This window comes from Bacillus sp. N13C7, assembly GCF_026790065.1.
Lineage (GTDB): Bacteria > Bacillota > Bacilli > Bacillales > Bacillaceae > Bacillus.
The window spans coordinates 57,371-115,041 of the sequence record NZ_JALAMO010000002.1 but is presented as its reverse complement, the minus strand read 5'-3'; the positions used below and the strand labels follow the sequence as shown (position 1 = coordinate 115,041).

The 57,671-nt window shown below is 46.8% G+C and carries 52 protein-coding genes and 3 pseudogenes (1 of these 55 cut by a window edge); 29 read left to right on the top strand and 26 right to left on the bottom strand.

The annotated features are described in order from the left end of the window. Positions 1–916, bottom strand: partial view of a transcriptional regulator DegA gene (gene degA / locus MOB98_RS02865; protein ID WP_268357940.1) — the 5' portion only. Its footprint begins 98 nt before the window's first position; 916 of the gene's 1,014 nt are visible here — the first part of the coding sequence; its start codon is at positions 914–916; the stop codon falls past the left edge of the window. 17 nt (positions 917–933) lie between these two features. Beyond that, complete coding sequence (locus MOB98_RS02860; protein ID WP_268357939.1) at positions 934–1,797, bottom strand: AraC family transcriptional regulator; 864 nt, start codon at positions 1,795–1,797, stop codon at positions 934–936. 123 nt (positions 1,798–1,920) lie between these two features. Between MOB98_RS02860 and MOB98_RS02855 the strand changes: the two genes are divergently transcribed. After that, positions 1,921–3,288 (top strand): MATE family efflux transporter, encoded by a 1,368-nt coding sequence (locus MOB98_RS02855; protein WP_268357938.1) that lies wholly within the window; start codon positions 1,921–1,923, stop codon positions 3,286–3,288. A 29-nt stretch (positions 3,289–3,317) separates the two neighbouring features. On the opposite strand, the pseudogene MOB98_RS02850 reads toward MOB98_RS02855, so the two are convergent. After that, positions 3,318–4,147 (bottom strand): annotated as a pseudogene (locus MOB98_RS02850) (phytoene/squalene synthase family protein). An 81-nt stretch (positions 4,148–4,228) separates the two neighbouring features. Then, positions 4,229–6,073 (bottom strand): asparagine synthase (glutamine-hydrolyzing), encoded by a 1,845-nt coding sequence (gene asnB / locus MOB98_RS02845; protein ID WP_268357936.1) that lies wholly within the window; start codon positions 6,071–6,073, stop codon positions 4,229–4,231. A gap of 169 nt (positions 6,074–6,242) precedes the next feature. Here asnB and MOB98_RS02840 point away from each other — a divergent pair, with 169 nt between their 5' ends. Beyond that, a complete protein-coding gene (locus tag MOB98_RS02840; RefSeq protein ID WP_268357934.1) occupies positions 6,243–6,800 on the top strand; it encodes a DUF2777 domain-containing protein in 558 nt (185 codons plus the stop codon). A gap of 31 nt (positions 6,801–6,831) precedes the next feature. Here MOB98_RS02840 and wprA read toward each other — a convergent pair whose 3' ends face one another. From wprA to MOB98_RS02825, 3 genes are all read right to left on the bottom strand, one after another. Continuing rightward, positions 6,832–9,519, bottom strand: a complete 2,688-nt coding sequence (wprA, locus tag MOB98_RS02835) for a cell wall-associated protease WprA (RefSeq protein WP_268357933.1) — start codon at positions 9,517–9,519, stop codon at positions 6,832–6,834. 165 nt (positions 9,520–9,684) lie between these two features. After that, positions 9,685–10,041: a YisL family protein gene (locus MOB98_RS02830; protein ID WP_268357931.1), complete on the bottom strand. Its 357-nt coding sequence runs from the start codon at positions 10,039–10,041 to the stop codon at positions 9,685–9,687. A gap of 113 nt (positions 10,042–10,154) precedes the next feature. Further along, a complete protein-coding gene (locus tag MOB98_RS02825) occupies positions 10,155–11,060 on the bottom strand; it encodes a fumarylacetoacetate hydrolase family protein (RefSeq protein WP_268357929.1) in 906 nt (301 codons plus the stop codon). Between the two features lie 154 nt (positions 11,061–11,214). Here MOB98_RS02825 and MOB98_RS02820 point away from each other — a divergent pair, with 154 nt between their 5' ends. From MOB98_RS02820 to MOB98_RS02785, 8 genes are all read left to right on the top strand, one after another. After that, positions 11,215–12,138, top strand: coding sequence for a CotH kinase family protein (locus MOB98_RS02820; protein ID WP_268357928.1), 924 nt, complete (start codon positions 11,215–11,217; stop codon positions 12,136–12,138). Positions 12,139–12,280: 142 nt separating this feature from the next. Next, positions 12,281–12,451, top strand: coding sequence for an aspartyl-phosphate phosphatase Spo0E family protein (locus MOB98_RS02815; protein ID WP_268357926.1), 171 nt, complete (start codon positions 12,281–12,283; stop codon positions 12,449–12,451). Positions 12,452–12,871: 420 nt separating this feature from the next. Beyond that, a complete protein-coding gene (locus tag MOB98_RS02810; RefSeq protein ID WP_268357924.1) occupies positions 12,872–13,093 on the top strand; it encodes a spore germination protein in 222 nt (73 codons plus the stop codon). Positions 13,094–13,105: 12 nt separating this feature from the next. Further along, a complete protein-coding gene (locus tag MOB98_RS02805) occupies positions 13,106–13,339 on the top strand; it encodes a spore germination protein GerPB (RefSeq protein WP_268357923.1) in 234 nt (77 codons plus the stop codon). Positions 13,340–13,362: 23 nt separating this feature from the next. Next, positions 13,363–13,980, top strand: a complete 618-nt coding sequence (locus MOB98_RS02800) for a spore germination protein GerPC (RefSeq protein WP_268357922.1) — start codon at positions 13,363–13,365, stop codon at positions 13,978–13,980. Further along, complete coding sequence (gerPD, locus tag MOB98_RS02795; RefSeq protein WP_019258000.1) at positions 13,977–14,159, top strand: spore germination protein GerPD; 183 nt, start codon at positions 13,977–13,979, stop codon at positions 14,157–14,159. Before MOB98_RS02800 ends, gerPD begins: the two co-directional genes overlap by 4 nt. Further along, entirely contained in the window at positions 14,152–14,553 is a 402-nt protein-coding gene (locus MOB98_RS02790; protein ID WP_268357921.1) for a spore germination protein GerPE, read from the top strand. The genes gerPD and MOB98_RS02790 overlap by 8 nt, the downstream gene beginning before the upstream one ends. A gap of 31 nt (positions 14,554–14,584) precedes the next feature. Further along, the gene (locus MOB98_RS02785) at positions 14,585–14,803 is read left to right on the top strand and encodes a spore germination protein (protein ID WP_010333667.1); all 219 of its coding nucleotides are present in this window, start codon (positions 14,585–14,587) and stop codon (positions 14,801–14,803) included. A gap of 36 nt (positions 14,804–14,839) precedes the next feature. On the opposite strand, the gene MOB98_RS02780 is transcribed toward MOB98_RS02785, so the two are convergent. The 5 genes from MOB98_RS02780 to addB all read right to left on the bottom strand — a co-directional run bounded on the left by MOB98_RS02780 (position 14,840) and on the right by addB (position 26,984). Continuing rightward, positions 14,840–15,142: an HNH endonuclease gene (locus MOB98_RS02780; RefSeq protein WP_268357920.1), complete on the bottom strand. Its 303-nt coding sequence runs from the start codon at positions 15,140–15,142 to the stop codon at positions 14,840–14,842. A 13-nt stretch (positions 15,143–15,155) separates the two neighbouring features. Continuing rightward, positions 15,156–18,548, bottom strand: a complete 3,393-nt coding sequence (gene sbcC, locus MOB98_RS02775) for an exonuclease subunit SbcC (protein WP_268357919.1) — start codon at positions 18,546–18,548, stop codon at positions 15,156–15,158. Then, positions 18,545–19,720 carry an exonuclease subunit SbcD gene (gene sbcD, locus MOB98_RS02770; RefSeq protein ID WP_268357917.1) on the bottom strand — a complete coding sequence of 392 codons (1,176 nt, stop codon included), beginning with the start codon at positions 19,718–19,720 and terminating at the stop codon, positions 18,545–18,547. The genes sbcC and sbcD overlap by 4 nt, the downstream gene beginning before the upstream one ends. A 69-nt stretch (positions 19,721–19,789) precedes the next feature. After that, a complete protein-coding gene (gene addA / locus MOB98_RS02765; RefSeq protein WP_268357915.1) occupies positions 19,790–23,497 on the bottom strand; it encodes a helicase-exonuclease AddAB subunit AddA in 3,708 nt (1,235 codons plus the stop codon). Continuing rightward, positions 23,484–26,984 carry a helicase-exonuclease AddAB subunit AddB gene (gene addB / locus MOB98_RS02760; RefSeq protein ID WP_268357913.1) on the bottom strand — a complete coding sequence of 1,167 codons (3,501 nt, stop codon included), beginning with the start codon at positions 26,982–26,984 and terminating at the stop codon, positions 23,484–23,486. Before addB ends, addA begins: the two co-directional genes overlap by 14 nt. A gap of 184 nt (positions 26,985–27,168) precedes the next feature. On the opposite strand from addB, the gene MOB98_RS02755 reads away from it, so the two are divergent. Together MOB98_RS02755 and MOB98_RS02750 are read left to right on the top strand one after the other, a co-directional pair. Then, on the top strand, positions 27,169–27,606 hold the full coding sequence (locus tag MOB98_RS02755; protein ID WP_268357912.1) for a ferritin family protein: 438 nt from the start codon (positions 27,169–27,171) through the stop codon (positions 27,604–27,606). Between the two features lie 112 nt (positions 27,607–27,718). Then, entirely contained in the window at positions 27,719–28,048 is a 330-nt protein-coding gene (locus tag MOB98_RS02750; RefSeq protein ID WP_268357911.1) for a four-helix bundle copper-binding protein, read from the top strand. Positions 28,049–28,082: 34 nt separating this feature from the next. On the opposite strand, the gene MOB98_RS02745 is transcribed toward MOB98_RS02750, so the two are convergent. Continuing rightward, the gene (locus tag MOB98_RS02745; protein WP_268357910.1) at positions 28,083–29,807 is read right to left on the bottom strand and encodes an ABC transporter substrate-binding protein; all 1,725 of its coding nucleotides are present in this window, start codon (positions 29,805–29,807) and stop codon (positions 28,083–28,085) included. A gap of 113 nt (positions 29,808–29,920) precedes the next feature. On the opposite strand from MOB98_RS02745, the gene MOB98_RS02740 reads away from it, so the two are divergent. The 3 genes from MOB98_RS02740 (at position 29,921) to MOB98_RS02730 (ending at position 32,613) form a co-directional block, all read left to right on the top strand. Further along, the gene (locus tag MOB98_RS02740) at positions 29,921–31,123 is read left to right on the top strand and encodes an MDR family MFS transporter (protein ID WP_268357909.1); all 1,203 of its coding nucleotides are present in this window, start codon (positions 29,921–29,923) and stop codon (positions 31,121–31,123) included. 107 nt (positions 31,124–31,230) lie between these two features. Beyond that, positions 31,231–32,385, top strand: coding sequence for an AbrB family transcriptional regulator (locus tag MOB98_RS02735; RefSeq protein WP_268357908.1), 1,155 nt, complete (start codon positions 31,231–31,233; stop codon positions 32,383–32,385). Continuing rightward, a complete protein-coding gene (locus MOB98_RS02730; protein WP_268357907.1) occupies positions 32,386–32,613 on the top strand; it encodes a hypothetical protein in 228 nt (75 codons plus the stop codon). It abuts the gene before it with no gap. Positions 32,614–32,639: 26 nt separating this feature from the next. On the opposite strand, the gene MOB98_RS02725 is transcribed toward MOB98_RS02730, so the two are convergent. From MOB98_RS02725 to MOB98_RS02710, 4 genes are all read right to left on the bottom strand, one after another. Further along, complete coding sequence (locus tag MOB98_RS02725) at positions 32,640–33,167, bottom strand: MarR family transcriptional regulator (protein WP_268357906.1); 528 nt, start codon at positions 33,165–33,167, stop codon at positions 32,640–32,642. Between the two features lie 76 nt (positions 33,168–33,243). Beyond that, a complete protein-coding gene (locus MOB98_RS02720; protein ID WP_268357904.1) occupies positions 33,244–34,743 on the bottom strand; it encodes a monooxygenase in 1,500 nt (499 codons plus the stop codon). A gap of 162 nt (positions 34,744–34,905) precedes the next feature. Next, entirely contained in the window at positions 34,906–35,427 is a 522-nt protein-coding gene (lepB, locus tag MOB98_RS02715) for a signal peptidase I (RefSeq protein ID WP_268357902.1), read from the bottom strand. A gap of 1 nt (position 35,428) precedes the next feature. Continuing rightward, positions 35,429–36,052, bottom strand: coding sequence for a TVP38/TMEM64 family protein (locus tag MOB98_RS02710; RefSeq protein ID WP_268357901.1), 624 nt, complete (start codon positions 36,050–36,052; stop codon positions 35,429–35,431). A gap of 152 nt (positions 36,053–36,204) precedes the next feature. Between MOB98_RS02710 and MOB98_RS02705 the strand changes: the two genes are divergently transcribed. From MOB98_RS02705 to MOB98_RS02695, 3 genes are all read left to right on the top strand, one after another. Next, a complete protein-coding gene (locus tag MOB98_RS02705; protein WP_268357899.1) occupies positions 36,205–36,567 on the top strand; it encodes a hypothetical protein in 363 nt (120 codons plus the stop codon). Between the two features lie 199 nt (positions 36,568–36,766). Further along, a complete protein-coding gene (locus MOB98_RS02700) occupies positions 36,767–36,967 on the top strand; it encodes a DUF3311 domain-containing protein (RefSeq protein ID WP_003224377.1) in 201 nt (66 codons plus the stop codon). Then, positions 36,964–38,433, top strand: coding sequence for a sodium:solute symporter family protein (locus MOB98_RS02695; RefSeq protein WP_268357897.1), 1,470 nt, complete (start codon positions 36,964–36,966; stop codon positions 38,431–38,433). Before MOB98_RS02700 ends, MOB98_RS02695 begins: the two co-directional genes overlap by 4 nt. A gap of 44 nt (positions 38,434–38,477) precedes the next feature. Here the strand turns inward: MOB98_RS02695 and MOB98_RS02690 are convergent, their stop codons facing one another. Further along, complete coding sequence (locus MOB98_RS02690) at positions 38,478–38,747, bottom strand: excalibur calcium-binding domain-containing protein (protein ID WP_014663444.1); 270 nt, start codon at positions 38,745–38,747, stop codon at positions 38,478–38,480. A 217-nt stretch (positions 38,748–38,964) separates the two neighbouring features. On the opposite strand from MOB98_RS02690, the gene MOB98_RS02685 reads away from it, so the two are divergent. Next, entirely contained in the window at positions 38,965–39,864 is a 900-nt protein-coding gene (locus tag MOB98_RS02685) for an SDR family oxidoreductase (RefSeq protein WP_268357895.1), read from the top strand. A gap of 45 nt (positions 39,865–39,909) precedes the next feature. Here MOB98_RS02685 and comK read toward each other — a convergent pair whose 3' ends face one another. After that, positions 39,910–40,488, bottom strand: a complete 579-nt coding sequence (comK, locus tag MOB98_RS02680) for a competence transcription factor ComK (RefSeq protein ID WP_268367232.1) — start codon at positions 40,486–40,488, stop codon at positions 39,910–39,912. Between the two features lie 292 nt (positions 40,489–40,780). Here comK and MOB98_RS02675 point away from each other — a divergent pair, with 292 nt between their 5' ends. Next, a complete protein-coding gene (locus tag MOB98_RS02675) occupies positions 40,781–41,014 on the top strand; it encodes an IDEAL domain-containing protein (protein ID WP_268357892.1) in 234 nt (77 codons plus the stop codon). Between the two features lie 26 nt (positions 41,015–41,040). Here MOB98_RS02675 and MOB98_RS02670 read toward each other — a convergent pair whose 3' ends face one another. After that, positions 41,041–41,898: an SDR family oxidoreductase gene (locus MOB98_RS02670; RefSeq protein WP_268357890.1), complete on the bottom strand. Its 858-nt coding sequence runs from the start codon at positions 41,896–41,898 to the stop codon at positions 41,041–41,043. Between the two features lie 111 nt (positions 41,899–42,009). Between MOB98_RS02670 and MOB98_RS02665 the strand changes: the two genes are divergently transcribed. The 7 genes and pseudogenes from MOB98_RS02665 (at position 42,010) to phoE (ending at position 48,861) form a co-directional block, all read left to right on the top strand. Further along, the gene (locus tag MOB98_RS02665; protein WP_268357888.1) at positions 42,010–43,539 is read left to right on the top strand and encodes an FAD-dependent oxidoreductase; all 1,530 of its coding nucleotides are present in this window, start codon (positions 42,010–42,012) and stop codon (positions 43,537–43,539) included. 54 nt (positions 43,540–43,593) lie between these two features. Then, positions 43,594–44,220 (top strand): annotated as a pseudogene (locus MOB98_RS20865) (protoglobin domain-containing protein); the annotation flags it as partial. Positions 44,221–44,460: 240 nt separating this feature from the next. Beyond that, a complete protein-coding gene (locus MOB98_RS20860) occupies positions 44,461–44,976 on the top strand; it encodes a methyl-accepting chemotaxis protein (protein ID WP_419900987.1) in 516 nt (171 codons plus the stop codon). Positions 44,977–45,111: 135 nt separating this feature from the next. Beyond that, a complete protein-coding gene (locus MOB98_RS02655; RefSeq protein ID WP_268357885.1) occupies positions 45,112–45,672 on the top strand; it encodes a biotin transporter BioY in 561 nt (186 codons plus the stop codon). Positions 45,673–45,678: 6 nt separating this feature from the next. After that, the gene (locus tag MOB98_RS02650; RefSeq protein ID WP_268357883.1) at positions 45,679–47,112 is read left to right on the top strand and encodes an acyl-CoA synthetase; all 1,434 of its coding nucleotides are present in this window, start codon (positions 45,679–45,681) and stop codon (positions 47,110–47,112) included. Position 47,113: 1 nt separating this feature from the next. Next, positions 47,114–48,208, top strand: coding sequence for an acetyl-CoA C-acyltransferase (locus MOB98_RS02645; protein ID WP_268357882.1), 1,095 nt, complete (start codon positions 47,114–47,116; stop codon positions 48,206–48,208). Between the two features lie 71 nt (positions 48,209–48,279). Continuing rightward, a complete protein-coding gene (phoE, locus tag MOB98_RS02640) occupies positions 48,280–48,861 on the top strand; it encodes a phosphatase PhoE (RefSeq protein ID WP_268357880.1) in 582 nt (193 codons plus the stop codon). A gap of 30 nt (positions 48,862–48,891) precedes the next feature. On the opposite strand, the gene MOB98_RS02635 is transcribed toward phoE, so the two are convergent. From MOB98_RS02635 to MOB98_RS02625, 3 genes and pseudogenes are all read right to left on the bottom strand, one after another. Then, positions 48,892–49,863, bottom strand: a complete 972-nt coding sequence (locus tag MOB98_RS02635; RefSeq protein ID WP_268357878.1) for an ABC transporter substrate-binding protein — start codon at positions 49,861–49,863, stop codon at positions 48,892–48,894. 490 nt (positions 49,864–50,353) lie between these two features. Further along, entirely contained in the window at positions 50,354–51,346 is a 993-nt protein-coding gene (locus tag MOB98_RS02630) for an NADPH:quinone oxidoreductase family protein (RefSeq protein ID WP_268357877.1), read from the bottom strand. 71 nt (positions 51,347–51,417) lie between these two features. Next, positions 51,418–51,866: pseudogene (locus MOB98_RS02625) on the bottom strand (N-acetyltransferase family protein). A 442-nt stretch (positions 51,867–52,308) separates the two neighbouring features. On the opposite strand from MOB98_RS02625, the gene aprE reads away from it, so the two are divergent. Next, complete coding sequence (gene aprE, locus MOB98_RS02620) at positions 52,309–53,454, top strand: subtilisin AprE (protein WP_268357876.1); 1,146 nt, start codon at positions 52,309–52,311, stop codon at positions 53,452–53,454. Between the two features lie 39 nt (positions 53,455–53,493). Here the strand turns inward: aprE and MOB98_RS02615 are convergent, their stop codons facing one another. Next, positions 53,494–54,774, bottom strand: coding sequence for a M48 family metallopeptidase (locus MOB98_RS02615; protein ID WP_268357875.1), 1,281 nt, complete (start codon positions 54,772–54,774; stop codon positions 53,494–53,496). A gap of 149 nt (positions 54,775–54,923) precedes the next feature. On the opposite strand from MOB98_RS02615, the gene MOB98_RS02610 reads away from it, so the two are divergent. Then, positions 54,924–55,319 (top strand): hypothetical protein, encoded by a 396-nt coding sequence (locus MOB98_RS02610; protein ID WP_268357874.1) that lies wholly within the window; start codon positions 54,924–54,926, stop codon positions 55,317–55,319. A 39-nt stretch (positions 55,320–55,358) separates the two neighbouring features. On the opposite strand, the gene lcfB is transcribed toward MOB98_RS02610, so the two are convergent. Further along, positions 55,359–56,900, bottom strand: coding sequence for a long-chain-fatty-acid--CoA ligase LcfB (gene lcfB / locus MOB98_RS02605; protein WP_268357873.1), 1,542 nt, complete (start codon positions 56,898–56,900; stop codon positions 55,359–55,361). Between the two features lie 117 nt (positions 56,901–57,017). Further along, positions 57,018–57,662 (bottom strand): SDR family oxidoreductase, encoded by a 645-nt coding sequence (locus MOB98_RS02600; protein ID WP_268357872.1) that lies wholly within the window; start codon positions 57,660–57,662, stop codon positions 57,018–57,020. Positions 57,663–57,671: the final 9 nt, after the last annotated feature.

The window sequence follows — 57,671 nt, the reverse complement described above, 5'->3', positions numbered from 1 at the left end:
GCAGTTCAATGACGCTCCGCCCCATGCCTTTAATGGGCTGGGCCACGGTGGTCAGAGGCGGGGCCGCCATTTCTGCAAGGATCGTGTTATCAAAACCGATGATGGAAAGGTCATCCGGCACTTTTATGCCTCTTATTCTCGCAGCTTGTATAGCAGCGCAGGCCAATACGTCGTTGAAGGCAAAAATAGCCGTTGGAGCGTTCTTATCCAGCAATTTTCCTGCTTCTTCCTTACCGCTTTCCAATGAAAATCGTGTCGGGACGATAAGCGATTCATCGACAGGCACGCCCGCTTCCTCCATCGCCTGGCGGAAGCCCTTGATTCTGTTTTTTTCACCCGTCGTTGACCCGTCTCCCACAATGCAGGCGATGTTCGTGTGGCCGAGTGACAGAAGATGCTTGGCAGCCTCATACCCGCCGCGAACGTCATCCATCACGACAATATCCATCGGGAGCAACGGCTTATCCTGTGAAATCATGGCAAGCGGAATTTGTTCGCTGGCGATTTCCTCCAAAGCAGACATGCTGTCACGATTCTCAATCCCTGTCGCAAAAATAATCCCGTCCACCTTTTTCTGCTTCAATACAGAAAAATATTTCGTTTCTTTTTTCGGATCGTAATCGGTGCTGCAAATCATCATTTGAAAACCGAGCTCATCCGCTCTTTCCTCAATGCTTTTGGCGAGTTCGCCGTAAAACGGGTTTGAAATATCAGGCGCCACGAGGGCGATCATATTCGTTCGTTTTCCCGTTAACGCCGCAGCGTGGACATTGGGCGTGTACGCCATTTCCTTCATGACATTCATCACCCTCTGCCGCGTTTTGCCGCTGATTCTGCCCGTATTGTTAATCACACGCGACACAGTTGTGATCGAGACACCCGCTGCCCTTGCTACATCGTAAATTGTTGTTTTCATGCTCATCCCTCGTCTGGTTATTGAACTTTCCGGCTGACAATTTTCCGGTATTCAATTGGTGAAATGCCTTCTATCTGCTTAAAGAGTTTTGAAAAGTATGTCGGATCTTCCATTCCCACCGTTTCCGCAATGACGCCCATTTTATCATTTGTAGAGGATAAAAGACGCTTCGCTTCCGTCATTCTCACCCGGTTCGTGTATTGTGCCGGCGTGACACCAAGCACCTGCTGCATGCAGCGGCTCACATAATCCTGGTTATAGTGAAGGGCAAGCGAGAGATCCTTGATTGTCGTCTTTTCCTTATAATGCTCCTGTAAGTACCGGGCAGCTTCCCAGGCAACCCGCTCTTTTGCAGACGGAATTTGAAACGCCTCTTTCTGAAGATGCAGCATCAGCTCCTCAAATAAGATTTGCTTTCTGAGCGGCAAATCGGAGTTTTCCGCTGAGTAATCTATGAGCCTTTCAAACTGCTGCGCCATAAACTGCGGGCGCTGCACCTTGCCTTTTCTCGGCAAGGCCAGGCCGTAGCGGGCCGGCGTCTCGAAGCTCCCTTTTTCCTGCTGAAGCTCAGACCAGTTGCTCCCTCCCTTTGCCGTAAATTCATATTGATGTTCATCAAAGTGAAGCCAATAATAGGAGGTTGCTTCATCACTGCCCTTCGTCCCGTAGTGTTCAAGACCGGGAGAAAGCAAGATGTACTCGCCGCCTTCAACAGAAAACGATGTTTCATTTTCCGTTATATATAACGTTCCCTGTTTGACGTATATTAGATCAAACACAGAGAATACACGTTTCACATGGGTTTCTCCCCTTTTAAAAACCCCTTCTCCGGCTGCGATAAATACCGGAAAAGGCGGGACTGTAAACAGGATGCGAGGCATTTGAATCATCCTCCCTTTTAAGTCGGATTTTTGCAAGAAGTATCGTTTCTCTCCCTTTTTATTATAAGGAAATGGAGGTACACTTTAAAACGTTGATTTTATTTACGAAAGGGGTTAGACACTATGAAACAAGCTGTCTTCAAATCAACTGCTTTGAAAAAACCCGCTGACAAATCGTTCTCATTATTTTCGCTTACTTGGCCGATTTTCATCGAGGTCTCATTATATATGTTTATGGGTAATGCCGATACACTGATGCTCAGCCAATATTCAGATAACAGTGTGGCAGCAGTCGGCGTCAGCAACCAGATTTTGAATTTAATTATCGTGATGTTCAGCTTTATCGCAACAGGAACGACCGTTGTGATTTCACAATTTTTAGGGTCACGGCAAAAGAAAGAAGCCATGGAAGTCGCTTATGTGTCAATCGGCGCCAACTTCTTCATCAGCCTCGCCATCAGCGCCGTTGTCTTTTTCGCGGCTGTCCCGCTGCTTCATATGATGGGATTATCAAACGAGCTAATGCCTGATGCGAAAGTCTTTTTACAAGTTGTCGGAGGTCTGTCCTTTATTCAGGCTTTAATCATGACATTCAGCGCAATCTTAAAAAGCTACGGCTATACTAAAGATACAATGTTTGTCACAATCGGCATGAATATTTTAAACATTGCCGGAAACTTTGTTGTGATTTTCGGTTTGTTCGGCTTTCCTGTTCTCGGCGTTGCCGGTGTAGCCATGTCTACATCCATTGCCCGCGTCATTGGATTAATTGCCATGATTGTCATTGTCAACAAACGCATCCAGCTGAAAATGTCTCTGAAAAAAGTCTTTCATATGCATAAAGACCATTTGCGCAAGCTGCTGAAAATCGGCATCCCTTCTGCTGGTGAACAGCTTTCATACAACCTGTCGCAAATGATTGTCACTTATTTTATTGCGATCATGGGCGCGCAGGCGTTGACAACAAAAGTATATACGCAAAATATTACGATGTTTATTTTGCTGTTCGGTACCGCGATCAGCCAGGGCACACAAATTTTAATCGGCCGCTATATCGGCGGCAAACAGTTTGATGCCGCTTATGAACGCTGCATGAAGAGCTTATATTGGGCACTCGGAATTGCTGCAGCTACATCTGTTTTAATGACGATCTTTTCAAAAGACCTGATCGGCCTCTTTACACAAAGCCCTGATATCATTGCGACTGCGAGCCTTTTGATTGCCATGACGATTATTCTTGAACCAGGCCGCTCGTTTAATGTCATTATTATTAACTCCCTGCGTGCCGCAGGAGATGCCAAATTCCCGGTTTACATGGCAATGATTTCGATGTGGGGCATCGGCCTCCCGCTTGCTTATTTATTCGGCATCCAGCTCGGATTCGGTCTTGCCGGCATTTGGATTTCCTTTATCGCGGATGAATGGGTCCGGGGAATCCTAATGTACAGAAGATGGCGCTCACGCATCTGGATTCAAAAAGGGATGGCGTAACACCCGGCTCAAACAAGGCCGGGCGTTTTTTATAAGTCAGACAGAATCCGTTTCGCTTCGTTCTCTGTGACGGCGTATTGATGTTGAAATACAACGTACTGCTCCGCCCGGATTTTTTCTAAAACAGCCCGGTACAAATGAAGGGCGGCTTTCACTGTTTTTTGCGAATATAGCGGGAATAGCGGCAAGGCATCCTGGCACTCCTCAAGGTAGGCTTCCGCTTCAAAAGCGATATACTCCCATGTCATGGTGAACGCCTTATTGACGACGCCCTTCTCAAGGTCATCTTCTGTATATCCAAATTGCTGCATCACCTGCCGGGGAATGCGGCTTTTTTGCTGTTGGTCCGTGCCGATATCCCTTAGAAGCCGAATCAGCTGAATCGCTAAGCCGAGAGAGCCGGCTGCATGTGTAAGCTGTTCCTGATGCCGGCGCGCCATAGTCGAAAGAAGCATTAATCCGGCCGCACCGCCCGTCTGGTATGCGTGCATGAGCAGTTCATCTAGGCTTTCGAACGGTTTATCCTCCGCCTTCTGTGCGGCAATGAACCCACGGAATGGCTCACTGTCCAATGTAAAGGTCTGATACGCGTGGCTGAAAGCCTTCCATAAAAAATGATTCCCGTTATATGTCCCGGAAAAAACATGTTCCGCCTCAGCTTCAATGGCAGATAACTTCTTCTCATCCGCATCGGCTGCCGTTAGGCAAAACGCCATAATTGCCCAAGCTGCCTGTCTTTGCTTCAGGGGAAGAAACGAGAATGCTTTGTAACAGGCCGGTTCGCTGACGCTTACGATCTGGCCGCACTGCTGATAGGCTTCTTTTATCTCTTTCATTTCTATTCACTCCTATGTATCACTGCTTCTTCAAGTCTATTATGTTTTCTCCCAATTGTATATGAAGAAAAAGCCGATTCCTTTGCGCAGAATCGGCTTTTTCTTTATCCTTCATCAATATCAATGCGGTACGCTTCAAACCATGTATGAATTTGAGCAAGATGGGCGATCAGCTGAGGCCCCTTCATGAGCTGCCCGAACCACGGAACCTTGAAGGAAGAGCCTTCCGTTTCTAAAAGCTGATCCAATTGCTTTCTGTCGAGCAGGGTATGGAGCACGGAGTCCTTTTGGCTTCTGATCGTTTTCAGCCATTCACTGACGCCTTTTGTATATTCCGGGTGATGTGTTTTCGGGTACGGGCTTTTTTTGCGATATAGAATGTCTTCAGGCAAAATCCCCTCAAGCGCTTTACGGAAAATGCCTTTTTCCCGGCCTTCATGCATTTTCATTTCCCACGGAATATTCCAAACATATTCCACAAGCCTGTGATCGGCGAACGGCACCCGAACTTCAAGGCTTGCCCCCATGCTCATCCGATCCTTCCGATCCAAAAGGTTTGTCATAAACCAAAGCATATTTAAATAGAACAGCTGTCGCCTTGCTTTGTCCACACCCGTTTCTCCGTCTAATAATGGCGTTTCTGCCAAGGTTTCTTCGTATTTGGCATTTACGTATTCTTTTAGATTCAATTTTTTCTGCCATGAATCAGAAAGCAGCTTAATCCGTTCCTCTGTCGACCTCATCCATGGAAAGCCCGACTCAACGTCAGCCATATGAAACCATGGGTACCCGCCGAAGATCTCATCCGCGCACTCTCCCGACAGGCTGACGACAAAGTCCTTTTTAATTTCCCGGCAAAACCACAGCAGAGACGAGTCGACATCAGCCATTCCCGGCAAGTCTTTGACCAGCACGGCTTCTTCCAAATGATCGACGAGATCTTTTTGGCTGATCACGCATTTGTGATGCGTCGTGCCGAAGGCCTCTGTCATTTTTTCAATCCATGGTCCGTCATCATTGGGCTGAAAGGCGCTCGCTTGAAAAAATTTATCGTTCTCTTCGTAATCAATTGAATAAGTATGAAGCGGCGCTTTCCCTTCCTTTTCAAAATGGCCTGCCGCAATCGCAGTAATCGCGCTTGAGTCCAGTCCGCCTGATAGGAATGTACAAACCGGCACATCCGACACAAGCTGCCGCGTCACCGCATCCTGAAACAACGATCTGACATTGGCGACCGTATCACCAAAACCATCCGTATGTTTTTCGCTTTTGACATTCCAATAACGCCAAATATTCAGCCCGTCTTTGGAAAACGTCAGCGCGTGGGCCGGCCGGACTTCCTTAATGCCTTTAAATACGCCAGTACCCGGGGTTCTGGACGGTCCAAGCCCGAAGATTTCAGAAAGTCCTGTTCGGTCCACTTGCGCTTTTACCTCAGGGTGTGCGAGGATCGCTTTGATTTCCGACCCAAAGAGAAAAGAAGAGCCTTGCTTCGTATAAAAAAACGGCTTCACGCCGAGGCGGTCTCTCGCCGCAAACAGCAGATCACGCTTTTCATCCCATACAGCAAAAGCAAATATGCCATTGAGATGGTCTACACAGTCTTCCTGCCACTCAATGTAGCTGTGCAGCAGCACCTCGGTATCTGATGTCCGCTCGAACTGATGGCCCCGGGCCCGCAATTCTTTGCGCAGATCTTCCGTGTTATACAGCTCGCCATTGTAAATAATGGTGTACGTATTTCCTTTAAAGGTGCATGCCATCGGCTGGCGCCCGCCTTCAATATCAACAACCGCAAGCCTTTTATGTCCGAATAAAACATGGTGCTCCCCCCAAACGTTGGAATCATCAGGACCCCGATTGGAAAGAGTGTCTGTCATTCTGTTGATCGTTTGTTTTTCCTGGACGAGCTGCTTTTTAAAATCGACCCAACCCGTAATTCCACACATGTAATATCAGCTCCAATCCCGTTTCTTTCGTAACAAATTCGTTTCATTCAGCACCTTAGTAAGTTTATGCATCAAAAGGCAGATAGTTGATTTGTCCATAAAAGAGTTGTATGAGACAGGCTTGAATTGGAAAGAAAGGAGAGGAAAGAAGAAAAAGGAGACAGCATGTATGAAACGGAAACAATTGTTATATAGAGAGGAACGAAAATGGGAGTATGGCACCGTCCTCATTGAAGACGGCATCTGTTTAATCGAAAACGGGGAAGGCGATATACTGCTGGCGGACAGTCTGCATCACAGCCCAATCTGGATCCATCATAAAGGAAGATGGGAGCAGGCCGGCTTTCAGGATCAATTGACTCTGGCATGCGGTGAAGAAAACATCTCCCTTTCCGGCGGAGAACGCATCCGCTATGAAAAATCGGTCAAGCGGCCGCTCATGGCGCTTTTAGATTCGCTTGATGATGAAACCTTTCTCGCCTTTTTGCAGCACTTGCACAGCTTCGGCTTATCCGTATTCGATTGCGTATTTTCTTATAATAAGGGCGTTTTCTCGAATAACTTGGAGGAGCAGGGTGTTTCTTTTTATCACTTTTCAAATGACACCGCCCAATGTGCGATGCAGCATCACTACAGCTGCGAAGGGACAGGAGACCGGTTCGAATGGACGGCTTCAAATGGAAAGCGATCGATTATGTATTCAGCAGTCCAGCGGGGGCGCAAATAAAAAAAGCGGTGCAGCGAGCACCGCTTTTTGATTACTTTTCAACGACCACTTTTACATCCTTGCTTTCTTTTTTGTCTGGATCAGCAGCCGTGACGTACAGCACCGTTCCGGCTTTTTGTTTTTTGATTTTCACCGTGAACGTTCCTTTCGTGTCAGCTTTGGCAGAAGCAATGACTTTCTTGGATTTGTTTTTCACTCTGATCATTGCCTTGCTATTCGCCTTTCCTTTCACTGCTGTATCTTTCGTTTTCACTGCATTTACTTTCGGTGTGCCGGAAGGTTTCCCTTTGACAACGACAACTTTATACGATGTTTTCGCATCGCCTTTTGTTGCTTTCACATACAGGACTTGATCTTGTTTTTGAGTCGGGATATTAACCTTGAACATACTGTCTTTTCCGGCTTTAGCGCTGCCGAGTTTTTTCTTGCCGCTCATCACCTCGATCAGCGTGCCTTCATTCGCGCTTCCTCTGACAGCTGTTTGTGTGCTTTCAAGCTTGTTAACTTTGAGCTGTACATCAGCTGCGCTGACGGCCTTCATGACATTCAGCCGCCCGTAGCCTGAGTGCCAGTCTACTCCAGGCGTCTTTGGAATGTCAATCGGATCGCCATTATCATCATACAATTCCTCTTCCTCGCCATCGACGCTTTCAAAGGAAATATCGTCGGCCGTCTTTTTCAAAATATCCTCTGCTTCTGTTCTTTTCAGCTTAGGGTTTTGAGCATACAGCAATCCTGCAGCAGCGGCAGCATATGGCGTTGCCATGGACGTTCCGCTCATGTACGTGACATTCCCGTTCGGCACTAAGCTTGGAATATCAGACCCTGGGGCAGAGATATCCAAACCTTTTCCATAGTTAGAGAAATCAGCGGTCATATCCATACGGTTCGTTGCTCCGACTGACATCACATATTTAGAAGAAGCAGGATACGATAAGAAATTGGCTCCGTCATTTCCGCTGGCTGCGGCAATCAAGACATTTTTGTCAGCTGCGTATTTCAAAGCAAATTCAATCACGCGGCTGTAGCTTCCGCCTAAACTTAAATTAATCACCTTTGCTCCTTTGTCAGCAGCATATTTGATGCCGAGAGCAATTTGTTCAGTATCTCCGGCTCCTGTGGAATCAAGCACTTTTACCGGAATAATTTTCGCTTTGGCATTCAATCCAGTCATAGAATAGCCATTATCGCTTTGAGCTGCAATAATGCCAGCGACGTGCGTCCCATGTCCCTGATCATCCATTGCGTTGTTATTCCGGCCGACAAAATTACGCCCGAGATCGGTTCTTACTTTTCCTTTTAAGTCAGCAAGCGTGCTGTCCACACCTGTATCTACTACTGCAATTAACGTATCGTTCAGCTTGCGTTTTGACAGCAATGTGCTGGCTGGCTCATATTTCACATCCGCATTTTTGATTCCGCCGTTTTCACCACTGTTTTTAAGCGGCCATTGGTACGGGTACTGAATATCATTTGACAGGCTTTTGTATTCCTGTACAGGTTCCGCAAACTCAACGTTAGACATCTTGGATAATGTCGCAGCAGCGCTTTTGACCCGTTTGGCACTAGCTGTGTATACACCGTTTTGCTTTTCATCTTTCGGAAGTTCGAAGGAATACAGATTGTCAAACAGTTTCTTTGCTTTTTTCACATTGGAAATGTCTTTTTTCGATTGCGCGCTTGCAGAAAAGCCCTTCATTTCGTTATGTACTGATGAGAGGCTTTTATTGTCCTTCACCTTGAAAATAACCTTTGTTGTCTGAACTTCACTTTTTGCCGCAATACTGTTTTCTGTTAAAATAGCTCCTGCTGTTTTGCCTTGCAGCTGCTTGATATTTAATCGTTCCGCCTGTTTCTTTAGCTCCTCTTTAAGAAAAGACGGGACTGATTGTAAAGCTGTATCATACAGCCGGTTGATTGCTTTTTGATCCTTTTCGGTAATTGTATATGAAGAGGACGTACCGTTTTCTGACACATCATCAAACATCGGCTTTAATGTCACAAGATCTTGATAGATTTCATTTCTCGCAGTTTTATTGAGTGCGAGCTTTGCCACGATAAACGGCGCCGCTTTGTAGTAAAGGCTTGTGAGCTCTTTTCCCTCTGCTGTTTGGCTCAGCTGCTCATCACGAATCGCTCTCAGCTTTTCCAGGATGCCTTTACCTGATTTCTTCTGATCAACACTCATTTCAACCGGACAAGCTTCTTCCGCTTCTAAATCTGATGGCTGTTTTTTGGTGCCTTTATACCCAATCGTATACTTGGCTTCCGCAGCTGCTGCCTTTGCCGTTCCGCCGTCCTCTGGTTCTTCTTCTCCAAGGTATTCAACTTTTACATAGTAAGGGCCGCTCCACGCGTATGGAAAAATAATATCGCTTTTTCCATCCTCCGCTGTGAAAGAACGGTACATCTCAAACGTTTCATCTTTAAGCGCTTTTTCCTTGCTCGGATATACAGATACATTCAGTACTGCATCACTCTTAACGGTCAGTGCCAAATGTGAGTTTTTCTGAATATCCTCTTTTCCCGGAGTCACTTTGTACCATTTTACCTGTTCCGGTTCCTTCATGGCGCCCGTCTGTTCTTTGCCGTTTTCCAGAGCAGCCGCCTGATCGATCGCACCGGCCGCTACCGCTTTGGTTCCCGGAGAAAAAAGGCTGAAGATCAGTGCAAAAATAAGCACTGCTGCCACGAACGAACTGAATTTTCTACGTTTCATGATATCCCTCCTGCAAAATAATGAATCTTCTTGAAGGTATCATAATTTCATAGGGCGAGATACCGCTTACAGGTAATTTTAAGGTTATTTTAAATGATTTGGAATATAAGGAGGGAATGATACAAAAACCCGACTCTATCATAGAGCCGGGTTCGCGCCTTTCTATTAAAACAATCGAAAACCGATTGGCAAATGCAGGCCGAGCAGCACTGTCAGCACAAGGACAATGATGAAGCCGATCCAGAGGCCTCCGGTTGATTTTTCTTTTTTCTTGCGGATGAGGAGCATTTCCATCAGGCCGATGGTGATAATGCCAAGAATCATTTTCCCGGCGTATTCTCCGTTCCAGTTGGCGAAATGGATAAACAGCCAAGCTCCTGTCAAAATAATTAGGATATAGAATAGCCGCAGAATCATATGAGTGATTTTTGCGCCCTTCGCACTTCCTGACGAATAGAGCGAGTAGCTGACGAAAAGCAGAATCAGCGCTACCACCCATGTCGTAATATGTAGGTGTGTCATATATGTTCCCCCTATCAGATAAATTACCCCACTTATAGTACCATGAACTTGTCCGCTGTCACAAAGATAGTCTCAGAAAAAACGGGCGGTCCGAGTCCGCCCTCCTATTTGAGTCAGCCGATTTGGTTTGACAGCGTTCCAATCGGGTCAATCGTAATGTCGATTCGGTCACCTGTCCGCAAGAATTTTGGCGGCGTAAAACCCTTTCCGACACCGGACGGCGTACCTGTGGCAATGATGTCTCCCGCTTCAAGCGTCATCCCCTTTGAGAGGGTTTCGATTAATTCCGGAATGGAAAAGATCATATCGCTTGCCGAACCGGATTGGCGCAGCTCACCGTTGACTCTCGTTTCAACTCTGAGGCGCTCAGGCTCCTGAATCGCTGATTTATGTACAAGTACAGGCCCCATCGGACATGACGTATCCAGGCTTTTTCCGATAAAAAACTGCTTATGTTTTTTTTGCAGATCACGCGCCGTAATATCATTCACAATGGTGTATCCGAAAATATGGTCATATGCGTCTTCTTTTAAGATGCGTGACCCGCTTTTTCCAATGACGACAGCAAGCTCTCCTTCATAATCGAGCTGAGAGGTGACCTCTTCATGGCTGTTTACGATATCACCATGCCCTGTAACGGTTACCGGCGATTTTGTAAACACCATCGGATGCTCCGGAATGTCAGCCTCACTCCCCATTTCAATCGCATGATCCCTGTAGTTTTTGCCGATGCAAATGATATTTTTTGATGGCTTAGGAATGGGTGCATGGAGCTTCACCTCAGATAATGAGTACATAAATGATCCCAGCTCATCATTCGGTTTCTTTGCCCACTCAGCCAGCTGCCTTGCATGCGCAACGAATTTATCCCCTTCTGCGATACATTCAATCAGCGATCCCGGAATCGTCTCAAGTTCAAACAGTTTTTTTTCAGCCTTTTGCAAATCCATAATTTTTTCATCATCAATGATCAGGCCGACAAACATTCGGTTGTAAAGTTCCCCTGTCGCAAATTTCATGTTATTCCTCCATCATCTTTTAAATCAGAATGCTCCTTCATGTATTCTCTGTCGAATGCTGAAATCCCTTTTTCTCGTGTCCGTTTTCATTTCGTTTCAGGACGGGCATGCCGCACATATCATACAAATGGCGTTTTGAGGAGGAGGAAAGAATATGGAGAACATACATTTATTTTTTCATCGGCAGCAGCTAAATAGAAAAGGGGCTGCCAAGGGGCTTTTGGTGACAGACCGATCTGTTTCTCCCATTCTTCTCACACAGCGAGACAGAGCGGAAAAGGCATCCTATGAAATCAGCTGGGAAAAGTCTCTGCTTGGCGAAAGCAACCTTTTTTTGAATGCGGAACAGAATGATCCCTCACTGATGCGGCGGAGGCTCGCCTATTGTTTTTTTGACCAGATCGGCGTTCCTGCTCCCGCTGCCTCGTACAGCTTTTTGACCATCAATGGCCAGCCAGAAGGCATTTATTTGAAGATCAAGAACCCTCAGCTGGCCGGCAGGGCAAGTGACCAATTGAAGACCGCCGATCCGAGGGTTCCGCTGTGCATTTTTAAAGATGAATCTTCCGCATTCCTTCATGAATTTCTCACCCTGGTCCGCACCGCCGAAGTTGATGAATTAGCTGAACGCATTAAAATGTATCTGGATGTCAAACTGTTTTTTCTGTGGCTGATCGGGAGCGCATGCACGAACGAAGGTTTTTATTACACATTTTGTTCAAACGAATCCAGCCGTCTTTACATTTCACCGATAGAAACCCGTTCGCTTGCTGCACCCAGAAGAACTGACGAAGACCCTCTGCTCGCTAAGGGGCCAACGCTTTCGTCGAGGCTTCTTTCCATCCCCGCCTTTCGGTCGCAATATCACACATTAATGAAAAACGTGCTGAACCGGTCATTTACAATTGAACGCTTGTCCCCTTTCATCAGAGAGTGGCATCTTGACATTTGTCAAAAAGGTGATGATGATCCTTTCATAAAAAAAAGCCCCTTGCTATTCGAAAAGGAGCAGACAAATATACTGAGGGAAATTGAGGAGCGGCAGGACTTTTTGCAAGCACACTTAGCAAGACTATAGTCCTTTCTTCCATAAAAAAAGCGCAGCAAAAATTGTCGCTTTTTTAGTCAAATTGACGAAAGGCAACCTTTTCAGCAAAAATAGGTTATACTAACGATATCCTGTGTTTATCAAAATAAATTCTAGAATTGGAGATCGTGTAATGAACAGTAAAATTGAAGAAATGAGAATCACACTAATTGAAACAGCACAAAAATACGGCATGAATTCAAAGGAGACGATTCGATGTAGCCAAGAGCTTGACAGTCTGCTGAACATCCGAATTAAAGAAGAAATGATTTTTTGGGGGTATCCTGAAAACTCCCGTATGTGAATCATTATCTATAAGGATTTGAATGCACTATAGGAAACTCCGCTTTTTAACTCATCACTTTTGGGATATACCTCTGGGCGAAAATGTGCCCACCCAAGAAACGAATCCGCAGCACGACATACTCCAAAAAAGCTTTTCTACGAACAAAAACACCAAAGAAACTGAAACAAAAATCACACAGGCGGATAGCGGCATCCATCGCCGCATTTCCGCTCAGTTTTATACACTGCCGCTTTTAAACACTTTAAACATAACGGCCGAAAAATGATAGCGTTTACATCCGATACCGATATATCCCCTTTAAATTTCTCTCACACATATGTGCGTTTGTCATAAGCTATCGTGAATAGCCCAATTACATCAAATTCTCTTATTACTTTACCTGCCTTTTATCAATTTTTCAACAAAGGATGTGCTCGTATGCCGGCCATTGTCGGAGCGTTTAAAATTAATGCGGTAGGTACGAGTGGAGTCGTTCACATCGGGGACTGTATAACGATTTCTCCTCAGGCAGAGGTCAGAACATTTGCCGGTGCGGGCAGTTTTAATACCGGTGACAGCCTCAAGGTGATGAATTACCAGAACGCGACGAAGGTGTTTGACAACGATGCCGTTGATCAGCCGATCGCAGGGAATGCGTAAAGGAGTGTTTTCATGAATTTTTATATTAATCAAACCATTCAAATTAACTATCTCCGGCTGGAATCAATCAGCAACTCCTCCATTCTGCAAATCGGAAGCGCCGGGTCCATTAAATCGCTATCTAACCTGTACAACACAGGCAGCTATGTGGAAGCGGCTCCCGAGGTTTCCGCTCAAGGGGAGCCAGTTGAATTGGATGAGCCCGATACAGGAGCATTTGTCCCCCTCCAGCCTCCTGGCCGTTAATCATATGAAAGAGGTGAAAGAACATGTATGATCAATCTGTTTCCTCTTACTTGCAAAACTTGAATTCCTTCGTGCAGCAGCAGGCGCTTCATATTCAGCAGCTCGAACGTCAGCTGAAAGAGATTCAAGCGGAAATGAATACGATGAAACAGCGGCCGGCCACTACCATTGAGCGTGTGGAGTATAAATTTGATCAGCTGAAAATCGAAAGGCTTGACGGAACATTGAATATCGGCTTAAACCCAACTGACCCAAACAGCGTCCAAAATTTTGAGGTCAGCCAAACAGCACCCGAAATCGGGATGATGCAGCAGGAAGAGAGCGCCCAGCTCATGCAGCAGATCCGCCAGAATGTCGACATGTACTTAACCGAGGAAATCCCAGAGGTTTTGGAGCAGCTTGAAAAACAATATGACAGCAGGCTTGACGATACAAACAGACATCATGTCATTGAAGACATCAGAAAACAAATGGACAGCCGGATTCACTATTATATGTCCCATATCAAAAAAGAAGAAAACACACCGCCTAACCAATATGCGGAACATATCGCTGAGCATGTGAAGCGTGACGTGATCCGTGCTGTTGAACACTTTCTGGAACATATCCCATCAGAAATGAAAGGAGATGAGCAAACATGATCTTCACAGTCATCAATCGTAATCTGGAAGTCGGGGATATCCGGATGAATGGTGTGTCCAGCTCCTCTGTTTTCCACATCGGAGACACTGAATCTATCTACCTTTCTTCTATTTTCGATACACCGCCTGAATCTCTTATTATCGGGCCGTTTGCTCCGCTGCCATCGAACAATGCTTAAGCGTATATCCCGCATCAGGCTGATTAAATTTAACTCTCTTGGAATTTCAAGTGTGTTTCAAGTTGGCGACACGAACGAAATCGATATGAAAATCAAAGTATTTGCTGTTCAGCGCTCGCTGTCTACGTTTTACAGTGATGAAGGTACATTTAACAGAAAGGAGTACCAGATCTTTCAGCAGCAGGCAGTAACGCCAATTCCCGAAACAGGGGTGCAAAGCGCATTTTGCCACGAGGTGCCTGTCATTTATGTACGCAACATCAAAATCCAAGGGGTCTCATCCTCTTCTGTTTTTCATGCAGGCTCGGCTTCTCTTGTCCGCGGCGATGCGAGAATCAAACATATTAGACAGATTCAGTCCCCGCGCTCACAATCGCCCGGCAAAAGCATATAATAAACAGAGTCTTTGATAAAGGGTGTCGTTTATGCCAGCAATTGTCGGGCCTATAGCTATCAATTCCATATCGGGCGGAGTCGTAAACTTTGGTGATTCCTTTTACCTTTCTCCGAAAAGCTCTTCAAAATCTGCGCTCGGTTCGGGAGCAGGAAACACGGGAGATTTCCTTCTATTGAACAATGCAGTCAACGCGACAAATTATATAGACCCCGATGTCAGCGATCAGGATATGGTTGGAAATGGATAAAAGCAGCCGCTCTGCCAAGAGAGGGCTGCTTTTTAATCAATTTTTCTTTTTTCGTTCATTTGATTTTTTTGTTTTGATCAGCTTCTCAGGCGGCTGTTTTCTGATCCATTTGACAAACCGGGCAAGCTGCGGATCGCTTCTGAGTTCATCTATTCCGTTTAAGCGAACCGCAAGCTCTTGATTTGGATATAAAGCATGGATCTGTTTATGGCAAGGAATACAGAGCATCGCTGTCGGCAGAAACGTTCCGCCTTCTTCTTTCGGTGTGAGATGGTGCTCTGTCAGCTGGACATCGCTCCGGCCGCATAGCTCACATATTCCGACAGTCTGCTTTGCCATATCTGCTCCTCCCTTACATCAACTCAAGTGTCACCCGTGTGCCTCGGCCGCTCGGTTCGGCCGGATGGACGATCAGTTTTTTCGGAAGCCGCGCCCGCAGCTCCTGCACATGGCTGATGACACCGACAGACAGATTGTCTGACTGCAGCTTTTCCAAAGCTGTTACAACCGTATCCAGCAGATCTTGATCAAGCGTGCCAAACCCTTCATCTAAGAAAAAGAACTGGAGCGGGTATTCTCCGCGAAGCTGGATCTGCGCAGACAGCGCAAGAGCGAGAGAAAGCGAGGTGAGGAAGGTCTCTCCCCCAGACAAGCTGGATACCGGGCGTTTGACACCGCCATTTGCATCATCCCGCATGACGAATCCGCCTTCTGAATCCACTTCGATGGCATAGCGCTGTCTCGTCAGCATGCCCAGTCTTGCTGAGGCGTCCCTCGCAACGCTTTCAAGCTGCTCCTCAGCCAAAAATTCAACGAAGGTATTCCCTTTAAACACAGCTTGCAGCTTGTCCAGTCTGTCGATATGAGTTTGCCATTTTTTCAGTTCGGCTTCAATTTCGTTAAACCGTTTATGATGGTCGCGGATAACGGCCAGCGCTTTTGCTGCTGCGCCTTTTTCCTCTATAGCAGCGCCAAATGCGTCCTCAGCTTCTTGTAATGCCGTAACGGTTTCGTTCCATTCGCTCTCTGATAACGCTCGGCCGGCAAGTATCTCAGCTACACGTTTTAAGTTTGCAGCGTTTTGCTTTAGTTTATCCATAAACTGGTCTATGCCGGCTTTTATCTTTTCAAGCTCATCGGCTGGAATGAGGCTTCGTTCCACCTCCTCAGGCCGGGTAAAACGTGTGCTTTTTGTATGCTCAACCCAAGCGGCTTCTGCTTTTTCCAATCTGCCCTTCGCCTCTTGAAGGGTGAGCTCGCTTGCTGAAGCGCGGCTTTTCGCCTGATTGAGCCTCATTTGGGCATTTTGCAGATCTTCATATAAAGCTTGCTCTTTTTCTTTTAACAGCTTTAGGTCCTGCTGGACAGAGCGGAGTTTGATTTCGAGCGATTCTCCTTTTGCGTAATCTCCGAGTTCATGCTCATAATCAGCTATCACGCTTTTGATGCGTTCAGCCGCATAATGAAGCTCAAGTTTTTCCCGTTCAAGCTGGTACCCCGACTCCCGCAGCTTTTCCTTTTGAGCTTCATGCTCAGCAAGAAATGCAATGCTGCGCTCAATTCGTTTCTCGCATTCCTCTGCAGCCCGGTCCTTTTCTTCAATAGCTTGCTGCCATTTTTCCGCGTCATCCACAGATTGATCCTGAAATGCTTCTTTAAACAATTTCATGCGGCTGTCCATAGAGGACTGCAGCTCGGCAACGATGCTATCAATGCGGTCAGCCTCTCTTTTTTCAAAACCGATTTTTTCATTAAGCTGCTCGGCCTTTTTTAAAGACTCCTGATAGGCACTGATCATTTGTGCCATCCGTGTTTTAACAGAAAGAATGTCCTGTTTGATTCGTTTCCATTCTAGTTTGGCAGTTTCGAATGCGTCATACACCGATTGACTCTCGTATGAAGCTGCTGCTTCAAGGTTTTGCGCTTGAATCGTCTGCAAAAACGGGCACTGGTCAATAAAGCGGGCAGACTGTTCTTCAAGCGTGATTTTAGCTGAAAGAATCTCCTGGCTGAGAACGGCCGCTTCCGCCAATACCGCATCTGTCTGTTTGATGTCTTCATCAAGATTGCTGTCAAGCTCATATGTTTCATGCGCTGAGGCAGATGGATCATGGTGGGTTGATCCGCAAACCGGGCAAGGCTCTCCAGCCGTCAGTTTTTCGGCTAACTCTTTTGTCAGCAGTGCCACTCTAGCTTTTTCCCGCTGCGAATGAAGCGTGTGTTGTCTCTTTTTAGCCTGTTCAGTCATACGTGTTAGCGACCGCTCTGTCTCGCACACCAAATGGTACACGGTCTGGACAGCCTCATATGCCTGAATGATGTTGCTTTCTTCCGCTTCCGTCTTTTGAACGAGCATGTTCTTTTCTTTGCTCATTTTTTGCAGCACAAGGTTCAATGCGTCACTTCGTTTTTTCTCTTTTTCGATTTGCTCCTCCGTCTGTCTGATGCTCAAAGCCATTTCAGCGGCCTGCTGGCAGCGTTTTCGCTCATCAGATGTCACCTGCAGGGATTTGAGCTGCTGCTTCAATTCCGTCTGTCTGTTTTGCCCACGTGCCAGGCGGTCTGTTACCGTCTCCAATTCCTTCATGACAGATTGAAGGGCCTCTTCTTTCTGCTGGAGTTCAGCCTTTTTGCGAGCCTCCTCTTGCTTGGCCTCACTCAATTTGATTTCGACCTCCTGCAAGCGGGAAAGCTGTTCCTGCTCTGTTAAAAGCTCAGGCTCTTTCTCGCTCTTATGCCGGCGCCACGCTTCATACTCTTCATGTTTTTGCTGAAAGAAAGCAGTCCGGTCTGCTAAATCCTTTTGGGCTAGCGTTTGTTCCTTTTCAGCTTTCTCTTCATGCTGGATCGCTTCTGCGTATCGGTCCGCATAGGGTTTAAGGGCGGCGGCTTTTTCTGCTTCCAGCAGGCGATTTTGCATGCTGTCTACGTGCGGCTGCTCCTCTTCAAGACGTTTTTTCTCTTCTTCATAAGTTGCTTTTTCCTTTTGGACATTCCAAATCTCCTGGTGCTCCGCAAACCGCTCTTTTGCCTGATCACGATTCTTCTTCATCGATTCCAGCCGGACTTCAGCTTGCTCGAGAGCCTTTTCCGCCTGCTCAACCGCTTCTGAACTCGCTTCACCGAGACCTGATTGTTCAGCAAGCATTTCATTTTTTCTCGCATAGGCTTCCTGCGCCTGCCGTCTCAGCTTTTTCACAAGCCGGTCTCCGTACTGCTCCAAGTTAAATAAACGCTGAAGCATGTGCCTGCGCTCCGCCCCTTTTAAAGAGAGAAATTCGGCAAATTTCCCTTGCGGCAGCACCACAGCTCTCGTAAAATCGTCAATCGTCAGCCCCAAGAGCTCCTCGACTCTTTTATTCACTTCGCTGGCTTTATCAGCCAGCACTATATGCTCATCCTTGATTTCGATGAAGCGGCAAAGTGCCGTTTTTACCTTCATCTCATCCGTTCTCTTAAACACACGCTCCACTTTGTAGGCGATTTGATGATTCGTCTGAAGCGCAAAGGTAAAGGAAACAGACAGCGTATCCTCCGCATGGTTTAAGATCCCGTGCGTATTATTCGCCGCCCGCTCCACCTTTCCGTATAAAGCTAGCGTCATTGCGTCGAGGATAGAGGATTTACCGCTTCCTGTCGGCCCAAAAATGCCGAAAACACCGGCACCAGAAAGGCCTTCAAAATCTATCGTCTGCTCCTCTCTAAAGCTGTGGAGCCCCTTTATGCTTAAGGCGATCGGCTTCATTTCGCATCCTCCTCTTCAACGCCTGATGCAAGCTCTAAAAACAGCTTCACCATCTCTTCATCCGGCACCGCGCCCCCCGTTTGTTTTTCATAAAATTTCTTAAACCGGTCTTCGATTGAGACATGCTTAACCTCAATCCGTTCCCGTTCTTTGTTCTGTTCTTCATAAACCGGCCTGATATGGATAAAACCCGGGTGAGCCTTCCGCAGCCTATGAATTTCTTCAAGTGAAAGCTGGTCCGTGACACGGATTTCCAAGTCAATCCAGGCATTCTGATCCCTGCCTTCATCCAGCCAGCTGTACACCTCGCTTAAGCCATTTGCCGATTTCCACTTCACCAGAGGCTTGCCGCTTGATAATAAAACCTCATTCCAAGAGGCCTCTCCCCCCGGTTTTGCATCCACGATTGTCACTGATTTGGCATATCCCGCTTCAGAAAAGCTGTAGGCGAGCGGAGATCCTGAATAACGCGCAAGCGTCCGCGCCCGCTTGATCGTTTGCGGACGATGCAAATGGCCGAGCGCCACGTAAGCGGCATCCGCCGGCAGGCTTTCTGCAGCCACCGTATAAGCGCCGCCTACTTCAATCGGCCGCTCAGAATCGGTTTGGTTTCCGCCTGCGACATAAATATGGCTGGCGGCAATCTTCACTGCATCGTTCCGGAACCGGCTTGTCATATGCTCAAATGCCTGTCTAATTTTTACGTCATAATGATCACGGAGCAGCTTTTCATCAAATGTATCGGAAAGCACTTCATTTAAACGCGCTTCAGATGGGTACGCCAGCGCTCCTACCCCTAAGAGTTCCTCTGCTGAAGGCACTTCAATATGAAGCGGTTCTGTTGTCGGATAGCCGATTAAATAAATCCCGTTTTCATGTGTCAGCGGTGAAGCGGCGGACAAACGGTCAGGATTATCGTGGTTTCCGGCAATGACAACAATCGGGCGCTTCCCCCTGTCGCTGAGCGCAGACAGGCTTTCATAAAAGAGCTGCTCGGCTAAAGCCGGCGGGTTCACGGTGTCAAACGCGTCCCCTGCCATTACAATCGCATCAATCTGCTCTTCCTTTACAATCGTATTCAATTCATCAAGCACATCGGCCTGTTCACTCAGCCTGCTTCTTCCTTCAAGTGTTTTCCCAAGATGCCAGTCAGCCGTATGTAAAATCCGCAAATGCTATCACCTCTCTTTTATAGGAAAACGAGATCCGCTCCGCCTGAATCCCGGAGCTTACGGATCTCGCTATAGTGTCAGAATGTGCCCTCCGTCAAAGAAATAAAGCGCACATCCCTTTACCTTTGTTTTTGCAATTTGCTCAACTGCCTTCGTATACAGCTGAATTTGCGTTTCATATCGTTTTTTCAAGATCGGGGCCGCTCCTTCAAAGCCGTGCTGGAATTTGCCCTCAATCCGATCTGATTTATAGTCCAGGAGATATAAACCGTCCTCCGTTTCGTAGAGACAATCAATAATTCCCTGCACCAACAACGGCTCATCCGCCTCCTGTGCATCAGGATAGATCTCCTTGGCGGGAAGCGCTAAACTGAATGGCACTTCCCTGTCCTTCCATTTAGCGCTGATCAGCTGTCCGCCGATTTCTGTATGAAAGAATTGGACGATTTCTTCTATATCAATAGCCGCTTTTTGTTCTTCAGTGAGCAGCTCTTTTTCATAAAGCTTGTGAACCGTCTGCTCCGCTTCTTCTATCGACGGTACATGTGTAAGCGCGATATGCTGCATAACCGTATGCATGGCTGTCCCTTTCTCCGCCGCTGTCAGGCCTTTTTTCATCATAAAAGCGGGACGCCTGTACAAAATGCTTCCGTCAGCCGGTTTAACGGGCGCCCTGCCGCTGTATTCATCCTCGTACTCTCTTTTCCTCTTGATCTCAGAAACCGATTGCTTTGTGCGAATTTGCGTCACTTCGTGATACGGATATGTCCAGCTCAGCTGCTCGCGGGCTTTTTCATCAAACGCAAACGAGCCGGGAACTGGTTCACCTCGGCGGATCGCTTCTAAGCGCTCGCTTTTTTCTTCCATTCTTTCTTCCAGATCATCATCCAGCAAATCATAGGAATGGATCATTTGAACCGCAAAACGAGCCGGGTGGCCTGATATGTCAGCATGCGCTGCTGGGGCACCGTTTTCAGCCAAAGCCTCCAAATCTCTGTGTCTGGCCAGAGCCGGACCGATGAAATCTAAATAGGTTTTTGCCTGGTAGCGGTCAAATTCAGGGAGAAGCCAGTCAGCTTGGGATGCAGATGCCTGCCATTTTGCTAGCTGTTTCTGATGATCCTTGCACGAGCCAATCAGAAACAGCTTTTCCTTCGCTCTCGTTAATGCAACATAGAGAACACGCAATTCCTCTGACAACAGCTCCCTGCGCATTTTTTTCTTCATTGCAATGAGCGGAAGCGTCGGATAGCTGATGCGCAATTGCGGATGAATAAACTTCGTGCCAAACCCGAGCTCCTTGTCGAGCAGATACGATTTGTTCAAATCCATCATGTTGAAATTCCGGCCAAGGCCTGCTGCAAACACGACTGGAAACTCAAGCCCCTTACTGCTGTGGATCGTCATTAATCGGACAACATCCTCCTGCTCGCTAAGCGCCCTCGCCGTTCCGAGGTCATCGCCCCGCTCCTGCATGCGTTCGATAAACCGCAAGAATCGGAACAGACCGCGAAATGCCGTCGATTCATATTGGCGCGCCCTGTCATAGAGAACACGCAAATTGGCCTGGCGCTGTTTTCCGCCCGGCATCCCGCCGACATAATCCATGTATTTCGTGTCGCGGTACACTTCCCAAATGAGCTCAGACACCGAATGGTTTTTCGAAAACGCGCGCCATTTTTGCAGGTGTCGGTAGAACGTTTCCAGCTTTTGATAAAGCTCGTCGTTTCGGTCGCCGGCAGCCAAGTAGTCTTTCATCGCTTCATAGTACGGCGCTTTCTTATTTTCAAGCCGGATCAAAGACAGCTCGTTTTCATCTGCTCCGACAATCGGTGAGCGCAGAACAGAGGCAAGCGGTATGTCCTGATACGGGTTATCGATCACCTTTAGTACAGAAAGAGTGACAGCGACTTCAACCGCTTCAAAATACCCTGACGTCAAATTGGCGTAAACCGGTATGCCTTGTGCTCTCAGCTCCTCCATGATTTGCGGCGCCCACGGCATCGAACGTAGCAAAATGACAATATCGCGATATTGAATGTTGCGGTGTGTTTTCGTTTTTCCGTCATATACCTTAAACGGCGATGAAATCAGCTTGCGAATTTCCTTTGCGATCGCTTTCGCCTCGAACTGCACCGTTTCCAGTTCTTCTGCTTCCTCACCTGCATCCGTCTCTTCCGAGTTGTCGATCAACAGCAGCTCCGTTTCCGTCTCATCACTGTCCGGATATGCCGCGCCAAGCTTCAGTTCAGCCTGCTCGTCATAATCAACCTCACCGATTTTGCCGCCCATCAGCTGTTTAAATAAAAAGTTTGTGCTGTCTAAAATATCAGTCCGGCTTCGAAAATTTTTATTCAAGTCGATTTTCCGCCCCGTGCCCTCACCGCTCTCTGTAAACCGTTTGTATTTGGAGAGGAAAAGAAGCGGCTCTGCCAGCCTGAATCGGTAAATCGACTGTTTGACATCTCCTACCATAAACAGGTTACCAGTCTCCTCCGGCCCGCTTGTGACGAGCTGCAGGATCGATTCCTGCACGAGGTTGGTATCCTGATATTCGTCAACGAGCACCTCATGAAACTGCTCCTGATAAAATCTTGCAGCCTCGCTCGGCTCCCGTTCACCTTTGTCATTCTCAGCCGTCAAAATCGCCAAACAGTAATGCTCCAAATCAGAAAAATCTATAATTGATTTTTCCTGTTTCGCAGCTTCGAACCGTTTTCCATAGCTGATGACAAGCTGTACGAGTGTTTCAATAACAGGCTTCATGTCAGCTAAGCTTTTCAAATGCTGTTCAGGGCTTCTTGTGAAGTAGTCGGTTTTGAGCTTTTCAAGCAGTTTTTTTGCGCCATTTCTTAAATCCGTCGCTTCATCAAGCAGCGCAGGGTCAAACTCGTCCCCTTTTACTGCCTTCGCGCGCTTAAAAGAAACTGCGGGCACCCGCTTATAAAGTTCAGTAAAATCGTCCTGATACTGAATCAGTTCATCAATCTGCGCAAGATCGTCAAGGAAATTGTCTGCGCGCGGCGCGGGGCCGCCCGGCGCTTTCGTCAGCTCAAGCCCGCGCTGCAGCTTTTCCTTCGACCCGTTAAGCACCATTGCAATATCCTCTTTGACATATGGATAAAACGGCAACTCCTCGATGGCGCTCTTTTCTGATACATCATACAAATGGACAAAGCTTTCCAGCCATGCCTCCGGGTTGGGATGAGATCGGGAATACTCGTACACCTGTTTAACGAGAAATTGCAGATCCAGATCGTGCCGGTCTGTCGTGTAGCGGTCAACAAGCTCAAAGAACGCCGTTTCGCCCTTTGCGTATTCGTCTTCAAACAGCTCGTCCAGCACTTCATCTCCAAGCAGCTCGCCCTCAGTTTGATCGGCAATCCGAAAGCCCGGATCAAGATCGATCAAGTAGTAATATTTCTTCAGCACTTGCAGGCAAAAGGAATGAAGCGTCGAAATGCTGGCCCGATTTAAAAGAGACAGCTGGCGTCTGATATGCAGCGATCCCGGGCGTTTTACAAGCTCTTTTTCCAGAGCATCCGCGATCCGGTGCTTCATTTCTGCCGCTGAGGCGTTTGTAAAGGTCACAACGAGAAGCCGGTCTACATCAATCGGGTCTTCTTCAGCGGTAATTTTCCGGATCATTCGTTCAACAAGTACAGCGGTTTTACCGGAGCCCGCTGCCGCTGCCACAAGAATATCCTGGCCGGTTGAAACAATGGCATTCCATTGGTCATCTGTCCATGTGCTGTCTGCCGGTTTAGGAATGTTCATTGCCATCCGCCTCCTTTTTTATCCATTCAAGTATCGTCTTGTCCTTTTCTGCCTTTAACGTGCGGTACTCGTTTTCTTCTAATGACTCATCAAATTGGCATACTGATTTGAACGCACAGTATGTGCACGGCGTCTTGTTCTTCATTTTATACGGCTCAATGGATACGCGTCCGTCGGTGATTTGTTCGCCTGCTTCTTGGAAGGTGCGGCGCACATGCTTCGTCAGCAGCTCAAATTCCTTTTCTCCGACTGCGGCTGAATCCGATCTGAGAGAGCCGTCTTTCTTCAAGCCGGCGTTGATGATATTTGACCGTCCCTCTTGAAGGGTTGTATCCATGAGGCGAACCACTTCCTGATCGCCGAGGAGCAGGCCCTTCATCTTAAATTTCTTAAAGATCTCCTGTTCAATCTCATCAAGCCCGAGCGGGAGGTTAGATTGAATCATCGGGTCATGAATATGGAAATACAGCACTCCGGCAGGTGTCGCTCTCATTCCGAGCCAGTCGGCTGAATGAGTAATCGACAAATCAAGGTACGTCAGCATTTGCAGCGCCAGTCCGTAATATACTTCTGCTAAGTCAAGGCCTTTGTCGCTTGATTTATAATCGACAATCCTGAGGAGCAGGCCTTTTGAGCTTTCCGCTTTATCGACACGGTCAATACGCCCGACGAGCTCCATCGTGCAGCCGTTTTTCAGCTTGAAGGTCAGCGGCGGAAGCGGCCCTTTTCCTCCAAAGCCCAGTTCAAGCCCGATTGGCACGAATCCGCTCGCTTTCGCATGCTCGCTTAAAATGCCGGACACGCGTGTCACAATTTTTTGCAGTTTTTCCTTTACATAATAATGCCGGTTTGAGCTGAGCAGAATTTCCTTTTGCAGCTTCGGCGCCAGCCGTTCTACCGCATCATAGGAAAACAGCTCACACTGCTCTTTTGTTAAATCGCGCCAATCCATTTTTTGTTCGCGCAGCCGGTCTGAAATCAGCTTTAAGCTGGAATGGAACAGCTGGCCGATATCCGGTGCTTCGAGCTTAAAAAATTGCCGTTCCTTCAGATGAAGACCGTGTGATGCAAAATGGGAGAACGGACACGCGTTAAAGGTTTCCATTCTCGATACACTGCCCTGAATTCGTTCACCATAGAGCTGTCTCGACACGCTGCGTTCAAGCTGCTTCACTTCATTTCGGAAAAATAGGCTTGAGAACAGCTTTTTCGATTGCAGCCTGTCCGGCTCATTCATCAGCACGTTGTATGTGCTCCACCAGACGTCGCTGATGTCGTATTCCCGAGTCCATAATCTAAGCTGGCTCGCGGTAAAGGACTGTGCCACGCTTTTATTGACGACATACATCAGCTGTTCCTCATCGCTGACCTGCTCGGGTTCATTTGTCAACAGGCGCTCCTTATGCAACGGAAACAGTTCTTCCAGCCGCTTAATGATAATTGACGGCAAAAGTGTTTTTCCTTCCGCATCAGCAATCGGATACGTTACATAAAGCCGGTCAGACGGACTGGAAAGTGCCATATAGATGAGGAAATGCTCATCAAGCAAACGCTCCCTTCCTCCCGAGGAAAGCTCAACCCCAATTGTTTTCAGCCATTCCCGGTCATCATCTGATAGCACTCCGTTTTCATCAGGGCGCGCCGGCAGAACGCCGTCGTTTGCCCCCAGCACAAAGGTGCAGGAGGTGCCGTACATCCTGGACAAATCCATATTGCCGACAAACACCTGGTCAAGCGCAGGCGGAATTAGAGAAAATGTAAGCGACTCCGCACCGGCTTCCATCATTTGCTGAAACAAATCAAGGGAAATCTCATCATCTCCCATCATTTTAACAAACTCCTCAAGCAGCTGCATGACTGCATCCCACGCCTGCTGATGCTGCTGCGCCTCAACGATTCTGCCGTCTTCCTCAGCACGCTGTCTTTCCTGATCCAGCTTCAGCGGGACATCTGTCTCTTCTAGATAACGGTAGAGCGCCTCCGCCTTCTCCTGAACCGTCTTTGCTTTTTTCATTCGTTTCTGGAGCTGAAGAAGCGGCGGAACAATCCAGTCGCGTGTGGCATTCAGCATGTTTTCCATTTCGATTTCCTGATCTGTCTGGGCAAAATCATCATCCAATGACACAAAACGTCTGTAGCGGAAACGGTCGCCCTTTGTCCAGCGGTCACCTTTGATCCCATAGGCGATACAGTAATTTTCAAGCTGATCGACCTGTTCTCTCACCTTTGCTTTCGGCTCGTTAAGCGGGAATAGCAGTTCGGTTTTCACGCAGCGAAACACCGCCTCATAACGCCAATTCCCTTTCAGAACATCTAGGCTAGACCGGATAAATTCGATTAATGGATGGTTCAGCATAGATGCTTTTCCATCAATGAAGTAAGGAATCTCGTAATCTGCGAAAACTTCCTTCACCATATCCTTGTAATCTTCCGGCTGGCGCGCAAGAATCGCTACATCCTTATATCGATAACCCTTATCTCTGACAAGAGCGTGAATTTCCCGGGCAATACCTTCCAGCTCAGCTCGTCTGTTTGCGGCCTGCATCACAGTAAAGGCCTCTTGTTCTTCTGCGTACGGGACGGCCGGACGCGCTTCATACTGCGCCTCTAAATGTGCCAATTCCGGCGTGCGCCCATGCCGTTCAGTCCCGTTCAGCTCTTTGTACGTAATGTCCAGATTCAGTTCCTTCGCCTTCTGGTGCAGGCGGTAATAGGTTTTTCCCGTCATTCTGAACAAATCCAGTTCATGCGGCTCCCGCTCATATGACGGCTTGTCCGCTGTCAGCGAAAACGTAATGTTTTCCGCATGAACCATAAGCTGCTCCAACACCCTAAATTCCTGCGGCGTAAACTGATAAAAGCCGTCCACATAGATATGCGCGCCTTTTATATCTTCCGCAAACGGAATATGCTCTGCCAGCAGTGTCAAATAATCCTCAGAGTGAAGGTATTGATCTGCAAGGCTTTTTTCCATCTGCTGATACAGAATCGATAAATCATGAAGCTTTTCGGATAAAACACGTTCTCCGCGATACTCGGAAGCCGTTCCGCTTTCCGCCATCCTCCGGATATCTTCCGGTTCAAGACAGTAGCGCTTAAATTCTGTCAGCATCCGTTCAACCTGTGCAGTAAAACCGCTTTTGTCACTCGCTTTTTGATAGACTTTGAACTCCTGTTTATGCTCCTCAATGAGCTTCCGCAGGAGCATCTGTACGCCTGTGCTCGTAAGAAACGGCCTGCTCATTCCTCCCGTATGCTGGAGGATACGCCAGGCCAATCGTGAAAAGCTGAACACTTGGGCACGTATCATTCCGCCCATATCAGGCGTTTTAGCAAGCTCATATTCCATCAAAAACGTCATTTGATCCGGGACTAGAAAAATGATCGGTTTCCCGAATGGAGCCCGGCGCAGTTCATCCTGAATGCTGTCGATGATCAGCTTCGTTTTTCCACTCCCGGACCTGCCTACTAAAAACTCTGCTCCCAAATTAGAAGACCCCTCTCTTTTTATCTTTCTATATTTTATCGAATGTTGACGAAAATGACCAATCTGATCTATTGGTAAAAACGGCCTTTTCGCATATAAAAAGCTGATTTTCTCCGCACAAGTCTCCCTGCCCTACATATACTTTTAGGGAAGCCCAATTCCTTAAGAATGGAGTTGACCCCTCTTGTATTACAGCTACTACCCCTATCCGGCGCCATACCGGGCAGATCCTGTTTTGATTCAGAATCTGAAAAAGGCCATTCATGCAGAATTCAGCGCGATTCAATGCTATCGCAAGCTTGCCGAACTTACCCACCGCGACGACGTCAGAAAACAGATTGAAGAAATCAGGCGTGACGAAATGCGCCATCTTCGTGAATTTTCCACACTGTACGGAGCCATTACCGGCAAGCCCATCATGCCGAAACAAACAGAGAAATGCCCGGACAATTTCACGAGAGGACTGGACGCCGCTTTTAAGGATGAACAAAGGACGGTCGACTTTTACTTGCGCACAGCTGAAGAAACCTCAAACTTAAAAGCAAAAGGCATCTTTACGCGCGCCGCACGCGATGAACAAAATCACGCTGTTTGGTTCCTGTACTATCTGATGGAACATTAGATATACCCGCTCAGGTTATATGTACATATCCCTTCCCCGCAAACACACTCAGCAGTTTTTTTCACATGCAGCCGGGAAACATAAAACATACACTGAACAGGGGGAATCAACCATGGAGCACACTTCACAAGCATGTATGGAGGCTTGCATCAACTGTATGGAGGCTTGTAACCATTGTTTTACAAAATGCTTGGAAGAAAGCGCGCAGCACGATCTCAGCGGCTGCATCCGGCTTGACAGGGAATGCGCGGATATTTGCGCTCTGGCAGCCAAAGCGATGCAAACGGACAGCCCGTTCATAAAAGAAATCTGTGCACTTTGCGCCGATATTTGTGAAACGTGCGGCACAGAATGCGAAAAACATGATCAAGATCATTGCCAGGCATGTGCAAAATCCTGCTATGCCTGCGCTGAACAATGCCGCAGCATGGCAGCGGCATAAAAAACAGAGAGGGTTCATGAAAGAACCCTCTTTTTCATTTGGACAGCCACACGGCGTACAAATCGACCCACCCCTCTTCATCAAGCACCAGGCCTTTCACATTCTCACTTGATGTCACCTGGAGCACATTTTGATACAACGGAATCGCATTGAACTCCTGTATAAGCTGGCGGTCAATGTCCCGCAGCATATTGATTCTCAAGCAGCGGTCAGGCACCGAAAACATGCGGTCTGTCATTTCTGAGCACATCTGTTTCATCTGTTTAGATAGATGCTGATACAAAAAACTGTTCCCGGACAGCAGCAAGTGCAGAAAACCAAAATCGCTGTCTTGATAAAACGTCGCACTATCATGAATGATATCCGCCATCTGCACGATGTCGGCGCGGCGCAGATCAGCAGAATCATAGAATTGAAGTGTAAGCCTGATACCGTGCCGGGCGCAAACATTTTGAATCCACTCCGCGTCCTCACGATGATCCGTTTCCGAAAAGGTAGAAAGCACCAGCGTTTCTCCCTTGTATCCGCTTTGCTTCAGCAATTCAGAAAATGAAACGCCTTCCCACTCAAAAGGACTCTGATGCAAAAAAGACGTAACCGGGATTCTGCGGTGCCCTCCCGCTTCACGAACGAGCCGTTCAGAGGAAATCAGCAGGCGGAGCGCTTTTCTAAAGCTTCGATGCTGAAGAGGCCCCTTCTTTTTCAGATTGAGCGACAAATACTGAACATGCCGCTCATCAAAAACAGTTTGCCGCTCGGGACATGGTTGTTTTTCTTGAATGGTAAAACCGTTCATCTCTCCGGCTTGCTCAGAAAACACAAACTCCACGCGATCCAAAAAGGGCCGTTCCTTGAAGTAGCGCTCATTGGCCTCAAGCACCAGCATCCGGCCGTGATGCTGCATCACCCGAAAAGGCCCTGATCCATTTATCCCTCCGCCCTGTTCTGCGGGCAGTATGGACAAGCGTTCATCACAAAGAACATACGGCAAAAGCTCATTCGGCTTATCAAGTATGAGCTCCACACAATAAGGCCCATTTTCTAAGACTTGTTTCACTCCGTGCAGCAGCCATTTAAACGGGTTGTCAGCTTGTGCCATAAAGCGTTGAAACGTAAACACAACATCCCGCGCCGTCAGCGGCTGTCCGTTATGAAAAGACACACCCTTTCGAAGAAAAAATCTCCATCGTTTTTTCTCCTCTTCCCATCCATGAACCAAATGAGGTTTGGGCTCCTGCACATCCGGATCTAATGTGAGCAATGTATCAAATATTTGTTTGACGAAGTGCCCCTCAGACCGCAAAAATATCTGGCACGGGTCCAAACTGCGGACAGCTCCAGGGGTGATGAACAGCCGAAGCACATCCATCGCTCCATCCCGGCTGGCCTCTGTTACAAAGCCAAACACCTTAGAAAACCACATATCATACTCGTTTCCAAGCCCAGGAAACGCGGACTGATACTGCTGAAGCAGTTCCTTTGCCTTTTTAAGCTTTCCAGCCATTGTATATTCCTTGGCAGTTTGCAGAAGCAGTTCCTCCGGCTGGCGAAGAAACGCGATTTTGGACTTGCGGCCGCGTCCCGCCCCGCTTTCCCGGATAATCCAATTCTTGTTCTCCAGCTTATGCAAAATGAGCTTTGCATTTCGTTCTGTACAAAATAAACAGGCAGCAATCTCAGCGAGCGACATTTCGTTCATTTGCCCATACGCAGCGCGTCCTGTTTTTACAAGTGCCACGTAGTGCTCAATCAGCTTCAATCCCCGCACCTCCCGACAAAAGGGGAATCTTTTTCTCTTCTTTTCTTCACTTTTTGGGCCGCTGCCCCTTCTATACACTACTACTATATCAAACAGCGAAAGGCGGCGATCACATGTTGACCAGCTTTCAATCGATAAAATCGAGATACAGCGCTCCCGTTTGGCTCCGCTTTTTCGGCGAAATGCTGACAAGCCTGACAGGTGCAATGATGGCCCCTTTTATGGTGCTGTATCTGCATGAACAATTAAACGGCAGTATCATGATTCCAATGCTGATCATCAGCCTTCAGCCATTTGCCGATATTTGCTTGACGCTCGTTGCGGGAAGAGTGGCGGACCAGCTCGGACGGCGAACAGCGATTCTGATCGCATTGCTTCTGCAATCAGCAGCAATGACGGGATTTGTTTTTGCTGAACATGCGTATGTTTTCGCCTTTCTCTATGTCATGAATGGCATCGGGAGATCGTTGTACATTCCTGCTTCCCGGGCCCAAATGGCCGAAAGCACGCCGGAAAGCAGACGTTCTGAAGTATTTGCAATGATCAATGCAATCTATTCGGCGGGCCTGACGGCAGGGCCGCTGCTGGGGATGCTGCTGTACCAGTATAACCCCGTGTGGATATTCGCTTTGGATGCCGCGGCATTGCTCATCTACTTTCTGATCGCTGCACTGAAACTGCCAGAGACAAAGCCGCTAAACACAACTGTAACACTGGAAATGTCTGCGAGCTTTATGATATACAGGCCTGTCCTGCTTCTTTTGCTGCTTTCTCTCCCCATCAGCATGCTATATGCACAAACCGAAACAACATATAGGCTGTTCAGCAAAAATATATTTTCTGATTATTTGTTCATGCTGACCATCTACTCGGCAGCAAAAGCTTTATTCAGCTTTGTTCTCCAAGTACCTCTTGTCAAAGGGACAGAAAAGCTTTCAATGAAAACAATCCTTTTCATTACTTATATCTGCTACTCCCTTGCGGCTGCCGGCTTTGCATGCTCAACTTCCCTGACAATGCTTTTAGTGACGGCAGCGGTGATGACGGTTGGCGAAAGCATCGGATTAACTCACATCCAGACCTTCATAGCAAGATTGGCACCGCCCCATCTGCTCGGCCGGTTTTATGCAGTGTACGGTCTGCATTGGGATATTTCCCGTGCAATCGGACCTCTGGCAGGCGGGATGATCCTGGCATCGTTTGGCGGAGAAGTGATTTTTTATTTCCTTGCCGCATGTATCCTGACAACGGGTTTATGCCTGACTTACACAATAGATAAACTCGAACACAAGTCCATAAGAAAAATGAATGGCTAATCGAAAATAATTCATAATTTCTTTATCAATGAAAATATATTATAGTAATAATACATTCACTACGTGAACAATTAGAGCGTTACGTGTAAAGGAAGAAGGGTTTTATATTGAAGAAAGACGAAAATCTCCTCAAAGATCTATGGTTTATCGCAATCAGTGCAGCCGGGGGATTTATTCTTTCATTAACCGGAATATCGATTGGATGGATGATCGGAACGCTGATTGTTGCCTGCTGCCTCGCCATGATACGGCCGGCATGGCTGATGATGGCGCCAGACCAAAAAGGAATTAACCGCCGGTGGCTCGCCCTCGGGCAGATGATCCTCGGCATTGAATTGGGCCAAAAGCTGAATTTATCCGTTCTCTCTGTTCTCAAAGACCATTGGTTTTCAGTCGGCATTATGCTGATATTGTCTATACTTCTGGCCATGCTGTCAGGGTATGTGCTTTGGCGTTTCAGCAAAACGGATATGATGACAAGCTTTGTCGGCACCGCTCCCGGCGGACTTTCCGCCATGCCGAGCATCGCACAGGAGGTCGGCGCCAATACTGCTATTGTCAGCCTCGTTCAAATGATGCGGGTGCTGCTCGTGGTGCTATCTATTCCGTTTTTGGTCATCCTGATCTATTCAAAACAAGATAGCTCAGCAAGTGCCGCGGCAAAAACGCTTTCCACAGCAACGACAGATTTTAGGCTTGCTCCCGTTTTATGGACCACCATTCTTATTCTCGCTGCCTGGGGAGCCTGCAAAGCTGCAAAACGTTTAAAGTTCCCGGCTCCATGGCTGCTCGGCAGCATGCTCGGTGTGGCACTTGTGCACGTTGGCGGAGCTGCGGTGACAGGGCATGACATGATGGCATGGTGGCCGTCACAAGCGAACCATGTGTCGCAGGTATTCCTCGGGGCAACGATCGGCTCGAAGATGTACAAAAGCATGTTTTCTGGCGTTACCCGCATTATCATCGTCGGGTTTGTCTCGTCCGTCGGCTTAATCGCAGCTATGTTTTTGAGCGCCGTGATCGTTTCCAAGCTGACAGGAATCTCACTCATCACTTCTGTTCTGGCATTTGCGCCCGGCGGCATTGCAGAAATGGCGACGACGTCTGTAACCTTGCATGCTGATTCCACCTTTGTCGTTGCAGTTCAGGTCATACGCGTCATTCTGGTTATCGCCCTGCTGCCGCCGTTTTATCGCTTGCTTCACCATCTTCATGGTGAGAAAAAAGACAAAGAGAGCCCAATTAGCGGCAGTAATGCCTAATTGGAGAAAAAATCCTCCCATGGTACACTTACAGCAGAAGGGAAAGGGGTGACTCTTTTGCTTCGCGACAATCCCGAGAAAACAATGCACTTATATTACGGAATATGCTTAGGAATTTGGCTGATTTATAATGTGGTGACATCCGGCTCCCCTGGACTGCCGCTTATGATTTTAGCCGGAGGAAATCTGATTTACCTTACCATCCTGAAAAAGAAAGAAGAAACGTGAAAAACACGCACCTCAGTGCGTGTTTTTTATTTAAAAACGTTGTGAAGACCATCTTCCATTTCTTCTGACGACGGATACCATTTTGTCACCAAATCCCGAAACAGCCGTTCCGCAAAAAGAATCTCTTCCTCTGTATACCGGTCAAAAAATGACAGAAAACGCTGTTCGACCTTCTGATGATAATATTTATGCAAATTGTGAAGTTTTTTCCCAGCCGGCGTCAGTCGGAAGTAGACCTCCTTTTTGTTATCGCTAAGCTGAGTTCTATGAAGGAATCCCGCACTGAGCAATTTTGTGCTGATGCGCGATACAGTCGCTTTTGTCGTATTCATTTTTTCTGCTATAGACGTGACATTGATTGGTTCATTGTCACCGACACACGAAAGAACATGAATTTCTGTCATCGTCAATTGGGATTTACTCCCGTGCTCGGCATCCAGCTTCTTCAATTCGTCGGATAAAAAGGCTTTAATAAGCCCCTCCCATTTCTCCTGCTGATGAATAAGCTCCGCATACAATTCAAAAAGATTGCGTTTCGTATGATCTGTGTCCATCGGGTTTTCCATCCTTTTTCATTCGATTGTTTCTTCTATCATACCGTTTTGTTACTGATGAAACAATCGAATTGCGTTACACTCGGCTGATGGCGGGAAGCCAGCGGCTAATCCCTTTTTGAATCACCTCGGCACAATCGGGCGCCGATGCATCTACCGCCCAAGCAACATGTCCGTCAGGGCGAATCAATATTGTATGCACGTCCCGCCACTCTTCATTCGGTTCTGTAAGCGAAGCGTTTACCGTGCGTAAGCCTTTACCTTGGGCATGACCATCAGCATCTTGCATCAATGACAGCAAAACGAAAGTACCCTTTTGAAGACAGCTGTACAGCCGCTCCATACTGCCGTCGGAAAGAATCAGCTCCATATCAGCCACTCTTGCCCCGTTCAAACGATGCGGCGGCATATTGGGATCAGGTTTATACCTGACATCAAGCGCAGAAATTTGCCCCGCTACATCTCGGTTCACTTCAGGATAGGCGAGCAGCTCGGACATCATACTACGTAAATGGAGACCGGCTTGAGTAAAATCGATCAGCTTTGTCTGCGCCTCCGTGTTTCTCAGAAGGCCTTCAGCAACCGGATGCCGTTCCTCATGATAGCTGTCCAAAAGCCATGAAGGCGCAGATCCCTTAACAGCCGCTGCAAGCTTCCATCCAAGGTTCATCGCATCCTGAAGGCCGACATTCAGCCCTTGGCCGCCCGCTGGAAAATGAATGTGCGCCGCATCTCCCGCAAGAAAGATCCTGCCGTCCCGATACCGCTTCGCTTGGCGTGCGGCGTTCCCGAACCGCGACATCCACGAAGGCTCGGTTAAACCGAAGTCACTCCCGCAAATTCGCATGAGATCCGTTTTCAGCTCCTCCCCAGTGACAGGCACATCTTTCGGCGTCTGCGTGCGATAAGGGCTGATCACGACGACACGGTATCGGTCAGGAGAAAGCGGAACAATCATGACACCCCCCTCTTTTGTGCAAAGGGACAGCACGCCTGACGGCGGCGGAGAAAGGAGCGCCACATCTCCAAGCGATGCAGTAATGGTGCTGTCTGTTCCCGGAAACTCAATTCCAGCCTGTTTCCGGACAGTACTTCCTGCTCCATCGGCACCAACGGCAAACATACTTGTGATCGTCCTCACACTGCCATCCCGATCCTTGAAAATGATTTGCGCCTCTGATGCGTTTTGCGTAACCGTCAGCACCTCTGCCCCTCGAAACACCTCTGCTCCCAAGCTTCGCGCATGCTCCTCAAGCAGCTGCTCTGTTTTAGCCTGCGGAAGCAAAAGCGTATAAGGACAGCTCGTTTCCAAGCCTGAAAAATCAAGACGGGTATCCAGCATTGAAAAGTGCCCGGATGGTATCTTGCTTCCGCAGGATATGAAACGCTCTAAGATCCCTCTCATTTCAAGAAGCTCGAGCGTGCGGGGATGCAGCGTCAGTGCCTTGGAATGCGGGACAGGCTTTTCAAGCCGCTCAATTACACATGTCTTCACTCCGGCCATCGCAAGCTCAGAGGCCACCATAAATCCAACCGGGCCTCCACCTATAATCACTGCTTCATAATTCATCTTCATCACTCCTTTTGTTTCGTTTGAAACAAATTTAAAGATATTGAAAAATAAACACAACTTAAGAAACAAACCACATTATTGTTACACGCGTAACAATAATGATTATATCCCCTAACAAATTTTTCTTCAACACATTTTTCCAAACAGCATAAAAAAGACGCCTCTTCAATTGGCGTCTTTTTGTTCAGCATCGGAAATCACACCGACAATCTTTTTTTCTCTAACCGGGCCAAAGTGCCGGCTGTCGAAGCTGTATATGCGATTATCTCCAACGACAAAATATTGTCCTTTCGGCACCTTGCTTGATCCTGTCACATCTTTCAAAGAAAAATCACCCGTTACATGGCTTCCCGCTGAAACAGACTTCAAATGCTTCAAAAATGGTTCAGCAACCTGTTTTCCGTTCACATATAGCTGATCATCTTTATATTTGATCGATTCACCGGGCAATCCGATTACCCGCTTAATCAGCACTTTTTGATCAGGGCCTTTAAAAAGGACAATATCAAAACGATGGATGGTTTTAAATCGATGCGAAAATTTATTGACCAGCAGTTCGTTCCCTTCCTGAAAGGTCGGGTTCATACTGACGCCTTCCACTTTGTAATCGATAAAGACGGCATTTTTAACCTGAATGGCGAGAACGACGGACACTACACCGGCAAGAAACCAAAACCGTTTTTTCATGTTACTGTCTCCCTCCATCATGCTCACGCTGGCTGGCCCTCACATGCAGGTACCGCTCCACCTTTTTGCCGACATACCATAAGACAGTGATCACCAATACGGCGATGACCGTTCGAATCGGCTGTGTAATCAGCGCGTGCAGATCATATCCGATGAAGCTGATCATAAAAATCATGACAAGCTTTCCCGAGGCTGCCGCCAAAATAAACGGCCGCGTTCCGATCCTTGACAAACCGGCAACAACATTCACCGCGGCTGACGGTGTAAACGGAAAACAAAGCAGAAGAAACATAGGACCGAAGCCGTGTCTTTCCACCCATAACATCAGTTTTCTGACCGACGGATGACTGCGGATAAAACCAAGCAATCTTCTCTGTCCATATTGACGGACAATCAAAAAAACAAGAATTGATCCAGCAGTTGACCCTGCCCAAGACAGGATGAATCCTTCCCACAGGCCAAACGAGTTTGTATTCGCCACCACAAACACGATCAGCGGCAAAAACGGGAGAAATGCTTCAATCAAAGGCAGCAGCACAGCAATGAGCGGACCGAAAGCCCTATAGCTTTGAAAGAATTCAGTTAAATGTTCTTGTGTCAAATAGGATAAAAAATGCTCCAACATTTATACTCCTTACCGTGTTTGTCTATCCTTATTCTACACATTATCAGCAAAAAACTAAAAAGTTTTGGTGATTTTTTCTGTCTTGAAACATTTCACCAGCCGATATAGAATACAAATAGAACAAACGTTCCCGCCAGAAAGAAGGAGTCAGCATGCCGAATCAGAAAGAGGAAATATACGATTTAATTGAAAGGGCTCTCTTTTTGCCCATGGCAATTACAATTTTCAATCGTGATCTCGCCGGAATTGAGCAAAGCACTTTAAAATTGAAGCATCCTTATAAACAGCTTATCAGCGAATCATTAAAAATAGCACAAAAGGATTTGATTGAGGTCAGAAAAGAACTGAGGGAAAGGAAAATTTCAATCCACGAGGCGGAACGCGATGAGGCCTTTACGCTTTATGTATTTGTAATTGATGGTTATGAAGAAAAGCACCGCTATTTTAATCCGCGAATCCGAGAGCAGGTCAGCGAGTTATTAACGCTCTATTTATTTGCCCCTGAAAGACCCTGAGTCTTTTGCATTATTCTGCGCACTCCCGAGACTGACCGCTCCCTCTTCGGGAGCTTTCAATAATAAATATCAGATAATTCACACTATACAAACAAAATAAATTTATTTATAATTCGAACCACAGCCTTTTACCTCAAAAAATGACATCTGCCGCCATATCTGCGCGCACACCTCAACCTTAACCTAGAAGGAGGATTCTATGAAACTGATTCACGTTCTCGCTGCTTTGCCCTTTATCGGAATTTTGCTCGGCATCCCTTTTGCAAATAAAGTGACTCCCTATGTGTTCGGCATGCCGTTTATTCTTGCTTATATCGTCATGTGGGCCCTTCTGACCTCCGCGCTGATGGCGATTGTGTATGTGCTCGACAAAGAAAATAAAAAGGAGGAAGCAGAATGAACGCAGCTCTCATGATCATTTTCGGCGTCCTGCTCTTAAGCATTTTTCTCGGTATTCGCGCCCAAAAAGGAAAAGACATGAATCTTGAACAGTGGACGGTTGGAGGCCGCGGCTTCGGAACCGTGTTCGTCTTCCTATTGATGGCAGGCGAAATTTATACCACCTTTACGTTTCTCGGCGGCAGCGGCTGGGCCTATGGGAAAGGCGGTCCGGCCTTTTACATCATCGCCTACGGATGCCTGGCCTACATCCTTTCTTATTGGCTTCTTCCGGCAGTTTGGACGTACGCGAAACAGCATAAGCTGATGTCACAGTCTGATTTTTTCACCAAAAAATACGACAGCCCTCTGCTAGGCGTTCTCGTTTCACTGGTAGGCATTGCCGCTCTCATTCCGTATCTCGTGCTGCAGCTGAAAGGCCTCGGGCTGATTGTATCGGAAACATCGTACGGCAGAATCTCTCCGGCCGCCGCCATCTGGATCGGCGCCGTTTCCATCACGGTTTACGTTATGGTATCCGGCATTCATGGGTCTGCTTGGATATCGGTTGTGAAAGACATCATGATTTTGGTTGTCGTCCTGTTTTTAGGTGTGTATTTGCCGATTCATTACTACGGCGGATTTCAAGACATGTTTCAGCAGATTGAAACGGCAAAGCCGGGTTTTCTTACGCTTCCTGATACAGGACAAAGTGCCGCGTGGTTCAGTTCAACTGTGCTCTTGACAGCGCTTGGGTTTTACATGTGGCCGCATACGTTTTCCGCATCTTATTCAGCCGAAAGCCCAAAAGTCTTTCGCAAAAACGCCATCTTCATGCCTTTATACCAGCTGGTCCTGCTCTTCGTCCTTTTCGTCGGCTTTGCGGCTATCCTGCAAGTTCCCGGTTTGAAAGGCGCGGACGGAGATCTATCTCTTTTGCGACTGTCACTGCAAACATTTGACCCTTGGTTTGTCGGGATCATCGGTGCTGCCGGACTGCTAACGGCGCTTGTTCCGGGGTCTATGATCTTAATGTCCGCCTCCACGCTGTTTGCAAAAAATGTGTACAAGGTGTTCGCGCCCCGCACGACAGAACAGCATATATCGGTGCTGGCTAAGTATTTAGTTCCGGTGATCGCGTTAATCTCGGTATACTTTACATTCAAAGGCGGGAATACCATTGTAACGCTGCTATTGATGGGCTACAGCCTTGTCACACAGCTATTCCCCGCCCTTTTGTTCAGCCTGTTCAAGCATAATGTGGTGACGAAGCAGGGAGCCTTCGCGGGCATTATTGCAGGTGTCGGGGCAGTTACTTATATTACAATGACGGAAACAACGATCGGCACTTTATTTCCCGCGCTGCCGCAAGCCGCAAAAGACTTGAATGTCGGCATCGCCGCCCTGCTTTTGAACATCTCGGTCATGATGGCAGTCAGCCTTATGACAAGGAAAGCGAAAAGCGCTGCGGCCGATCAGGCGGCATAAGCATAAAAAAAGCAATCTGGACACCAGATTGCTCTTTTTCTTATTTACCGTTCACAGGCGATAAGGTCTTTATCGCGGTCTTTCTTTTTATTGGCATCATAAAGATCCTTAGAGACGTAAGGCTTGTACTTTGTTTTTCCGCCTTTGTTTTTCACCTTCGAAGTGCGGGCCACCCCGCCTTTGTATACTTTGTTTAACTCCTTGCAGTTCTTATACACCTTCACCTTTGTTTTGGCTTCCGCCACATGGTCAGCTCCGTATGAAAAACCGAAAACGAGACCGAGTGACAGCAAAACCGCCGCCGCTTTTTTCATGACGATTCACTCCCCCAACACCCAAAATTTAGTTGATTTATAGCTCGAATTTATCATAATTCATATAGTCTTATTTGACAAGATAAATATGGAAGAAGGGTTTGTTTTTTCTTTTTTTCTTTGATCCACCAGTGTTCAAACTGCCAAAACATGTTTTTCTCCTTATGCTCAGGGGTACACATACGAGTGTACACCAAACAGAAAAGGAGCGTTGATGATGTCTGATTCAAATCTTACGAATCCTATAAAAACATTTTTTCATGATGAATTTCCCGAACAATATCAAGAGCCGCCAGGCCTGCAAAAGAACATGAAGCCTGTCCCTGATTGCGGAGAAAAAAGCTACAAAGGATCTGGCAAGCTAACAGGCCGAAAAGCGCTTGTCACCGGCGGCGATTCCGGCATCGGCCGTGCTGCCGCGATTGCTTACGCCAGGGAAGGTGCCGATGTGGCCATTAATTACTTGCCAGAGGAACAGCCAGATGCTGATGAGGTAAAAGAACTGATTGAAGCAGAAGGCCGAAAAGCAGTGCTGATCCCCGGAGACTTGAGCGATGAATCCTTTTGCCAGGAACTAGTCAAACAGGCGCATCAGGAGCTCGGAGGGCTTGATGTACTGGCGCTCGTTGCAGGCAAACAGCAAGCGGTCGAAAACATCGAAAATCTGCCTACTGAACAAATCTATAAAACATTTGAAGTGAACGTCTTTTCCCTTTACTGGGTTGTAAAAGCGGCACTTCCGTATTTGCCGGAGGGCGCATCGATTATTACTACTACCTCAGTTGAAGGCTACAATCCAAGCCCAATGCTGTTAGATTACGCAGCAACGAAAAACGCCATTATCGGCTTTACCATCGGACTGGGAAAACAGCTGGCTTCTAAAGGCATCAGAGTGAATTCAGTTGCGCCTGGGCCAATTTGGACGCCCCTGCAAGTTTCCGGCGGACAGCCGGCGGAAAACATCCCGAAATTCGGCCAAGGCACGCCCCCGACCCCATTAAACCGTGCTGGGCAGCCAGTGGAATTGGCTGATGTTTATGTATTCTTAGCTTCAGAGAATTCGAGCTATGTAACATCACAGGTATATGGCATCACCGGAGGAATTCCGACAGCCTAAAGCAGGAGAAGGAGCTGCCCTGTTCGGCCAGCTCCTTTCTATTTTCTAATACCGCTCCCCGAGCTCACGCAAAATAAAATCATAAATCATCTTTGTCCGCTCTTCCTTCGGATACAGCATAAATTCCTGCCGCTTCGGCACGCGGTGTTCAATTCTGTCTTGGAATTTGGTTCTGAGCCATGCTGTCCTGTAAACCTGGTTCTCGAACGAATTATAGGAGATCGGCAGCTCCATCGTTTTGCCGTTCGAAAACGTCACTTCCGTATCGTCGAATTCAGTCGGTTTGAATTCTTTCACATGAACATGGGAAATCCAGCCGCATTGGGGTCTTGTCGAAGAAAGTGTAGGGAATAAAAAGATTTGATTCGAAGGGTCCACCATGATCGGCGGTTTGTGTGAAATTTTTGTCACTTCATACGTTCCAGCTTTTCTTCCCGCATAGCTTGATCCGAAAAAACGGCAGCTTCTGTCGACAATTTGCAGCGGCTTCATGCTGACGTAAAACACGCAGTCTTTTTCAATAATTTTAGAACAGATTTTACCGTCCATTTCCTCTGGCAGCACAGCAATTGTTTCACTGTTTACTTCATACGATTCTAAGGGAGTGTCAGTTTTCTGACTCATATTATGGCCTCCATCCTTTTTCTGCAAAATTTATACTAATAATCTATCATCTGTTTTTATAAAACGACAGGTTTTTTTAACAAATAAGCTAAAATCATCTTTTAATGATATTTAATGGTACTAATTAACTAGTAATAAACCAATTTTACTTTTATAAGAACAGCTGGTTTTCGGCATTTTGCAGGATATGTCGATAGATTGCCAAGTATTAGTTGTCTAAAAATTATAAAAATTTATTGATTTTTTCGACCGTTATCCATATACTATAAAAAAGGCATTGGGGGGATTCTTTATGAAAGAGAAAAAATCGTACACTGAGCTCATGAAGTCCCGCAACACGCAAAAAACAAAAGAATTCGATGTCACAATGACGGATATCTACATTCAAATGGTGCTCGATGAATCCTTGTATAAGCGTCGGCTTTCCATGCTGACGGACCAAATTAACAAAGCCTTGGACGAAAAAGATAAAGATGCGTTTCTTACGCTCTCTAAAGAATATGCTGCGCTCAAGAAGAGCGAATAAGCCAATCCATAAGGATTGGCTTTTTATTACCCGTTTACGATCGTTCCTCCATTGACGTGAATCGTCTGTCCTGTGACATATGTGGAATCGTCGCTTGCAAGGTATAAATAGCTTGGCGCCACTTCCACCGGCTGCCCCGGGCGTTCCATCGGCACATCTGATCCGAACACTTCCACATCCTTTGCGGCAAAGCTGGCCGGGATAAGCGGTGTCCAGATGGGCCCCGGCGCTACTGCATTAACCCGTATGCCCTGCTGAACGAGCGACTGGGAAAGTGACCTTGTAAACGTAACAATTGCACCTTTTGTCGCTGAATAATCAATCAGCGTTTTATTGCCTTTATAAGCGGTTATTGAGGCAGTATTAATGATAGAGCTGCCCTTTTTCAAATGAGGGAGCACCGCCTTTGTTAAGTAAAACATGGAGAAAATGTTCGTTTGGAAGGTTCTGACCAGCTGGTGGCTTGTGATTTTTTCAATACCTGGCTGGACATGCTGCTCTGCCGCATTGTTGACCAATATATCAATGGACGGAAACGCTTGGCTTGCCTGCCTGACCACATCATTGCAAAACGCTTCATCCCCGACATCTCCGGCAATCAGCAGGCATTTAACTCCTTCCTTTTCTACATACTGCTTTGTTTCCTCGGCGTCCTGGTGTTCATTCAAATACACAATGACCACATTAGCCCCTTCTTTTGCGAATAATACCGAAACAGCGCGTCCGATTCCGCTGTCTCCCCCGGTAATAATAGCGGTTTTGCCCTCTAATTTTTTCGCTTTCTTCGGCTTATCAAAAACCGGACGGGGATCCATGAGATATTCTAAACCCGGCTGCTGGTTCTGTTGCTGAGGCGGCAATGTTTTCTTTTTTTGATTCGCCAATGAAATCACTCCTTTTCAACCCTATTATGTTATGAACATTGCCTGCTTCCTATGTATGAAAAGATAGAATATGGAAAAATTAAGAATAAATCTGATGGGAGGTATAACGGCTTGGCTAATCAACATTTTGCAAAGGAATCACCTGAAACGTACTGGAAAACATCAACTGACCTGCCTTCTTTTCCGGCGCTTCAAGAGGACACTGAATGTGACGTCACCATTATCGGAGGCGGGATTACGGGGATCACAACGGCATATGAACTTACGAAAAGAGGCTTCCGTGTCGTATTGATTGAAGCAAACCAGGTGCTCAACGGCACCACTGCCCATACGACCGCTAAAATTACTGCCCAGCATGACATGATATACGATGAGTTTATCCGCAATTTCGGGCTGAACCACGCAAGGCTTTATTATGAAGCGAATCAAAACGCAATTGATTACATAAAAGGCATTGTAGATGAACATCAAATTGATTGCGAATGGATCGAACAAGATGCTTATCTTTACACAGCAAAAGAAAACGCTGTACAAAAAATCCGCACGGAGCATGAGGCATACACAAAGCTTGGAATTGAAAGAGATCTTATCAAGGATCTTCCGATTCCCGTAGGTTCTAAGCTGGCGCTTGTCATGAAGAATCAAGCCCAATTTCATCCGCTGCAATACTTAAAAGCGCTTCTGGAGCAGATTGTTCAAAAAGGCGGACGGATTTATGAAGAGACCGTCGCGCTTGATATCAAAAAAGGAGAAAGGCCTGAAGTGGTAACCAAAAGCCGGCACGCCATCAAGAGCCGCTTTATCATATGCTGTTCCCACTTCCCTTTTTATGACGGAGGCGGATTATATGCTGCGAGAATGTATTCTGACAGATCGTACGTTCTCGCCATCAAGCCGAAGAGCGAATATCCCGAGGGCATGTATTTGAGTATCGACCAGCCGTCAATAGCGCTCCGCTATACCATTGTCAACGGTGAAAAGCTGATTCTCTTCAGCGGAGTAAGCCATAAAACAGGACAGGGAAAAGACATGTCGACACATTATGAAACACTGAGACAGCTGGCCGAAAGCACCATCGGCATCGAAAGCATTCCATATTATTGGTCCACCCAGGATCTCGTGACAATCGATAAAATCCCGTTTATCGGGCCGATGTCGGAAAATGAGGACAATATTCTTGTAGCAACCGGGTTCAAAAAATGGGGCATGACGACATCAGCTGTCGCAGCCACTCTATTGTCAGACCTAGTAGAGAAAAAAGACAATCCATACGAAAGCATATTTACACCGTCCCGTTTCCATCTGAACCCCGGAGTGCAGAAAGTGATTTCCTACAATGCCGATGTCGCCAAGCATTTTATTAAAGGAAAGCTTGAAAAGCCTGACGTCCAGTTTGAAGACATTGCGCCTGGTGAAGGGAAAGCCGTCACCGTGAACGGCAAACGCGCGGGAGCTTTTCGGGATGAACAAGGCTGCCTCCACCTCGTTGATACAACGTGCACCCATTTAGGCTGCGAGGTCGAGTGGAACGACGGTGAGCATACATGGGATTGTCCGTGCCACGGATCACGCTTTAAGCCATCTGGCGAAGTTGTAGAGGGCCCGGCCATCAAACCATTAAAACAAATAGATCTCGATTAAACCGTTCATTTTAATGAACGGTTTTTCAAATATTTTTCTACTGCAGCTTCATTCATGTTTCTCTTGGCCGATAAAAAAGAAAAAGGCTTAAAAAGCCAAAAAGTAAAAATTATATTTTTCCCAAGGGGGATCATTGTATTGTTATTTAAAAAAGATAGAAAACAAAAAACAGCTTATTTTTCTGAATCAAACGGACAGCAAAAAAACCGCATTCACCTCACAAACAAACATGCAGATGTCAAAAAACAGCTCAAAATGGTCAGGTTAGGAGATGCCGAGCTTTACGTGTTAGAGCAGCTTCAGCCTTTAATTCAAGAAAACATCGTATACATCGTCGATGCGTTTTATAAAAACCTTGACCATGAAAGCTCATTGATGGATATCATTAATGATCACAGCTCAGTTGACCGCTTAAAACAAACGTTAAAACAGCATATTCAAGAAATGTTTGCAGGCATTATTGACGATGAATTTATTGAAAAACGCAACCGAATCGCCTCCATTCATTTGAGAATAGGCCTTCTGCCAAAATGGTATATGGGTGCTTTTCAAGAACTGCTATTGTCAATGATTGATATTTACGAATCATCCATTACAGACCACCAAGAATTGCTGAAAGCCATCAAAGCGACAACTAAAATCTTGAACTTAGAACAACAGCTTGTCCTTGAAGCGTTTCAAAATGAGTACAATCAGACTCGTGATGAACAAGAAGAAAAGAAAAACCTTCTACATCAGAAAATTCAAGAAACGTCTGGGTCGATTGCCAATCTGTTTTCAGAAACGAGCAGATCCGTTCAAGAGCTTGTGGACAAATCTGAAGGCATTTCCCAAGCATCCAAAGCCGGCACAGTGACATCCAGCACTGTTGAAGAAAAGTCAATCGGCGGGAAAAAAGAGCTTGAAATCCAACAAAAACAGATGAACCAAATTGACACAAGCCTTGTCCAAATCGAAAAGGAAATGGTCAAGCTGGATGAAATTGCACAGCAAATTGAAAAAATATTCGGCATCGTTACAGGTATTGCAGAGCAAACAAACCTTCTCTCGCTTAATGCTTCGATTGAATCTGCGCGTGCCGGCGAACACGGAAAAGGCTTCGCTGTAGTAGCAAATGAAGTGCGGAAGCTTTCTGAGGACACGAAAAAAACTGTCTCTACTGTGTCAGAGCTTGTGAACAATACGAATACACAAATTAATATCGTATCCAAGCATATCAAAGACGTAAATGGGCTGGTCAGCGAGAGCAAAGAAAAAATGACGCAAATTAACCGCTTATTCGATGAAATCGTCCACAGCATGAAAATCAGCAAAGAGCAATCAGGCAAAATCGACGTCGATTTGCAGGCCTTTCTTGGAGGGCTTCAGGAAGTCAGCCGCGCCGTTTCTCACGTGGCCGCATCTGTTGATTCGCTAGTCATCCTGACAGAAGAATAAGCATCAAAAAACCGGTCTGCCAAATGGCCGGTTTTTTCGTGCTTTTTATGTTAACTATAAATAAAAATAAGTTGACATAGTATTTGCCTGCCTTTATTGTATAACCATATTTTATTACGGTTTGGAGGATTTCACATGCTGAGATTAATAGACATGATGCATATTGCCATTTTCACCGCACTGATGGCAGTGCTGGGTTTTATGCCCCCTCTCTTCTTATCCTTTACACCCGTTCCGATTACATTGCAAACGCTTGGTGTCATGCTGGCAGGCAGCATCCTCAAGCCAAAGTCTGCTTTCTTAAGCCAGCTTGTCTTTTTGCTGCTTGTTGCCTTCGGAGCGCCGCTTCTGCCCGGCGGCCGAGGCGGGTTCGGCGTTTTTTTCGGACCGAGCGCGGGTTTTTTAATCGCTTATCCCTTCGCCTCATGGCTGATCAGTTTAGCCGCTGCCAGGCTGCGAAAGGTGACTGTATTGCGTCTCTTTTTTACTCATATCGTATTTGGCATCATCTTTATTTATCTGCTCGGTATACCCGTACAAGCTTTTATCATGCATATTGATTTGTCACAGGCCGCCTTCATGAGCCTTGCATATGTGCCCGGTGATTTGATAAAAGCTGCCGTATCTGCGTTTCTGGCTATAAAAATCACCCAAGCCTTGTCTCTTTCTGATACGATGTTTACGAAAGGAGGCTGACACTACATGACAATTACTCATACCTATTCATCTACCGCCGAAACATCGCCCGGACGTGTAGCGATCCACACCGAATCACAGCAAATCACGTACCGGGATTGGGCTCGTCTTGTCTCTCAAACCGCAAATTGGCTGCGATCACAGCCGAGCATGCCGAAACGTGTAGCGATCCTGCTTCCAAACAGCGTGGCGTTTTTACAGCTGTTTGCCGGAGCTGCGGCGGCTGGGTGTACGGCCATTCCTATCGACACTCGCTGGAGCGCGGCTGAATGTAAGGAGAGGCTGTCTGTAAGCAATGCGGATATAGTGGTTACTACAGCCTTTTTCAAACACAAACTAATGGATAGCGAGACACCAGTTGTGTTGCTGGATAACTGTATGGCAAATATCGCTGAGGAATCTACTGCTCCCTTGCCTATCGTTGACCCAGAGCATCCCTTTTACATGGGTTTTACGTCTGGCTCCACAGGAAAACCGAAGGCCTTCACGCGGTCTCACCGCTCATGGATAGAGAGCTTTACATGTACAGAATCAGATTTTTCAATTTCATCAAATGACACGGTATTGATCCCTGGAACGTTAATGTCTTCTCACTTCTTATATGGGGCAATCAGTACTTTGTTTCTCGGAGGAACCGTTTGTTTGCTGAAAAAGTTTTCCCCTTCTCAGACGAAGGAATGGCTGAACCGTGAACCCGTTAGTGTTCTCTATACCGTACCGACGATGACAGACGCCCTCACCCGGATTGAGGGCTTTCCCAGCAATCCCGTTAAAGTCATTTCATCGGGTGCAGACTGGCCGGCAGAATCTAAGAAGAAGCTGGCCGCTACATGGCCTCATCTCAAGCTGTACGATTTTTACGGTACATCAGAGCTAAGCTTTGTGACATACTCCTCACCGGAAGACAGCCAACGAAAGCCGCATTCAGCAGGGCGCCCTTTTCACAACGTCCAGATTGAAATCCGCAACGCTGCCGGAGAACGCTGTCAGCCCGGGGAAATCGGAAAAATATTTGTCAAAAGCCCAATGCGTTTTTCCGGCTATGTCAACGGCAGCACACCAGATGAATGGTTGACAGTGGATGATATGGGCTTTGTCGATGAGGATGGCTTTTTATACATATCGGGGAGAGAAAACGGAATGATCGTATATGGGGGATTGAATATTTTCCCGGAAGAGATTGAGCGTGTGCTTCTCTCCTGTCCAGAGGTTGAAAACGCGGCTGTCATTGGAATCCCTGACGAGTACTGGGGAGAAATTGCCGTGGCTGTCATTCATGGAAACACTGATGCCAGAAAGCTGAAAGCCTGGTGCAAACAGAAGCTGGCATCCTATAAAATTCCGAAAAAATGGGTGTTTACAGAGTGCCTGCCGGAAACGAGCAGCGGAAAAATCGCCCGTTCCAGGCTGAGGAAATGGCTTGAGGAAGGTGCCGTATAACTTGAATGCGGTTATTGTTGGTGCAAAACGAACGATTTTCGGAAAACAAAACGGACTGCTAAAGCAGTTTCTTCCTGAGGATTTAGCCGCTCCTGTCATCAGCTGTCTCAGCCAAAACCTAGAGGATCAAATCGATGAAGTGATTCTCGGAAACGCGACCGGTCGAGGCGGCAACCTTGCCAGGCTGTCAGCACTGCAAGCCGGACTGCCTTTATCGGTTCCTGGGATGACGATTGACAGACAATGCGGCTCCGGCCTTGAAGCCGTGCGCTATGCCTGCAGTCTGATTCAAGCTGGAGCCGGTACGATGTATATCGCGGGCGGCTCAGAAAGCAGCAGCCGATCGCCTTTTCCAGAACGGGCCCGCTTTTCTCCAGATGTGATCGGCAATCCAGACATGGGGATAGCAGCAGAATATACAGCAGCACGTTATGCCATCAGCAGAAAACTTCAGGATGAATATGCACTTCTCAGCCATCAACGCAGCAGAAGGGCGCATGATGCAGGATATTACCATGAAGAAATTGTTTCTTTAGGAGAACTAAAAACGGACGAAGCCTTTGTGAAGAAGCGGCGGATAGAAGCAATTGTTTCCCGTGCAAAGCCCGTTTTCGACACCCGCTCCGGAACAGTTACAGCAGCCAACACCAGCGGCATATCAGACGGAGCAGCCGCTCTCCTTGTAATGGAAGAAGAAAAAGCGGCCGCCCTAGGGCTTAAGCCTGTGCTCCGGTTTATCGGCAGCGCTGTCAGCGGGATTCATCCAAACTATCCGCCCGCAGCACCGGTTGATGCAATCCGTAATCTCTTAACCGCACACGAAGTAACACCTGATGATATCGATTTATATGAAATCAATGAAGCCTTTGCCGTCAAAATTTGTGTTTGCTCGCAAGAACTCGGCATCCCCTTTTCAAAAATCAATGTGCGCGGCGGCGCATTAGCTCTCGGCCATCCGTACGGCGCATCGGGTGCAGCTCTGGTAACCAGGTTGTTTTATGAAGCGCAAAGGCGGAAAGACTGTCAATATGCCGTTGCAGCCATCGGAAGCGGCGGCGGAGTCGGACTGGCTTTATTATTTGAAATTCTGGCGTAGGACTTTTTCATAGGATGCGTGCTTTTGATTTAGTATAATGGCGATAAGATCAAAGTCAGGAAGGGGATTTTATGACAGCCGTTTGCTTAGTAAGACATGGAGAAACCGATTGGAACCTGCAGCAAAAATGCCAAGGCAAAACCGATATCCCGCTGAACGCGACAGGTGAACGCCAAGCAAGAGAAACCGGAGAATATGTAAAGGATTTTTCTTGGGATGTCATTGTGACAAGTCCGCTGAAAAGAGCGAAAAGAACCGCGGAAATCATAAATGAATATCTGCACCTTCCGATTGTCGAAATGGATGACTTTAAAGAACGCGATTACGGCGATGCGGAGGGCATGCTGCTGGAAGAACGGACAAAGCGCTATCCGGATAAAAACTATCCGAATATGGAAACGTTGGAAGAACTCACTGATAGGCTGATGGGCGGTTTAGTAAAAGTAAATCATGCATACCCAAACCAGAAGGTGCTGATCGTCGCGCATGGCGCAGCGATTCATGCACTGCTGACGGAAATTTCCGGCGGTGACCCTGAGCTTCAAAACACACGCCTTGTCAACGCCTGCCTCAGCAATATTGAATTTGCTGAAGAGAAATGGCGTATTAAAGACTATAATATCAACAGCCATTTATCCGGTTTTATCAAATAAGAAAAGACAGGCATTCGCCTGTCTTTTCTTTTATTTCTTCTCGGTTGGCATCTCTTGCTGAAGCTCATCCAAAATAGCATTCGCCCCGTCCACACTGCGGCGGAGAGACCATACCGCACGGTCTACGTGGTACACTTGTCTGTTTTTCACTGCCTTCAGCTTTTTCCAAAGCACATTCTTTTCGATCGGGCGTTTGCCGTCCGCATCGAGGTCATCTGTTTTTCCAGTCATCAGGATAATGACATCCGGATCTGTTTTCAGCAGCTGCTCAAGTGTCATTTTCATGTTCACTGAGTCGCCGCCATTGCTTGATTCGCTGTTGCCTGACGTGCTGATCGCATATCGATAGCCGACCTGTGTTAAAAGTCTTGATGTAAAGAAATTTTCATCTCTTGCCATAATCGTATCGTTTGTATTTCCAATCAAAAGCACAGATTTGCTGTTAGCACTGATTTTTCGCTTTGTCTCGTTAAGCTTTTCTTCATGTGCCGTCAGTTTCTTCTCCATTTCATTTTCCTTGCCGACTGCTTTTGCAATCGTAAGTGAAGCATCAATTGTATCTTGGTAATCAGCGTTTAAATTATCAAGCGCAATCGTCGGCGCGATTTTTTTCAGCTGATCGTATACCTTTTTATGCCGGGTCGTGTCGGCAATAATGAAATCAGGTTTTAATGAAGCGATTTTTTCCATGCTTGGCTGTGAGCGGGTGCCGACCGATGTATAGCCGTCAATTTTCTTCAGCACGTCTTTGTTAATTAGCTGCTTCGCTTTATTGTCATCGGCAACTCCGACAGGTGTAATGCCGAGATCAAGCAGCGTGTCGATAAAACCAAGCTCAAGAACAACAACCCGCTTCGGATTCGCAGACACGTTTGTCTTTCCTAAATCATGTGTTACCGTCACTTTATGTTCTTTGCTGTTTTGGTTGCCGCTTGAAGACGAGCAGGCAGCCGTTAAGACAGAAAGAAGTAAAACTGTAAGAATAATCAGTGTTTTTTTCATGCGTTCCAGTCTCTCCTGTATGTAGTTTCTGCGATTTAGATGTCCAAGAGATAGTATAACACGGAATGAGAATCATTATCACTAATTATTTTTTCATAAGAAGAGAAAGTTCAGTTTACAGGAAAAACTTGTTTCTCACTGTAACAAAGTGAGGGGGGGAAAATCCTAGAGGAACGATTAAAAACAGCTTTCAAGAGAATCGAAGCCTTGGATGAACTCCTGGCCGATGACCTTATTTTTGTTAACGATATCAATTCATATTTAGAGAATGAAACATGACAAGCATTGATGTTTTAGATCAGTGCACCAGAAACTTAGTTACGCAGGCGTTACAGTAACGAGGCATATCTGACAGGCTCATTTGGAACATCATTTAAAGGGGCATTCGCGTATGTTTCGGGCACAGCAGTTCGCAGCTTAATACCTTGTACATATTCCTGAACATACAAAAGCTTGCAGAAAAGCTTGGCTTTCTCTGCAAGCTGACCTATTAAAGCTTCACAATGATTCTTCCTTGAATGCGATTTTGCAAAATATCGTTTAATGCAGCCGGGACTTCTTCCAATGATACTTCCTTGTCCACGATTGACAGCAGCTGATCAGGCTTGAGATCAGAAGACATGCGCTCCCAAACAGCGGCTCTGACATCCATCGGGCAATACACTGAGTCGATTCCGAGCAGGCTGACCCCGCGGAGAATAAACGGATACACCGTTGCAGGAACCTCTCCCCCGCCCGTTAATCCGCTCACCGCGACAGATCCGCCATATTGGACTTTGCTTAAAAGCGACGCAAGCTGTTTTCCGCCAACAGGATCAACCGCTCCCTGCCATTGCTGCTTGGACAGCGCTTTAAGCGTTCCGTCATAGACATCTTCCCTGCTGATCACTTCGCTAGCACCAAGCTGCTTCAAATAGTCAGCGGCATCCCGATTTCCGGTGCTTGCCACCACATCGTAGCCCCGCTTGTTCAGCATCGATATGGCAATACCGCCGACTCCGCCGGTTGCTCCTGTGACGAGCACGCTCCCTTTTTCGGGAGACAGCCCGTTCTGCTCAAGCCGATGCACCGATAACGCCGCAGTAAACCCCGCCGTTCCGTACACCATCGCTTCTTTTAAAGTAAGATTCGCTGGCAAAGGCACCAGCCAGTCACCAGGCACTGAAGCATATTCACTTAATCCGCCATTGCGAGAGACACCAAGCTCATAGCTGGTCGCAATCACTTCATCCCCCTCGGCAAAACGCGGATCATTGGAAGAGACGACCGTACCCGCAGCATCAATGCCTAAAATTAGCGGATACTCTCTGACGATATTTCCGCCTGCTTTTCCGGCCAGGCCATCTTTATAATTGATGCCGGAATAAGCAATTTTAATCAGAACACCGTCTTTCGGCAAATCCTCTGTTGACATGGTTTTTACATTGACTGAAACCTCATCGGCATTTTTTTCTGCCAGCAATGCTTGAAATAACGTTGACATTCGGCACACTCCTTTTCATTTATATCGTAACCGAAGAACGTTCAAAAAACCAAATCATCAAGCTTCCATTTTCATTTCGCCGGCACATTGAGACGATAATGGACAAATGCTGTTTCCTCTTCATAGCCGTTTTGCTCATATAGGCTTCTTGCCGTCCGATTATGGTGTTCCGTCTGAAGCGATAAACATTTTGCCCCGTTTTCCGCAGCATAATCCTTCGCGGCAGACAGCAGCTGCCCGCCGGCTCCCTTTGTTCGCGCATGAGGAGCGACGAATAAGTCATTTAATATATAGATTCTTTTCATGGACACAGAAGAAAACGTTGGATAGAGCTGGGTAAAGCCTATGAATTCTTCATTTTCTTCAGCGATCAAAATAATAGACTCGTGATTTTCCAAACGCGCTTTTATAAAAGCCTCCGCCCCTTTCAGATCGGGCGCCTGCTTATAAAATTCCCGATACGGTTAAACAGAGGTGCGATGTCTGCCGCATCTGATAACTTTGCTTGTCGAATATTCATATTATTTCTTCCTCCCTCTCTATAATCGTTTTATTTTATCTTTAGTAGAATTTTCTGTAAAGTTTGTTTTTCAGAATACTTTTATCAGCATGCATTAAAAAAATATCACAATAATATCCAATAACCGACCCGCAACATACACAGGTCATTAGAAGGAATTTTTTCGACAGGAATTTGCCGGGACACAGGAGCATTTAACCTAAAAAAGGATGACATTTCAGCATAATGAACATTTACTCATGTCTATTTTCGTTCTTTTCTGTATGAAAATCGTTATTTCGAGTCTCTACGGAAATAACGAGAGATGATATACCTAAATAGAGTTAAAATCATCGCGAAAAAATAGGTCTACTAAAATATTAATCCATCTATTACAATAAATTTACAGAATAGTCCCTCTAATGGGTCTAATCTGAATCTTTTTAAAAGGAGAGGGTAAAGAGTGAGAAGCAAAAAATTGTGGATCAGTTTGTTGTTTGCGTTAACGTTAATCTTTACGATGGCGTTCAGCAACATGTCTGCGCAGGCTGCCGGAAAAAGCAGTACAGAAAAGAAGTATATTGTTGGATTTAAACAGACAATGAGTGCCATGAGTTCCGCTAAGAAAAAGGATGTTATTTCTGAGAAAGGCGGAAAAGTTCAAAAGCAGTTCAAATATGTTAACGCAGCCGCAGCAACATTGGATGAAAAAGCTGTAAAAGAATTAAAGCAAGATCCGAGTGTTGCATATGTGGAAGAAGATCATATTGCACATGAATATGCGCAATCTGTTCCTTACGGCATTTCTCAAATTAAAGCGCCGGCTCTTCACTCTCAAGGCTACACAGGCTCTAACGTAAAAGTAGCTGTTATCGACAGCGGAATTGACTCTTCTCATCCTGACTTAAACGTTAAAGGCGGAGCAAGCTTCGTACCTTCTGAAACAAACCCATACCAGGACGGCAGCTCTCACGGCACGCATGTAGCCGGTACAATTGCCGCTCTTAATAACACAATCGGTGTACTGGGCGTAGCGCCAAACGCATCGTTATATGCAGTAAAAGTTCTTGATTCATCAGGAAGCGGCCAATACAGCTGGATTATTAACGGCATTGAGTGGGCCATTTCCAACAATATGGATGTCATCAACATGAGCCTTGGCGGACCTACTGGTTCTACAGCGCTGAAAACAGTCGTTGACAAAGCCGTTTCCAGCGGCATCGTTGTTGCCGCCGCTGCCGGAAACGAAGGTTCGTCCGGAAGCACAAGCACAGTCGGCTACCCTGCAAAATATCCTTCTACCATTGCGGTAGGTGCGGTAAACAGCAGCAACCAAAGAGCTTCATTCTCAAGCGCAGGTTCTGAGCTTGATGTGATGGCTCCTGGCGTATCCATCCAAAGCACACTTCCTGGAGGCACTTACGGTGCTTACAACGGAACGTCCATGGCGACTCCTCACGTTGCCGGAGCAGCAGCGTTAATTCTTTCTAAGCACCCGACTTGGACAAACGCGCAAGTCCGTGATCGTTTAGAAAGCACTGCAACATACCTTGGAAACTCTTTCTACTATGGAAAAGGGTTAATCAACGTACAAGCAGCTGCACAATAATATTAAAAAGAAGCAGGTTCCTCCATACCTGCTTCTTTTTTATTTGTCGGCATCCTGATGTTCCGACGCATTCTCTTCTTTTTCCGCGTGTTGTATCCGTTCCATAATCGAAGGGTGGCTGCCTCTGAAAATTTTTACAAGCACGGGAGGATCAACCTGGCTCAGTCCCGTCACAGCCAAATCCTGAAACGTCTTCACAGCGGCTTCTCTGTTCTCCGTCAGCTCGATCCCATACCGGTCAGCCTGATTCTCCTGATACCGCGAAACCGCATTAGAAAAAGGCGTGACCGCAAAGCTCAAAACGGACACCAAAAGCAATAGCAGCGGCAGTGCTGCAAGGTCATGCCGTCCCTCTAAATGAAACATATTGCGGGTAAAGCGGACCGTCCGCTTGTAAAGCTTATCAATGAAATAAAATCCAGCGAGCGACACGAGCAAATAGCCGGCCAGTCCGATATAGACGTGCTTCATGACATAATGGCCCATTTCGTGGCCCATAATAAAGAGAATTTCTGAATCGTCAAGTTTGTTCAGTGTCGTATCCCACAACACAATCCGTTTGTTCGCCCCAATTCCTGTGACATAGGCATTCAGCGCATTTGTTTTTTCAGACATGTTCACTTCATATACATGATTCGCCGGTATATCGGCTTCTTCTGCCAGCTCTAAAATTTTGCTTTCAAGCTCTTTGTTTTTCAGCGGATAAAAATCATTGTATAAAGGGTCGATAATGACCGGCTGAATGAAAAACAAAAACAGCGAAAACGGCACAGTTAACAGCCACGCGTATAACCACCATTTTTTTTCATGCCTTTTGATCAGCCAATAAAACACGAGAACGCAAAGCGTAAAGATTGGAAAGCTGATCCAAAAGTCTATGACCTGATCCTTGGCCCAGCTGGCTGCAGTCTGTGTGGAAATATTGAATTCAAGCGATACTTGATAGCCTATCCAATCTAAAGGCAGCGTCACCAACGTTGTGATAAGCGAAAGCACAAACACAAAACCAATGATTTGCAAAAAACGAAAAGGGACGGCCGCTTCCATCCATTTCTTGATTCTCTTAGAAACGCCGCTGATCAGCAATACAAAAAACAAAAACCAATCAAGAGGAATTCCGATAAAAAATAAAAAGTTCTTTACATTCGAATATTGCTCGGCCACTGCCAATTCAGACGGCTTCATGAAAGAAGCCGGATCAGCCTGCGTTCCTTTTACGGCCTCCGGTACGGCGGAATCACCGGACAGGAAAAAATACCAATAAAAAAACAGCCCGTACAGCACGTAAGCAAGCCCTGCCGCCGCAATCCACTTGCGCATAACGCCTCACTCCTCACATCTACCCGTTACTTCTATTGTAATCATAAATTCAAATTCTTAGAACCAAGCTGTGCATTCGCACTTTTCCGTCCTTTTAAGCATGGAAAGCCCGATCGCTGGGAAAACTAACAATGTTTGGAGTGATGAAAATGAAAAAAATCGTGGCAGCCATCGTGGTTATCGGTCTTGTGTTTCTTGCATTTTTCTACCTTTACAGCCGGTCAGGCGATGTGTATCAATCAGTAGATGCGGATATGATCACACTGTCTTCAAACGGCCAGGAGGATATCGAAATTAAAAAAAGGCAGCATGTTAAGGATATGCTGGACATTATGAATCAGGGGAAACAGATGAAGCCAGAAAAAACATCACCCCCTGATTACGAAGGGACAATCAAGTTTCATAAAGACCGTTTTGACTCATTCAGGCTATGGATTGACGGCAGCCAGCAAGCCGTTTATTTGAAGGACGGCACATACTACAAATTAAGTAAAAGCGATACAAAGGCGCTGCTAAACATTATGAAAAAAGAAGCAAAGGATTGAAAATGAAAAAGCGAAGCTCCGCCGCTTCGCTTTTTCATTTTATTGTGGCAAAATATCTCTGAGCGCCCGTCTGAGCATTTTCCCCGTCGCATTTTTCGGAATATCGTCAAGAAACGTAATGGCGGCTGGCCGTTTGTATTTTGCCAGATGTTTTTCACAGTGCTGCATGATATCCGCTTCTGTAACCCCAGAGCGCTTTGGTACAATATATCCCTTTACCGCTTCCCCGCTTTGTGGGTCAGGCACGCCGATAACGACCGCCTCCTTGACATCCGGGTGGCTGTACAGCACTTCTTCCACCTCACGCGGATATACGTTGTATCCCCCTACAATGATCATGTCTTTTTTCCGGTCAACAATGTAAAAATAGCCGTCCTCATCCCGTCTAGCCAAGTCCCCCGTATAAAGCCACCCATCTTTTAACGCATGCTCTGTTTCCATCGGCATATTATAATAGCCCTTCATCACATTGGGGCCTTTCACAATCAATTCACCGACCTGATGAGCGGGCAGCTCGCGTCCGAGCGCATCTACGACCTTGTTTTCGACGTGTAAGATACTTGTCCCGATGGAGCCCGGCTTTCTTCCCCTGTCAAACGGGTTAAAGCACGTGACGGGCGATGCTTCTGAGAGCCCGTAGCCCTCCAAAATGGTAACGCCGAATTTTTCTTCAAACGCCGTCAGCAGTGCGACTGGCATGGCCGCTCCTCCCGAAATGCACAGCCGGATGGAAGAAAAATCATCTTTCTTGCCGTTTTCATGCTGAAACAAGTAATTATACATTGTAGGCACACCCGCAAAAATGGTCGCCTTCCGCTGCTTAACAAGCGTAAAAACAGATGCCGGACTGAACTGAGGTTCAATCAAAACGGTTGCACCGCTCATCAGCGGAGCATTCATGCAAACGGTTAAACAAAATACGTGAAACATGGGAAGAGCGCAAACCACATTGTCCTTCTCATCCATTCCCAAATAGCCGGCGACATCGTTGGCATTGCTGTACAAATTCTGATGGGTCAGCATTGCGCCTTTCGGTTTTCCGGTTGTTCCTGACGTATATAAAATAACCGCGGTATCATCAGGGACAATCTCTGGGTTTTGTTGAGCGGAAGATGTCGGGCGCATGATTTTTGCAAACGTTGTCATTTTCATTCTGACCTCTGGGTCTGAAGCTTCCGGCTCAGCCTCTCCCGTCTGGCATAAAATGACGAGCTTAACCTTCGGCAGCGACTCATGCATGCTTTCATAAAGCGGCAAAAGCTGATCAACGCCCACGATTGCTTTTACATCACCATTTGTCAGCATATAACCGATTTCTGTCGGCGTGTACATCGGATTGATGGGCACGGCTACGATTCCAGCCTTTAACGCACCAAAAAATGCGATGATAAAATCCGGCGAATTGCCAAGCAGCAAAGCTAGATGGTCCCCTTTCTCCATACCGGCTTCCTGAAGGCCGTCCGCAAATCGCTGAATGCTTTCATTCAGCTCCTGATACGTCATAGTATGATCCCTAAACCTGCATGCGATGCTGTCGGGCTTCTCAGATGCTGTTTCTTCCAATTTTGAAACAAGATTCATTCTCCCACCCCTTAAAGTGAATGAATAGTCATTCATTATTGAAGCCAAGCTTTCTCCTCCATTATAGAGAAACAGAAAAAAACACTCAAGAGCAAAAAGCCCTGAGTGTCAGTACTGTCATAGTTTCTTCAATGCTTCGGCAATCGGAATATCTCCTTCTGTCAGATCAAAGGCCCGATTTTCCGTATTCTTCTCATCTAAAGAGGCAATGACCGTTTTTGCAACGTCATCACGGGAAATAAATCCCCGCTCCAGATCCTTCGCTGCTGAAACAGTTCCCGTTCCAGGCTCATTGCGAAGGCCTCCCGGACGGATAATCGTATAAGTTAAACCGCTCGCTTCCAGAATTTTATCAGCATAATGCTTGGCCACATAATAAGGTTTGAGTGCCTCATTCCAATTTTCACGGTTATGGGCTTGCAGGGCGCTGACCATAATAAACCGCTTGATTCCGGCAATGTCCGCAGCTTCAATGGCTTTTGCCGCTCCATCAAGATCCACCAGCAGCGTTTTATCATAGCCTGTGCTGCCGCCGGAACCGGCTGTGAAAATGATCGCGTCACAGCCTTTTGCCGCGGAGGCGATTTCTTCCGGGCTGCCCTCCAGATTCGCAAGCACAGCCTCTGCACCGGCAGCTTCGAGAGACGCTTTCTGTTCTTCTTTTCTGACCATCGCTCTGACGGAATGATCAGGATTGTCCTGGAATAAAGAAACGAGTCTTTGTCCGATTTGTCCGTTCGCTCCGATTAAAAACACCTTCATGTGAATCCC

Excerpts from the sequence above, each read along its gene's own strand:
- wprA (WP_268357933.1), bottom strand. The coding sequence starts at position 9,519 with ATGAAACGTAGAAAATTCAGTTCGTTCGTGGCAGCAGTGCTTATTTTT.
- MOB98_RS02615 (WP_268357875.1), bottom strand. The coding sequence starts at position 54,774 with ATGCGCAAGTGGATTGCGGCGGCAGGGCTTGCTTACGTGCTGTACGGG.
- addA (WP_268357915.1), bottom strand. The coding sequence starts at position 23,497 with ATGAACATTCCTAAACCGGCAGACAGCACATGGACAGATGACCAATGG.
- MOB98_RS02805 (WP_268357923.1), top strand. The coding sequence starts at position 13,106 with ATGAATTTTTATATTAATCAAACCATTCAAATTAACTATCTCCGGCTG.
- MOB98_RS02840 (WP_268357934.1), top strand. The coding sequence starts at position 6,243 with ATGAAACGGAAACAATTGTTATATAGAGAGGAACGAAAATGGGAGTAT.
- MOB98_RS02705 (WP_268357899.1), top strand. The coding sequence starts at position 36,205 with ATGCCGAATCAGAAAGAGGAAATATACGATTTAATTGAAAGGGCTCTC.
- MOB98_RS02655 (WP_268357885.1), top strand. The coding sequence starts at position 45,112 with ATGCTGAGATTAATAGACATGATGCATATTGCCATTTTCACCGCACTG.
- gerPD (WP_019258000.1), top strand. The coding sequence starts at position 13,977 with ATGATCTTCACAGTCATCAATCGTAATCTGGAAGTCGGGGATATCCGG.
- sbcC (WP_268357919.1), bottom strand. The coding sequence starts at position 18,548 with ATGAAGCCGATCGCCTTAAGCATAAAGGGGCTCCACAGCTTTAGAGAG.
- MOB98_RS02600 (WP_268357872.1), bottom strand. The coding sequence starts at position 57,662 with ATGAAGGTGTTTTTAATCGGAGCGAACGGACAAATCGGACAAAGACTC.
- MOB98_RS02675 (WP_268357892.1), top strand. The coding sequence starts at position 40,781 with ATGAAAGAGAAAAAATCGTACACTGAGCTCATGAAGTCCCGCAACACG.
- MOB98_RS02750 (WP_268357911.1), top strand. The coding sequence starts at position 27,719 with ATGGAGCACACTTCACAAGCATGTATGGAGGCTTGCATCAACTGTATG.
- MOB98_RS02690 (WP_014663444.1), bottom strand. The coding sequence starts at position 38,747 with ATGAAAAAAGCGGCGGCGGTTTTGCTGTCACTCGGTCTCGTTTTCGGT.
- MOB98_RS02710 (WP_268357901.1), bottom strand. The coding sequence starts at position 36,052 with ATGTTGGAGCATTTTTTATCCTATTTGACACAAGAACATTTAACTGAA.
- MOB98_RS20860 (WP_419900987.1), top strand. The coding sequence starts at position 44,461 with ATGAACCAAATTGACACAAGCCTTGTCCAAATCGAAAAGGAAATGGTC.
- lcfB (WP_268357873.1), bottom strand. The coding sequence starts at position 56,900 with ATGAATCTTGTTTCAAAATTGGAAGAAACAGCATCTGAGAAGCCCGAC.
- MOB98_RS02610 (WP_268357874.1), top strand. The coding sequence starts at position 54,924 with ATGAAAAAAATCGTGGCAGCCATCGTGGTTATCGGTCTTGTGTTTCTT.
- MOB98_RS02785 (WP_010333667.1), top strand. The coding sequence starts at position 14,585 with ATGCCAGCAATTGTCGGGCCTATAGCTATCAATTCCATATCGGGCGGA.
- MOB98_RS02725 (WP_268357906.1), bottom strand. The coding sequence starts at position 33,167 with ATGGACACAGATCATACGAAACGCAATCTTTTTGAATTGTATGCGGAG.
- MOB98_RS02650 (WP_268357883.1), top strand. The coding sequence starts at position 45,679 with ATGACAATTACTCATACCTATTCATCTACCGCCGAAACATCGCCCGGA.
- MOB98_RS02720 (WP_268357904.1), bottom strand. The coding sequence starts at position 34,743 with ATGAAGATGAATTATGAAGCAGTGATTATAGGTGGAGGCCCGGTTGGA.
- MOB98_RS02780 (WP_268357920.1), bottom strand. The coding sequence starts at position 15,142 with ATGGCAAAGCAGACTGTCGGAATATGTGAGCTATGCGGCCGGAGCGAT.
- asnB (WP_268357936.1), bottom strand. The coding sequence starts at position 6,073 with ATGTGTGGAATTACGGGTTGGGTCGATTTTAAAAAGCAGCTCGTCCAG.
- MOB98_RS02825 (WP_268357929.1), bottom strand. The coding sequence starts at position 11,060 with ATGAAATTTGCGACAGGGGAACTTTACAACCGAATGTTTGTCGGCCTG.
- MOB98_RS02740 (WP_268357909.1), top strand. The coding sequence starts at position 29,921 with ATGTTGACCAGCTTTCAATCGATAAAATCGAGATACAGCGCTCCCGTT.
- MOB98_RS02685 (WP_268357895.1), top strand. The coding sequence starts at position 38,965 with ATGTCTGATTCAAATCTTACGAATCCTATAAAAACATTTTTTCATGAT.
- MOB98_RS02700 (WP_003224377.1), top strand. The coding sequence starts at position 36,767 with ATGAAACTGATTCACGTTCTCGCTGCTTTGCCCTTTATCGGAATTTTG.
- MOB98_RS02860 (WP_268357939.1), bottom strand. The coding sequence starts at position 1,797 with ATGCCTCGCATCCTGTTTACAGTCCCGCCTTTTCCGGTATTTATCGCA.
- MOB98_RS02630 (WP_268357877.1), bottom strand. The coding sequence starts at position 51,346 with ATGTCAACGTTATTTCAAGCATTGCTGGCAGAAAAAAATGCCGATGAG.
- phoE (WP_268357880.1), top strand. The coding sequence starts at position 48,280 with ATGACAGCCGTTTGCTTAGTAAGACATGGAGAAACCGATTGGAACCTG.
- MOB98_RS02830 (WP_268357931.1), bottom strand. The coding sequence starts at position 10,041 with ATGACACACCTACATATTACGACATGGGTGGTAGCGCTGATTCTGCTT.
- MOB98_RS02800 (WP_268357922.1), top strand. The coding sequence starts at position 13,363 with ATGTATGATCAATCTGTTTCCTCTTACTTGCAAAACTTGAATTCCTTC.
- MOB98_RS02855 (WP_268357938.1), top strand. The coding sequence starts at position 1,921 with ATGAAACAAGCTGTCTTCAAATCAACTGCTTTGAAAAAACCCGCTGAC.
- MOB98_RS02695 (WP_268357897.1), top strand. The coding sequence starts at position 36,964 with ATGAACGCAGCTCTCATGATCATTTTCGGCGTCCTGCTCTTAAGCATT.
- lepB (WP_268357902.1), bottom strand. The coding sequence starts at position 35,427 with ATGAAAAAACGGTTTTGGTTTCTTGCCGGTGTAGTGTCCGTCGTTCTC.
- comK (WP_268367232.1), bottom strand. The coding sequence starts at position 40,488 with ATGAGTCAGAAAACTGACACTCCCTTAGAATCGTATGAAGTAAACAGT.
- MOB98_RS02815 (WP_268357926.1), top strand. The coding sequence starts at position 12,281 with ATGAACAGTAAAATTGAAGAAATGAGAATCACACTAATTGAAACAGCA.
- MOB98_RS02790 (WP_268357921.1), top strand. The coding sequence starts at position 14,152 with ATGCTTAAGCGTATATCCCGCATCAGGCTGATTAAATTTAACTCTCTT.
- MOB98_RS02635 (WP_268357878.1), bottom strand. The coding sequence starts at position 49,863 with ATGAAAAAAACACTGATTATTCTTACAGTTTTACTTCTTTCTGTCTTA.
- MOB98_RS02820 (WP_268357928.1), top strand. The coding sequence starts at position 11,215 with ATGGAGAACATACATTTATTTTTTCATCGGCAGCAGCTAAATAGAAAA.
- MOB98_RS02810 (WP_268357924.1), top strand. The coding sequence starts at position 12,872 with ATGCCGGCCATTGTCGGAGCGTTTAAAATTAATGCGGTAGGTACGAGT.